The sequence below is a fragment of the Chitinophaga sp. genome (genome assembly GCF_039596135.1).
Taxonomy (GTDB): Bacteria; Bacteroidota; Bacteroidia; order Chitinophagales; family Chitinophagaceae; genus Chitinophaga.
This window is the reverse complement of the sequence record NZ_JBCNKH010000035.1, coordinates 1-57,671: the sequence shown is the minus strand read 5'-3', so window position 1 is coordinate 57,671 and position 57,671 is coordinate 1. Positions and strand designations below refer to the sequence as shown.

Annotated in this window: 54 protein-coding genes and 1 pseudogene; 36 read left to right on the top strand and 19 right to left on the bottom strand. The window is 44.6% G+C overall.

All coding sequences use genetic code 11. The annotated features are described in order from the left end of the window. Positions 1–44: 44 nt before the first annotated feature. The 11 genes from ABDW16_RS19595 to ABDW16_RS19545 all read left to right on the top strand — a co-directional run bounded on the left by ABDW16_RS19595 (position 45) and on the right by ABDW16_RS19545 (position 13,358). Positions 45–884 (top strand): NEW3 domain-containing protein, encoded by an 840-nt coding sequence (locus tag ABDW16_RS19595; protein ID WP_343672086.1) that lies wholly within the window; start codon positions 45–47, stop codon positions 882–884. 57 nt (positions 885–941) lie between these two features. Then, a complete protein-coding gene (locus ABDW16_RS19590; protein ID WP_343672085.1) occupies positions 942–1,904 on the top strand; it encodes an ABC transporter ATP-binding protein in 963 nt (320 codons plus the stop codon). Then, positions 1,846–2,847: an ABC transporter permease subunit gene (locus ABDW16_RS19585; RefSeq protein ID WP_343672084.1), complete on the top strand. Its 1,002-nt coding sequence runs from the start codon at positions 1,846–1,848 to the stop codon at positions 2,845–2,847. The genes ABDW16_RS19590 and ABDW16_RS19585 overlap by 59 nt, the downstream gene beginning before the upstream one ends. A gap of 113 nt (positions 2,848–2,960) precedes the next feature. Further along, positions 2,961–4,475, top strand: coding sequence for a family 43 glycosylhydrolase (locus ABDW16_RS19580; protein ID WP_343672083.1), 1,515 nt, complete (start codon positions 2,961–2,963; stop codon positions 4,473–4,475). A 179-nt stretch (positions 4,476–4,654) separates the two neighbouring features. After that, positions 4,655–7,120, top strand: coding sequence for a WG repeat-containing protein (locus ABDW16_RS19575; RefSeq protein WP_343672081.1), 2,466 nt, complete (start codon positions 4,655–4,657; stop codon positions 7,118–7,120). A gap of 54 nt (positions 7,121–7,174) precedes the next feature. Next, positions 7,175–7,549 (top strand): helix-turn-helix transcriptional regulator, encoded by a 375-nt coding sequence (locus tag ABDW16_RS19570; RefSeq protein WP_343672080.1) that lies wholly within the window; start codon positions 7,175–7,177, stop codon positions 7,547–7,549. Between the two features lie 58 nt (positions 7,550–7,607). Next, complete coding sequence (locus ABDW16_RS19565; protein WP_343672079.1) at positions 7,608–8,366, top strand: SDR family oxidoreductase; 759 nt, start codon at positions 7,608–7,610, stop codon at positions 8,364–8,366. A 12-nt stretch (positions 8,367–8,378) separates the two neighbouring features. Next, a complete protein-coding gene (locus tag ABDW16_RS19560) occupies positions 8,379–10,091 on the top strand; it encodes a discoidin domain-containing protein (protein ID WP_343672078.1) in 1,713 nt (570 codons plus the stop codon). Positions 10,092–10,102: 11 nt separating this feature from the next. Continuing rightward, positions 10,103–11,485, top strand: coding sequence for a S41 family peptidase (locus tag ABDW16_RS19555; protein WP_343672077.1), 1,383 nt, complete (start codon positions 10,103–10,105; stop codon positions 11,483–11,485). Next, on the top strand, positions 11,475–11,888 hold the full coding sequence (locus tag ABDW16_RS19550) for a hypothetical protein (RefSeq protein WP_343672076.1): 414 nt from the start codon (positions 11,475–11,477) through the stop codon (positions 11,886–11,888). Before ABDW16_RS19555 ends, ABDW16_RS19550 begins: the two co-directional genes overlap by 11 nt. A 96-nt stretch (positions 11,889–11,984) precedes the next feature. Next, entirely contained in the window at positions 11,985–13,358 is a 1,374-nt protein-coding gene (locus ABDW16_RS19545) for an alginate export family protein (RefSeq protein ID WP_343672075.1), read from the top strand. A 37-nt stretch (positions 13,359–13,395) separates the two neighbouring features. On the opposite strand, the gene ABDW16_RS19540 is transcribed toward ABDW16_RS19545, so the two are convergent. Continuing rightward, entirely contained in the window at positions 13,396–14,292 is an 897-nt protein-coding gene (locus ABDW16_RS19540) for a helix-turn-helix transcriptional regulator (protein WP_343672073.1), read from the bottom strand. Between the two features lie 165 nt (positions 14,293–14,457). On the opposite strand from ABDW16_RS19540, the gene ABDW16_RS19535 reads away from it, so the two are divergent. From ABDW16_RS19535 to ABDW16_RS19520, 4 genes are all read left to right on the top strand, one after another. Then, the gene (locus ABDW16_RS19535) at positions 14,458–15,948 is read left to right on the top strand and encodes a UbiD family decarboxylase (RefSeq protein WP_343672072.1); all 1,491 of its coding nucleotides are present in this window, start codon (positions 14,458–14,460) and stop codon (positions 15,946–15,948) included. A 64-nt stretch (positions 15,949–16,012) separates the two neighbouring features. Further along, entirely contained in the window at positions 16,013–16,732 is a 720-nt protein-coding gene (locus ABDW16_RS19530) for a DUF554 domain-containing protein (RefSeq protein WP_343672071.1), read from the top strand. Positions 16,733–16,780: 48 nt separating this feature from the next. Next, entirely contained in the window at positions 16,781–17,359 is a 579-nt protein-coding gene (locus tag ABDW16_RS19525; protein ID WP_343672070.1) for a UbiX family flavin prenyltransferase, read from the top strand. Positions 17,360–17,389: 30 nt separating this feature from the next. After that, complete coding sequence (locus ABDW16_RS19520) at positions 17,390–18,457, top strand: L-dopachrome tautomerase-related protein (protein ID WP_343672069.1); 1,068 nt, start codon at positions 17,390–17,392, stop codon at positions 18,455–18,457. A gap of 72 nt (positions 18,458–18,529) precedes the next feature. Here the strand turns inward: ABDW16_RS19520 and ABDW16_RS19515 are convergent, their stop codons facing one another. The 3 genes from ABDW16_RS19515 to ABDW16_RS19505 all read right to left on the bottom strand — a co-directional run bounded on the left by ABDW16_RS19515 (position 18,530) and on the right by ABDW16_RS19505 (position 20,902). Beyond that, positions 18,530–19,189 carry a hypothetical protein gene (locus ABDW16_RS19515; protein WP_343672067.1) on the bottom strand — a complete coding sequence of 220 codons (660 nt, stop codon included), beginning with the start codon at positions 19,187–19,189 and terminating at the stop codon, positions 18,530–18,532. Between the two features lie 207 nt (positions 19,190–19,396). Then, positions 19,397–20,287 (bottom strand): dienelactone hydrolase family protein, encoded by an 891-nt coding sequence (locus ABDW16_RS19510; RefSeq protein ID WP_343672065.1) that lies wholly within the window; start codon positions 20,285–20,287, stop codon positions 19,397–19,399. A gap of 24 nt (positions 20,288–20,311) precedes the next feature. Continuing rightward, on the bottom strand, positions 20,312–20,902 hold the full coding sequence (locus ABDW16_RS19505; protein ID WP_343672063.1) for a TMEM175 family protein: 591 nt from the start codon (positions 20,900–20,902) through the stop codon (positions 20,312–20,314). Positions 20,903–21,114: 212 nt separating this feature from the next. On the opposite strand from ABDW16_RS19505, the gene ABDW16_RS19500 reads away from it, so the two are divergent. The 9 genes from ABDW16_RS19500 to ABDW16_RS19460 all read left to right on the top strand — a co-directional run bounded on the left by ABDW16_RS19500 (position 21,115) and on the right by ABDW16_RS19460 (position 33,253). Beyond that, on the top strand, positions 21,115–21,636 hold the full coding sequence (locus ABDW16_RS19500) for a Crp/Fnr family transcriptional regulator (protein WP_343672061.1): 522 nt from the start codon (positions 21,115–21,117) through the stop codon (positions 21,634–21,636). Positions 21,637–21,666: 30 nt separating this feature from the next. After that, complete coding sequence (locus ABDW16_RS19495; RefSeq protein ID WP_343672059.1) at positions 21,667–22,389, top strand: SDR family oxidoreductase; 723 nt, start codon at positions 21,667–21,669, stop codon at positions 22,387–22,389. A 143-nt stretch (positions 22,390–22,532) separates the two neighbouring features. Further along, complete coding sequence (locus ABDW16_RS19490) at positions 22,533–23,780, top strand: sorbosone dehydrogenase family protein (protein WP_343672058.1); 1,248 nt, start codon at positions 22,533–22,535, stop codon at positions 23,778–23,780. 101 nt (positions 23,781–23,881) lie between these two features. Next, the gene (locus ABDW16_RS19485; protein WP_343672057.1) at positions 23,882–24,184 is read left to right on the top strand and encodes a hypothetical protein; all 303 of its coding nucleotides are present in this window, start codon (positions 23,882–23,884) and stop codon (positions 24,182–24,184) included. A 64-nt stretch (positions 24,185–24,248) separates the two neighbouring features. Next, positions 24,249–28,532, top strand: a complete 4,284-nt coding sequence (locus tag ABDW16_RS19480) for a CusA/CzcA family heavy metal efflux RND transporter (RefSeq protein WP_343672056.1) — start codon at positions 24,249–24,251, stop codon at positions 28,530–28,532. A 1-nt stretch (position 28,533) separates the two neighbouring features. Then, entirely contained in the window at positions 28,534–29,679 is a 1,146-nt protein-coding gene (locus tag ABDW16_RS19475; RefSeq protein WP_343672053.1) for an efflux RND transporter periplasmic adaptor subunit, read from the top strand. A gap of 78 nt (positions 29,680–29,757) precedes the next feature. After that, entirely contained in the window at positions 29,758–30,327 is a 570-nt protein-coding gene (locus tag ABDW16_RS19470) for a Crp/Fnr family transcriptional regulator (protein ID WP_343672051.1), read from the top strand. 2 nt (positions 30,328–30,329) lie between these two features. Beyond that, on the top strand, positions 30,330–31,688 hold the full coding sequence (locus ABDW16_RS19465; RefSeq protein WP_343672050.1) for an MFS transporter: 1,359 nt from the start codon (positions 30,330–30,332) through the stop codon (positions 31,686–31,688). A 161-nt stretch (positions 31,689–31,849) separates the two neighbouring features. Then, the gene (locus tag ABDW16_RS19460) at positions 31,850–33,253 is read left to right on the top strand and encodes a S41 family peptidase (RefSeq protein ID WP_343672048.1); all 1,404 of its coding nucleotides are present in this window, start codon (positions 31,850–31,852) and stop codon (positions 33,251–33,253) included. A gap of 261 nt (positions 33,254–33,514) precedes the next feature. Here the strand turns inward: ABDW16_RS19460 and ABDW16_RS19455 are convergent, their stop codons facing one another. Next, positions 33,515–34,471 carry a PDDEXK nuclease domain-containing protein gene (locus ABDW16_RS19455; RefSeq protein WP_343672113.1) on the bottom strand — a complete coding sequence of 319 codons (957 nt, stop codon included), beginning with the start codon at positions 34,469–34,471 and terminating at the stop codon, positions 33,515–33,517. A 436-nt stretch (positions 34,472–34,907) separates the two neighbouring features. Continuing rightward, entirely contained in the window at positions 34,908–35,198 is a 291-nt protein-coding gene (locus ABDW16_RS19450; protein WP_343672046.1) for a hypothetical protein, read from the bottom strand. A 128-nt stretch (positions 35,199–35,326) separates the two neighbouring features. Here ABDW16_RS19450 and ABDW16_RS19445 point away from each other — a divergent pair, with 128 nt between their 5' ends. Together ABDW16_RS19445 and ABDW16_RS19440 are read left to right on the top strand one after the other, a co-directional pair. Further along, entirely contained in the window at positions 35,327–35,716 is a 390-nt protein-coding gene (locus ABDW16_RS19445; protein ID WP_343672044.1) for a DoxX family protein, read from the top strand. 96 nt (positions 35,717–35,812) lie between these two features. Further along, the gene (locus ABDW16_RS19440; protein ID WP_343672043.1) at positions 35,813–36,535 is read left to right on the top strand and encodes a metallophosphoesterase family protein; all 723 of its coding nucleotides are present in this window, start codon (positions 35,813–35,815) and stop codon (positions 36,533–36,535) included. Here ABDW16_RS19440 and ABDW16_RS19435 read toward each other — a convergent pair. Next, a complete protein-coding gene (locus ABDW16_RS19435; protein ID WP_343672041.1) occupies positions 36,501–37,169 on the bottom strand; it encodes a DUF1223 domain-containing protein in 669 nt (222 codons plus the stop codon). The two genes, ABDW16_RS19440 and ABDW16_RS19435, sit on opposite strands and share 35 nt — an antisense overlap. 522 nt (positions 37,170–37,691) lie before the next feature. On the opposite strand from ABDW16_RS19435, the gene ABDW16_RS19430 reads away from it, so the two are divergent. Beyond that, complete coding sequence (locus ABDW16_RS19430; RefSeq protein WP_343672040.1) at positions 37,692–38,594, top strand: alpha/beta hydrolase; 903 nt, start codon at positions 37,692–37,694, stop codon at positions 38,592–38,594. Positions 38,595–38,825: 231 nt separating this feature from the next. Here the strand turns inward: ABDW16_RS19430 and ABDW16_RS19425 are convergent, their stop codons facing one another. The 6 genes from ABDW16_RS19425 to ABDW16_RS19400 form a co-directional block, all read right to left on the bottom strand. Beyond that, on the bottom strand, positions 38,826–39,590 hold the full coding sequence (locus ABDW16_RS19425) for a LytTR family DNA-binding domain-containing protein (protein WP_343672039.1): 765 nt from the start codon (positions 39,588–39,590) through the stop codon (positions 38,826–38,828). Then, positions 39,565–40,581, bottom strand: coding sequence for a histidine kinase (locus ABDW16_RS19420; protein ID WP_343672037.1), 1,017 nt, complete (start codon positions 40,579–40,581; stop codon positions 39,565–39,567). Before ABDW16_RS19420 ends, ABDW16_RS19425 begins: the two co-directional genes overlap by 26 nt. A gap of 107 nt (positions 40,582–40,688) precedes the next feature. Further along, positions 40,689–41,657 (bottom strand): alpha/beta hydrolase, encoded by a 969-nt coding sequence (locus ABDW16_RS19415; protein WP_343672036.1) that lies wholly within the window; start codon positions 41,655–41,657, stop codon positions 40,689–40,691. A gap of 128 nt (positions 41,658–41,785) precedes the next feature. After that, positions 41,786–42,922 (bottom strand): membrane dipeptidase, encoded by a 1,137-nt coding sequence (locus tag ABDW16_RS19410; RefSeq protein ID WP_343672034.1) that lies wholly within the window; start codon positions 42,920–42,922, stop codon positions 41,786–41,788. A 201-nt stretch (positions 42,923–43,123) separates the two neighbouring features. Further along, a complete protein-coding gene (locus ABDW16_RS19405; RefSeq protein ID WP_343672033.1) occupies positions 43,124–43,666 on the bottom strand; it encodes a YdeI/OmpD-associated family protein in 543 nt (180 codons plus the stop codon). Between the two features lie 70 nt (positions 43,667–43,736). Then, the gene (locus ABDW16_RS19400) at positions 43,737–45,233 is read right to left on the bottom strand and encodes an alpha/beta hydrolase-fold protein (RefSeq protein ID WP_343672031.1); all 1,497 of its coding nucleotides are present in this window, start codon (positions 45,231–45,233) and stop codon (positions 43,737–43,739) included. Between the two features lie 98 nt (positions 45,234–45,331). Between ABDW16_RS19400 and ABDW16_RS19395 the strand changes: the two genes are divergently transcribed. From ABDW16_RS19395 to ABDW16_RS19380, 4 genes are all read left to right on the top strand, one after another. Then, the gene (locus tag ABDW16_RS19395) at positions 45,332–45,721 is read left to right on the top strand and encodes a helix-turn-helix transcriptional regulator (protein WP_343672029.1); all 390 of its coding nucleotides are present in this window, start codon (positions 45,332–45,334) and stop codon (positions 45,719–45,721) included. A gap of 90 nt (positions 45,722–45,811) precedes the next feature. Next, the gene (locus tag ABDW16_RS19390; protein WP_343672027.1) at positions 45,812–46,333 is read left to right on the top strand and encodes a DUF4199 domain-containing protein; all 522 of its coding nucleotides are present in this window, start codon (positions 45,812–45,814) and stop codon (positions 46,331–46,333) included. A 62-nt stretch (positions 46,334–46,395) separates the two neighbouring features. Next, positions 46,396–46,809 carry a YciI family protein gene (locus ABDW16_RS19385; RefSeq protein ID WP_343672025.1) on the top strand — a complete coding sequence of 138 codons (414 nt, stop codon included), beginning with the start codon at positions 46,396–46,398 and terminating at the stop codon, positions 46,807–46,809. A gap of 77 nt (positions 46,810–46,886) precedes the next feature. Next, positions 46,887–47,996: a serine hydrolase domain-containing protein gene (locus ABDW16_RS19380; protein WP_343672023.1), complete on the top strand. Its 1,110-nt coding sequence runs from the start codon at positions 46,887–46,889 to the stop codon at positions 47,994–47,996. 67 nt (positions 47,997–48,063) lie between these two features. Here the strand turns inward: ABDW16_RS19380 and ABDW16_RS19375 are convergent, their stop codons facing one another. Further along, positions 48,064–48,609, bottom strand: a complete 546-nt coding sequence (locus ABDW16_RS19375) for a hypothetical protein (protein WP_343672022.1) — start codon at positions 48,607–48,609, stop codon at positions 48,064–48,066. Between the two features lie 94 nt (positions 48,610–48,703). Between ABDW16_RS19375 and ABDW16_RS19370 the strand changes: the two genes are divergently transcribed. Beyond that, a complete protein-coding gene (locus ABDW16_RS19370) occupies positions 48,704–49,510 on the top strand; it encodes an SDR family NAD(P)-dependent oxidoreductase (protein ID WP_343672020.1) in 807 nt (268 codons plus the stop codon). Then, a complete protein-coding gene (locus ABDW16_RS19365; protein WP_343672018.1) occupies positions 49,510–50,079 on the top strand; it encodes a Crp/Fnr family transcriptional regulator in 570 nt (189 codons plus the stop codon). The genes ABDW16_RS19370 and ABDW16_RS19365 overlap by 1 nt, the downstream gene beginning before the upstream one ends. 2 nt (positions 50,080–50,081) lie before the next feature. On the opposite strand, the gene ABDW16_RS19360 is transcribed toward ABDW16_RS19365, so the two are convergent. The 5 genes from ABDW16_RS19360 to ABDW16_RS19340 form a co-directional block, all read right to left on the bottom strand. Further along, the gene (locus ABDW16_RS19360; protein WP_343672016.1) at positions 50,082–50,657 is read right to left on the bottom strand and encodes a DinB family protein; all 576 of its coding nucleotides are present in this window, start codon (positions 50,655–50,657) and stop codon (positions 50,082–50,084) included. A gap of 325 nt (positions 50,658–50,982) precedes the next feature. Beyond that, a complete protein-coding gene (locus ABDW16_RS19355) occupies positions 50,983–51,474 on the bottom strand; it encodes a DinB family protein (RefSeq protein WP_343672015.1) in 492 nt (163 codons plus the stop codon). A 60-nt stretch (positions 51,475–51,534) separates the two neighbouring features. After that, positions 51,535–52,344, bottom strand: a complete 810-nt coding sequence (locus ABDW16_RS19350) for an AraC family transcriptional regulator (RefSeq protein ID WP_343672014.1) — start codon at positions 52,342–52,344, stop codon at positions 51,535–51,537. Positions 52,345–52,353: 9 nt separating this feature from the next. Beyond that, complete coding sequence (locus ABDW16_RS19345; protein WP_343672013.1) at positions 52,354–53,250, bottom strand: AraC family transcriptional regulator; 897 nt, start codon at positions 53,248–53,250, stop codon at positions 52,354–52,356. 45 nt (positions 53,251–53,295) lie between these two features. Next, positions 53,296–54,300: an aldo/keto reductase gene (locus tag ABDW16_RS19340; protein WP_343672011.1), complete on the bottom strand. Its 1,005-nt coding sequence runs from the start codon at positions 54,298–54,300 to the stop codon at positions 53,296–53,298. 210 nt (positions 54,301–54,510) lie between these two features. On the opposite strand from ABDW16_RS19340, the gene ABDW16_RS19335 reads away from it, so the two are divergent. From ABDW16_RS19335 to ABDW16_RS19325, 3 genes and pseudogenes are all read left to right on the top strand, one after another. Then, positions 54,511–54,900 carry a VOC family protein gene (locus ABDW16_RS19335; protein WP_343672009.1) on the top strand — a complete coding sequence of 130 codons (390 nt, stop codon included), beginning with the start codon at positions 54,511–54,513 and terminating at the stop codon, positions 54,898–54,900. A gap of 1,050 nt (positions 54,901–55,950) precedes the next feature. Then, positions 55,951–57,129: a metallophosphoesterase gene (locus ABDW16_RS19330; RefSeq protein ID WP_343672008.1), complete on the top strand. Its 1,179-nt coding sequence runs from the start codon at positions 55,951–55,953 to the stop codon at positions 57,127–57,129. 269 nt (positions 57,130–57,398) lie between these two features. Continuing rightward, a pseudogene (locus ABDW16_RS19325) lies at positions 57,399–57,671 on the top strand (hypothetical protein); the annotation flags it as partial.

Below are 57,671 nucleotides of genomic sequence, written 5' to 3'. Positions count from 1 at the left end.
TTCAAACAGCATATAATTAATTATTTATTAATCTAGAATTGGCAATGTCAGCTACTACAACCAAGCATCAGCGCCGGATGACGCGCACGCTGTATTTATTCATTTTATTATTCAGCAACCAGGTATGGGCACAGGCAGTCAGCAAATCTTCTCCACCGTTCACTGCCAGACTAATGAACATCGAGGCCGCGGCCAACACCACGTTTAACTACAACACCAAATTAAAAAACGTTGCACCCGTATCCCGGGTATTCCAGCTCTTTGCAGGACTGCCGGCAGGATGGAACGCCAATTTCAAGGTAGAAGGAATGTCGGTTACTTCCGTGAACATCGATTCCGGCAGAACCGCTGATATCACCATCGAAATCGTTCCTACACTGGACACTAAACCAGGCAAGTACGAAATTCCTGTAACAGCGCTGGTAGGCACAGATTCCCTGAAACTGAACCTGGAAGCGGTGATCAAAGGTACCTATGGTGTTACCCTGACGACTCCCACTGGCAAACTGAGTGAAGAAGTAACCGAAGGCAGCACGAAAGAATTACAACTGGTCATTAAAAACACGGGTACTATTCCCCTGGACAACCTGGATCTTTCTGCACAGAATCCTTCTCAGTGGCAACTCACCTTTGCGCCTACCAAAATTCTGCACCTGGAACCCGGCGCAGACACTACTATCGTAGCGACCCTGCAGGTGCCAGACAAAACACTGGCCGGCGACTACATGACCAACGTTACCATAAGGAATAACAATGCCAATGCGAAAGCAGATTTTCGTATTACCGTCAAGACTTCTGTATTGACAGGCTGGCTGGGACTGGTCATTATCCTGATCGCCCTGGGCGCTGTTTATTTCCTTATCCGTAAATATGGCAGGCGATAGTACATTATGGAACAACCAATTATAGAGATACATGGGTTATCCAAAACCTATGGGTCTTTGAAAGCCGTTGATAATCTCAACCTCACCATTCAGCAGGGGGAGATCTTCGGATTACTGGGACCTAATGGCGCCGGAAAATCTACCACCATATTAATGCTGCTGGGGCTCACAGAACCTACGGCAGGTACCGCACATATCTGCGGTTTGAATGCTTCCCGCCATCCGATTCCGGTAAAGCGCAAGGTCGGTTACATGCCGGACAATGTTGGCTTTTACAACGATCTGTCCGCACTGGAAAACCTGAAATACATCGGTCGCCTGAACGGTATTCCTGATGATGAAGTGGAAACTGCCGCAAAGGAAATGCTCATCTCCGTTGGACTGGAAACTGCTATTCACAAGAAAGCCGGTACCTTTTCCCGCGGTATGAAACAGCGACTGGGACTGGCAGATGTATTGATCAAACGCCCGGAGGTCATTATTCTCGATGAACCTACTTTGGGAATTGATCCTGCCGGTGTACGGGATTTCCTGGAACTGATCCGGCAACTGAACCAGGAGCAGGGTATTACCATTCTCTTATCTTCTCATCACCTGCACCAGGTACAACAGGTGTGTAGCCGCGTGGGCATATTCGTAGGCGGGCACCTGTTAGCCGAAGGAAGTGTGGAAACACTGGCTGCTAACCTGTTCAGGGCAGATCCACATGTGGTACAGGTTACATTGCAAAACACACCAGGGAATATTGAAAATGACCTGCTGCAGTTGCCAGGTGTTACAAAAGTAAACATCGCAGACGCAGCGGTGGAAATTTCCGGGCAGGCAGACATTACCCCCGACATTGTACGATACTTTGTACACAAGGGGTACGATGTAACAGGCGTGCAAAAACGGACTTATGGTCTGGATGAGATTTATCAACGCTATTTTGAAAATAATTTAACGGAAAACGAGGTACATAATGAAAAGTCTACTGGCTTATTCCAAAGATCATTCCTTGGCAGGTTCAAAAAGCGATAGTCCTTTTTGGGTCATGGTAAAGAAGGAGGTGGCTGACCAGGTGCATAGCTGGCGGTTCATCATTATGGCCCTGTTGATCCTGCTCACCTGGATCGGATCGATGTATGTATCAATGTCCAATATCAGGATGGCGATGGAGAATGTACAGGATCATGATACCGTGTATTTTTACCTGAAGTTACTGACCACGACAGATCGGTCATTACCACCATTTCATGTGTTCATAGGCTTTTTAGGTCCTTTGCTGGGCATTGCGTTAGGTTTTGACGCCATCAATTCTGAGCAGAGCAATGGTACGCTGATCCGGTTAATGGCGCAACCTGTGTACAGGGATTCGCTGCTGAATGCAAAGTTTACCGGTTCGCTGATAGTGATCAGTATCCTGTTCTTTTCACTGAATATGCTGATGGTAGGCGGGGGTATGCTGATTACCGGTGTACACATAGAAGGGGCTGAATTTGTGCGCATTTTATGCTTTGTGGTATTGAGTATTATTTATGTGGCATTCTGGCTCAACCTGTCTATTTTATTGTCGGTAAAGTTCAGGCAAACGGCTACTTCGGCATTGACAGCGATCGCCATCTGGTTGTTCTTCACCGTGTTTTATCCTATACTGGTACAGATTGTGCTGAAAGGAATCTTACCGGATCCGAACGAACTGAGTCCGGAGCAAATGGTAATCTACAACCAGATCAGGCATAACTTCCTGGTGGTGATGCCCAGCCAGATGTATGCAGATGGAACCACTACCCTGTTAATGCCGATAGTAAGAAGTATGGGACCATTGACGATGGAACAGATGGCGATGGCAGTGCCGGCACCGTTGCCATTGAGAGAGAGCCTGTTGATTACATGGCCGCAGGTGAGTGGGCTGATAGCAGCTACAGTAGCATGCTTTGCCCTGTCTTACTGGCTGTTTATGAGAAGGGAAATCAGAACGTAAGTGTTAAATAGTTTATCACACGAAAAAACGCTTTTGCCGTAGGTAAAAGCGTTTTTTTATTTGTATATTCACCTGAATACCTAATATTCATTTATCTCTCAAAATTAACCGGCATGAAAAGAACCATTCTGCTACTTGGCCTGCCCGTGCTCGTATTTTTGCACGGCTGCACAAAGCCAGAATCTGAGCAAAAACTGTCAGGTTCATCCACGTTAAAAGCTGTCACCGCCGCCAGCACTTCGGTCATCTTCACCAATCCCTTACCATCACTCGACAACGGTAGTTACTACGATCCATGGGTGATTAACATCGGCGGGTATTTTTATTATTGTGGCTCCGACGGCGGACGTTTATGGATCACAAAGTCGACTACACTGGAAAACCTTTTACAGCAAACAAAGACCTACATTTTCACACCACCCTCCGGAACTATGTACAGCGGCAACCTCTGGGCACCTGAGCTGCATTACCTGAATGGCAGGTGGTATGTGTACTTTGCTGCGGACGATGGTACGAATGCGAACCATCGTATGTATGTGCTGGAAGGTGGTACTGATGCCAGCAATCCATTGAATGGCTCATACAGTTTCAAGACGAAACTGAGTGCCACTACCGACCGTTGGGCTATAGACGGGCATCCGTTTGCCTACAACAGTCAGCTGTATTTTGTATGGTCCGGCTGGGAAGGAACTACCAATGTTTCCCAGTACCTCTACATTGCAAAGATGAGTAACCCTTATACCATTGATGGGGAGCGGGTGGAAATCTCCAGGCCAGACTATTCCTGGGAGCAGGTAGGAACACCTACGGTCAATGAGGGGCCTACTTCCCTGATCAGCGGCAATACCGTGAGCATTATTTATTCTGCAAGCGGTAGCTGGACGAATGATTATTGCCTGGGAAGAATTACCTGTACAAACGGGAACCTGTTGTCCAAAGCCTCCTGGACGAAGAATTCAACCCCTGTATTTTCTAAATTCGGAAATGTGTATGGTCCGGGACATGCTTCTTTTGTGAAGTCACCCGATAACCTGCAGAACTGGATCGTGTACCATGCGGCCAACAGTGATGGCAGTGGATGGGATAGAAGAGTGATGGCCCAGCAGTTTAGCTGGATAGGAGATGTACCTTTCTTTGGGTACCCGATCGAAAAGGGAATACCGGTACCTGCGCCTTCAATTGGACCCAGCTATGCAATGCCGGTTGCGAATGGCACTTACAGGATCAAATCTAAAGTAACGGCACAGTGTGTGGATGTACCCAATGCCGCTACCACAGCTGGCTTACAGATCCAGGAGTATACAGATAACGGAACGAATGCGCAGAAGTGGGTGTTTACATCATTGGGCAATGGGTATTATAAAATTACGAGTGTGGCCTCAGGCTTAAACCTGGATGATGCGGGCGGATCTACGGCAGCAGGTAATATCCTGATACAGTGGACGGATAATGGGAATGTGGCCCAGCATTGGAGGGTACAGGATATGGGTGGTGGGTATTATAAGCTCATCAACCGAAGGAGTTTGCTGGCATTGAATGTACCATATAGCAACCAGACGCCGGGAACAAAGCTGGAGCAGTGGTATGAGAATCAGTATGATGCGGAGCTATGGCAAATCATACCCTAACAATTTTAATCAGCCTGTGGGTAACCGCAGGCTGATTTTGATCAATGTGTTTTGGTTTGAAAAATAATCACTTACAAATCCTGTAGTCGTTTTGTAGTCACGCCTGTAGTCCTCCTGTGACCACAGTTTTTTGGAAAGATACCTGTGCTGCCAGACATTTGTGCCTACAAAATCTTTATATGAAATACCGGTTATTAGTCAGCTGTTTGTTACTCCTGACGGGACGCATTGTTGCACAGCAAAAATTTGAAGGCGGCTCCCGCTTTATGCAGGGATATGCCAGGATAGTAGACCACGGACACTCCTTTTATATCGATAGCACTGGAAAAACAGCTTTTGATACCATTTATAACGACAGAGTGCTCACGGATTACCGGGTTATTGACTCGGTATACCTGCCACAGGATATCCTGGTGGTGGGGTTAAAAGGTAAGCAGGGGGTAATGACGGTGACTGGCAATTGGATTTTACCAATTGATTATGATACCATTGATACGTATTCTTATGAACAATGGATAGTAAAAAAAGATAATAAAGTTAGTTTGTATACCACTAAAGGCTTTATGCTGCCATTCCGCTTTGAAGATAGTAACCAACTGGACTCCACCTGGTTTGCCGTAAAAGAAAACGGGAAGTGGGGCGTATACAATAAGGCAGAGGACCAGGTAACCGTGCCTTATACCTACGAGGAAGTCGACTACTGTTACGGCTGTAGCGCCAAAGGCGATTATGTATTAGCCAAAAAAGACGGCAAATGGGGGGTAGTCAGTTTCAAAAACGAGGTGCTGGTACCGTTTGAATACGATCATGAGCATATGAATATGCGTAGCGATGAGTGGATAGAATCGTTTTACAAAAATGACCAGAAGATGAGCATCAACCTTAAAACGAAAGAAGTGGAGGTAGATACCTGTGGATGCCTGCCGATGGAAGAAGACATATCAAGCGCGGATACGCAGCTGGGCCGCTATACCCTCCAGCGCAGGAATGGAAAATGGGGGCTCATGAATGCCGCGGGTAAGGTAATCCTTGATCCTGTATATGATGATATCAACCATTTCAGCGATAGTAGCGATGTAATAGGCATTCTCCGGAATGGAAAGTATGGGGTGGCAGATACTACGGGTAAGATCATCGTTCCGCTGGCCTATGATTACTGGGTGGAACCCAAATGTGGTGGCGCGGTATTACTCACAGAAAAAAACGGAAAAGACATTGCATTTGACAAAAGGGGAAAACAGATTTTAACCCAATACAGCAGTTTTAATGAAATGACCCTGGAAGACGGGACAATGATGCTTGCTATTGCGCAGGGTAAGTTAAAAGGCTTTTATAATCCCGCCAGTGGCAAACTGGTACCGCCCAAATATACCACCCTTAACTATTATGGCGATGCGCACCTGATGACCATCGGGGTGGGCGACAAGTATGGATATATTGACAGGGAAGGGAATACGATTGTACCGCCTATCTACGATATGGTAGATCTCCATTATGTAGCCGGGAATGATCAGCTGGTGATTGTGACGCTGAAAGATAAAATGGGGGTGTTTGATATGAAACAGCAAAAGATGGTGATTCCCATTGCGTACGATTATATTTCTAACTATACAGACAGCTCCCTCCTGCAGGTGACCAAAAATGGGTTATATGGATTATATAATTTATCAGGGAAGTTGCTTTGCCCGGCAAAATACCAGGATATCGTTCCTATTGACACCGTGTATTTATTTTTGAGAGGGAAGGATACCGCCAAAGCAGAAGTATTCAACAAGCATACGCATGAACTAACCAAACTGTCCTGGGACACCGCATTTGTGGCTTATGAAGAACACCTGATACTGGTATGGGAAGGTCGGAAATGTTTTATGTACGATGTAGACAAAAAGCAGCAGGTGGAAGGTGACTATTCACAGGGCGGTTATCCCGGGTACCTCGGGTACTTTGCCAATCACCGTGCGGCGATCGTGAAGAACAAAAAATTCGGGTATATCGATGCAAAAGGGAATTATGTAATCCAGCCTAAATACGACTACATGTCTGGTTTCCACAAGGGAGTAGCAGCGGTGTTTGAATTCGTGGATACAGCCAATCGCATTTTCCATTATGGTTATATAGATTCTACCGGTAAAGAAATCGTACCGGTTATATATGATGTACCGCAGGAAGTAGTACAGCGGTTTTCGGAAGAAGCTTTCTTTGGCGATGAAAATTCAGAAGAGCTCGTGCTGATAAAGAATGACCAGAGAGGTCTGGCAGGGTTGAATGGCAGAATCATTCTGCCGGTAAATTACGACCATATCTCTCCTGAAAAAAATGGCCGGGGGTACCTGGTAACGCAGGGAGATAAATTCGGTATCCTGGATCCCAATGGCCGGGAAATATTGAAACCCCAATATGAGAATATCATGCTGGATGAAGCAGAAGGCTATGATGGCCGGGTAGCGTTTAGTTTCCCGATAATGGCGAAAGAAAGTGAGGATAGCTGGATATATTTAGATGCGCAGGGCAAATCGATTGGTATGAATGTAGCTGCTTTTGTAGACTTCGTTACAGAGGATTGGGGAGCACCACCCATTGAGGACCCTACTGTAGTGCCGCCGCCACCGGTGCTCCCGGCTGAGGAAAACAAAGAACCACAGTAAATACTTAAATAATCACCATTTTAATTGCATTAAAATAGTGACCTTAGCAGGGAGATGGCTACAATCCCGTTGAAATATATCACCAGGCAGGCAGAGATCACTGCAAAGTTCATGGAGGCCATGAACACACATATGGATGCATTCATGGCAGGAGAGACAGAGCACATGCTCAGTCTGAAAGAGATAGCTGCTATTATGTGTTTGCATCCGGTGCATGTAACCAATGTGATAAAGCTACATACGGGCCATCATCCCTGCTATTTTTACGAACATCGTATACTGGCAGAAGCAAGAGCATTGTTGAAAAACCCCCACCTCTCTATTACGGACATTGCAATCCGTTTAACCTACGATACTTCTAATTTTACCAAGTTCTTCAAGCAATACGAAGGTATCACTCCTTCAGCCTTTCGTAAACAAAATACTTAAAAACTCACCACAATCTCATGTACGGGCTGGCAGACCTTTGTGAAAAATAAACAGGTATATGAGTTCACAAAAGATCGCGCTGATCACTGGTGCCAGCCAGGGATTGGGAAAAGCAATGGCATTGCAACTAGCCGCACAGGGTACTGACATCATCTTTTCTTATCACAAAGAGCAGGCAGCTGCAAACGAAGTGGTAGCACAGATTGAAGCCTTAGGCAGAAAGGCAATCGGCTATCAGGCAGATATGGGAAATATGGAAAGCGTCGCTCGTTTATTAAAACAGGCAACAGATCATTTACAGGAAAAAACCGGGAGCCCGCAGTTTGATTTTCTTATTAATAATGCAGGCAACTATGCCATTACTTTAGTCAGCGATACGGAAGAAGATGTACTGGACAATTTGTACCGGGTACACCTGAAAGGGATGTATATGCTCACAAAGCAGGCATTACCTTTCATCAGGGATAACGGGCGGATTGTGAACATCAGTTCCGGCCTGACGCGCTTTACAGTATTGGGGCGTTCTGCATACGCTTCTATAAAAGGAGCAGTGGAAGTATTTACCCGTTATCTCGCATTAGAGGTAGGTCAAAGAGGAATTACAGCCAATGTGGTGGCGCCCGGTATTGTGCACACACAAATGACGCATGCACAACTGGAAGATGCCGGCAGGGTACAACTATTTGAAAATTCAACAGCATTGGGAAGGGTAGGTATGCCGGAAGATATTGCAGGCGTTGTGGGCTTCCTGTGTTCGGCAGAAGCGAGGTGGGTAACAGCACAGCGTATTGAAGCGTCAGGAGGTATTTTCCTGTAACTTTGGTGCGTTATGAAAAAGATATTCCTTTCCTGCTGCTTATTTATCAGTATGGTGGGCCGCGCACAGCAGCCCACCTATTGCAATCCAATCAATATCGATTACGGTTATACCCCGATTCCGGATTTTACGGAATGGGGAAAACATCGGGCGACTGCAGACCCCGTTATCGTGAATTATAAAGGAACGTATTATTTGTTTTCGACAAACCAGTGGGGCTATTGGTATAGTGATAATATGGTGAACTGGACCTTTGTATCAAGGAAGTTTCTACGTCCGTGGAATGCAGGGTACGATGAGTTGTGTGCGCCGGCAGTGGGTATAATAGGGGATACGATGATTGTATTTGGTTCTACTTACACACGGAATTTTACATTATGGATGAGCACTTCGCCGAAAGAGAATGTTTGGAAACCACTGGTAGATTCTTTTGAAATAGGTGGATGGGATCCCGCATTCTTTACGGATGACGATGGCCGTTTGTATATGTATAATGGCAGCAGCAACCGGTATCCATTGTATGGAGTAGAGCTGGATCGCAGGAGTTTTAAACCCATCGGTACAAGGCAGGAAATGTACCTGTTAGAACCATGGCGATATGGCTGGCAGCGATTTGGGGAACATATGGATAATACCTTCCTGGATCCGTTTATTGAAGGCGCGTGGATGACAAAACACCATGGAAAATATTACCTGCAGTATGGGGCGCCGGGTACTGAAATGAGCGGGTATGCCGATGGAGTGATTGTGGGAACTGCACCATTGGGAAATAACTTTGTACCGCAATCAGATCCTATGTCTTTCAAACCCGGTGGGTTTGCCCGGGGAGCAGGGCATGGGGCCACATTTACAGATAACAAAGGTGCGTACTGGCATGTGAGCACGATGGGCATCAGCGTGAAAAATAATTTTGAACGCAGAATTGGCATCTGGCCAGCTGGCTTTGATCAGGATGATGTGATGTATTGTAATACTGCATTTGGCGATTATCCCCATTATACGAATGGAGATTTTACCGGGTGGATGTTGTTGAATTATAACAAGCCGGTAACAGTGTCTTCTTCTTTGGGAAGCTATACCGCGAACAATGCAGTAGATGAAGATATTAAAACCTATTGGAGTGCAGCCAGTGGCAACGCAGGGGAGTGGATACAGTCTGATCTGGGTACTGTATCGGAAGTATACGCAGTGCAGATCAATTATGCAGACCAGGACGCGACCTTCCTGGGGAAGCAAACAGATATTTATCACCAGTATAAATTGATGTACTCAGCAGATGGAAAGAAATGGCAGTCATTAGTAGATAAGAGTAAAAATCATACGGATGTGCCCCATGATTGCGTAGCTTTTGACAGGCCCCTGAAAGCGAGGTACATCCGGATGGAAAATGTGCATATGCCTACAGGAAAATTTGCCATCAGTGGCCTGCGGGTGTTTGGAAAAGGCACGGGCAATAAACCCGTAAAGATAGAAAACCTCATCGTACTGCGTACGGAAAAAGATAAGCGGAGTGCATGGGTGAAATGGAAACCAGCGGCAGATGCTTATGCCTATAATATTTACTATGGTACCTCACCTGATAAGTTGTATACAAATATAATGGTGTACAATGCCAATGAGTATTGGTTAAAAACGCTGGATAAGGAAAAGATTTATTATTTTACAATAGAAGCAATTAATGAAAATGGGGTATCGGACAAGACCAATGTACTGAAGGTCGAATAATCATTTTACTTATGAAAGCAATTGTATTTTTGCTGGCCTGCCTGGTTTTTAATAAGCCTCAGGCAAAGTATGCACCACAGGAAGTAAAAGCAGATCTTGAATACCTGTATACAACCTTACAGGAGGTTCATTACAACCTGTATGTCAATATGCCGAAGACCCGGTATGATAGTGCCTATCATCAATTGTATAATAGCATAAAGGATAGTATGACGGCGCTCGAAGTGACCCGGTTGTTTCAGCCATTTCTGGCATTGGGAGAGGTTGCGCATTGTAATATGGCATTTCCGGGGGCTTTGTATTTTGATAGTGTGATCCAGCATACAAATTATTTATTCCCACTTACGATTGAAGTTGTCAAAGGGAAGACCGTGGTGACGAATAATTTTTCAAATGATCAATCTATCAAAGCAGGAGACGAAATTACATTTGATGGAATAGATAATGCGACAGCAATGGTAGCAGGCGAATCAAGGGCGATGAGAAATACGCTGGTTGATTTGTTTACCTTTCCACGCATTTACTGGTGGCGGTTTGGCTCTCAGCAGACTTTCAACGTGAAAATCAATAAACGACCGGTTACTTTAAAAGGAGTGCTGGCTTACCAGCTGGAAAAACAATTACAAACGATAAAACCTCCTTTTAATACAGCCAGGGAGTTTCGCATGATTGGTGACATAGCATACCTGCATCCCGGTATCTTCCTGAATAATGAATCCAGTGGAAATACGTCAGAGCATACAACCTTTCAGAATAATGAATTCATTAATTTTATTGACAGTGCATATCTGAAAATACATGCGGCACATCCCAAAAACCTGGTGATTGATTTAAGAGGGAACCCGGGTGGAGATAATTCATTCAGCGATCCAATGATAGCTTACTTTGCAGATAAGCCTTTTTGGTTCTGTCAGTCATTCTCCATCAGAACAAGTGCAATAACAAAGCAATTCTGGAAAGATGTGAGTGATACCTCTTTACAGAATTTGAAACAGCAGATACTGTCACATAAAGACGGAGATACTTTTTCTGTGAAGTTCAATACTTTCCAGCCAAGAAAAGATTCATTGCATTTTTATGGAAAGGTGTATATATTAGTAGATAAATATAGTTATTCCAACACGGTATCTGTGGCAGCCATCGTACAGGATTATAAACTGGGTACAGTAATGGGCGAGCCTACGGCGGATGTAGCAACCACCTATGGCGCTACGCATGAGATCAGGTTACCAAATACAGGGTTGAATGTAAGTTATCCAAAGGCACTGATCGTAAGGCCAAATGGAGATACCCGATCAAAAGGCGTGACACCGGAAGTAATATTAGCAGATAACCCATTTACTCCGCAGGATGAAATGCTGGAAGACGCCATAAAATATATACATGCCCATTAAGATTAACAGAGAAGATTGCCGGCAGAAGTACCCGGTTTTACCCGTTGTAATAAATGACGACGGTGACTGGTCTTATCCCGATGTATATGAAGGGTATATCCTGGAAGGTACCTACAATGAAGAACTGATAAATCTCATGACTTTGCTGAGAACAGATCATTTAATATTTCTTCCTGTATATGCAGGTGATGCGTGGCAGGTAACTAAAAATGAATTGCAACACTATATATCAGGGCTGGATTATATCAATAATGATATTTACTTTACTGATCCAGGTCAGCATATACTCGGCGTCTTTTGTGACAGCGATAACCTGCACCTCTCTATACTTAATGAAAAGGCGAATGAATGCTTCCAATCCTTTCTGAAAACCAGCAAATGGAATCTTACAAACTGTCAATAACAATTTTGGACCGATTATCCTATTAATACGCCGTTTATTACAAGCTGAACTCCTGCGCGATTTTCATCTTTGCATTGTTAAAAAACACAATTGAAGATGAAACGAGCCTTCTTGTGTATCCTCGCTTTGTTTCCACTACTCACCTATGCGCAGGATACCATCAAAAAACGGCCTGTACCGAAATTCTTACCACTGAATTATGAAGAAGATTACCGCTATCTCTCAAATAAGGAGTTAAGAACTGGCTTATGGGCTAAGCTGAAATACATTCCACTATGGCAAAACGGATACATTACCATCGGTGGTGAAATCCGCCCCAGGGTGGAATACAGGGAACATTTAAAATATGGTAAAGGCAATGAAGACCAGGGCTTCGACTGGCAGCAACGTTCCCGCCTGTGGGCCGACATCCATATCTTACCTAACCTCCGCGTATTTGGGGAAGTACAGTCAGGTACTACTTACGAACTGGATTATAACCCTTCTCTGACGGACTATAACCCCGGCGAAATTCACCAGGCATTTGCTGAATATACAGTGAACTTAGGCGCAGGCAGCAAAGTATATTTCAGGGTTGGCCGCCAGGAAATTCTGTTTAATAAAGCCCGCTTATTCGATGTAAGACAACCACCTAACAACCGCCACTCCTTTGATGCAGGCAGAATTGGTGTAAAGCTGGGCGCATGGAACTTTGGTGTGATTGGCGGTGAGGAAGTACAGGACAAAGCCGGCTACTTCAACGATCCTTCTAACAAAAACCTGAAATTCGGCGCTGCACATGTATCCCGCTTGCTGCTAAAAAATTCTGCCGTAGAATTGTTGTATATCTATACAGATAAAAAAGGTGCTGCCAATGCGATGTACAACGGAACAAAAAATACCCTGTCCGCACGTATAGGTGGTATTGAAGGCAGCTGGAACTACGACGTAGAGCTGGTAGGTCAGTCTGGTAAAAACAAATCAGGCCAACAGGTACATGCATGGTACGTAGCAACAGAAAGTTGCTATACATTCAAATCCAAATGGAAACCATTCGTAGGTACCCGTATCGATATTGCCTCAGGTGATAAAGACTCAACAGACAACAAGAGTAATTCGTATGATTACCTCTGGTCAAAAGGTATGAGCTGGGTATCGGACCTGGGCTACACCAATATCGCAGCTGTAGGCCCTACCTGCGGTTGTAAGCCAACAGCGAAACTGAGCATTGACTTCACGGTGCAGGAACTGTGGCGTACATCCAAAGAAGATGGTATCTATGCCATGTCAGGTATACAACTCAGAAGCGCCGGTGCAGGTACCTCCTGTGTAATTGGTACCCGCTGTGTAGCAAAAGCAGAATACCAGCTGAATCCATTCCTGATGTTTGGTGCATATGTGAACGAAACCTTCAAAGGAGAATACTTAAAGCAGGCAGGTAGCAGCCAGAACATGGTCTATGCCCACCTGTATAGCGTATTCAGATTCTAATTTAACCTTTCAATGGTCCGGAGTGTAATGCTCCGGATCATGCTTCTATTTTTGACAGCGGAATTTGTTTGCGATACTCGTTAGGTGTTAACCCGGTATGTTTTTTAAAGAGCCTGGTAAAATAAGAAGGATCATCAAAACCCAGTTCATAAGCAATCTCAGAAATATTGGAATTGAAATGATACAAATGAGCTTTTGCTTTTAATATCAGTTCCACCTGTACTACCTGTAGTGCAGACATTTGTTTGAGCGAACGGCAAATCCTGTTCAGGTGTTTGGCAGTGATGTGCAGGTGATCTGCATACACTTGTAAACTGGTGAACGGACTCCTGGATACTTTAATCAGGTGCTGGAATTTCTTGAAATAATATAAGTTGTTATTGTGCGCAGATTTCGGTGAAGGTTGTTCATTGGAGTAACGATAGAATTGCAATACCAGCAGGTAAAGCATATGTTCCAGCATAATTTCTTTCCCTACTTTAGACTCATTGAATTCAGTATGAATTTTATTGAATGAATCGCCAAATGCAGGCAGTGCATCTCCTTTAAGCACATAGACCGTCTCCAGCGCATGCAGGATATTCGGATATCGCTCATGCAGCGTCTCAGTATAAAAATCAGAAAAGGTAAGAATCCGGCCATCTATATGTGCACCGAAATGAAATCCGTGAATGCTCAGTGGGGGAATAAAGACCATGAAAGGCGCTTCGAGACTGATCTGCTCATCGGCAGAATAAAAAGTAGCATATCCACTTTCTACATAGAATACCTGGTACAGTGAACTATGAAAATGTGCGTCTACTTCCCAGTTGAAATCCTTGCTTCTGCTTTCTATTGTTTCGCAATAGATATAATTTTCTTTGTGCGTGTTCTTTTCTCTATATAGCCCTGAGTAATTGATGAACTCATGGTGCTGAATGCTGTTGGCGTGCATAGCATACGTTTGAAATTCAAAATTAAGGGGCCACTTTCCCTTCCCGCCTGACCGCAGACAGTCAGTGGACTGATTTTAATCCGGTTTGAATTATCCTATTTAATAAGTCAATAGTGCAAGCCCGGCGATGGGTGAAGACTGAACTTTGTCTAAAATAATTACACAATGAGTAAGGATAACAAACCAATAGCAATCGACGACTTGCGAAGTGCATTGGAATTATTGAAAACAATTCCACAGCAATATCATGAAACTGATGTACTGATCGATCCCAATGCCGACCTGGCTGGGGTATACAAACAAATAGGTGCGGGTGGTACAGTGCAACGTCCTACCCGCCTGGGCCCTGCCATGATGTTCAATAACGTAAAGGGGTATCCGGGTGCAAAAGTACTGGTGGGCCTGCTGGCCAGCAGAGACAGGGTAGCAGCAATGCTGGGTGCACCAGCCGCAGAACTGGGTAAATACATGGGCCAGGCTGTAAAGAATTACATTGCCCCTGTAGTAGTACCCAATGCTGGTGCACCCTGCCAGGAGGTAGTGTACAAAGCTACCGACACGGATTTTGACCTGAGAAAAATACTGCCCGCTCCAACCAATACTCCCGAAGATGCAGGCCCTTATTTCTGCGAAGGGCTGGTGTTAGGATCTGATCCTGAAACAGGCCACAGCGATGTGACTATTCACCGCCTCTGCGTACAAGGCAAAGATACCATCTCTATCTATTTTGCACCCGGCCGGCACATTGATGCCTTCCGTGAAAAAGCAGAAAAAGCTGGCAAACCACTTCCTATAACCATCAACATGGGCCTTGATCCTGCTATCATGATCGGCTCCTGTTTTGAAGCGCCTACCACCCCATTTGGCTTTGACGAGCTGTCCATAGCCGGTGGCCTGCGCAGGAAACCAGTAGAACTGGTAAAGTCCCTTACCATCAACCAACATGCTATCGCTAAGGCCGAAATCGTGATCGAAGGTGAAATTCTGCCAAACGTAAGAGTGGTAGAAGATCAGAACACCAACACAGGCCATGCTATGCCTGAATTCCCCGGTTATAACGGGCCTGCGAACCAATCCCTGCCCCTGATCAGGGTGACTGCCATTACTACCCGTAAAAACCCTATTTTACAGACACTGATCGGTCCCGGAGAAGAACATACCAGCCTGGCAGGTATTCCAACAGAAGCAAGCATTTACAACGCTGTAGAAGCTGCGCTGCCTGGCCTGCTGAAAAACGTATATGCACACACCGCCGGTGGTGGTAAATTTATGAGCATTCTGCAAATTCAGAAAACCAAACCTACTGACCAGGGGCGTGAAAGACAAGCTGCGCTGGTTGCCTTTGCGGCTTATTATGAGCTGAAACAGGTGATCCTGGTGGATGAAGATGTAGACATCTTCGACAGCAATGATGTATTCTGGGCCATGACTACCCGCTACCAGGGCGATATCAGCACCATCTTTATTCCCGGTGTTCGCTGTCACCCGCTGGATCCATCACAGGACCCATCATTCGATCCTAAAATTTTAGGCAAGGGTATTTCTACCAAAACTATCTTTGACTGCACTGTTCCATGGAACCAGAAAGAAAGATTCAAACGTGCACAGTTCAAAGAAATTGACGCAACGCCTTATTTACCTGAGTGGTTTAAATAAACGGATGAAAAAAACCGGGCTGGCCGAAGGCACTCCTTTGGCCAGCTCACTAAAAAAAAAACATATGCTAACCGGACCAATTATAAATTCCGTCGCTACATTAACTGGCTCCATCCTCGGCGCTACTATGGGCAACAAGATTCCCGAACGCCTCCGTATTGCACTTCCCCTTACATTTGGTGCAGCTTCTATGGCCCTGGGTATCAACTCAGTGGTGAAGGTGAGCATGCTGCCACCGGTAATCCTGGCACTGCTGGTGGGTAGTGCGCTGGGTGAACTGCTCAAAATTGAAAAGGGGATTGAGTGGGCGGCTATCCGTGTCAACGGGCCTATTCAGAAAATATTCCCGGGAAGAAAAGCCGATGAAGATCCGCAGGCTTTCCTGCAGAACTTTGTGAGCGTACTGGTACTCTTCAGTGCAAGTGGTACAGGTATCTTTGGGGCATTGAACGAAGGTATCACACATGATCCTACTGTGCTGGTATCCAAAGCTATGCTGGACTTCTTTACATCCGCTATCTTCGCTACTTTTCTGGGCTTTATAGTGGCCACCACGGTCATTCCGCAATTCATTATTCTCAGCGGACTGTATTTGCTGGCCGGAGTGATCCTGCCTTTGACCACACCCCAGCTGGTTGCCGACTTCTCTGCCTGTGGCGGTATTATCATGTTCGTAACAGGTTTCAGAATCTGCGGTATCAAAAAATTCCCTATAGCTAATATGTTGCCCGCGTTATTGCTGGTAATGATATTCTCACATTATTGGAGGTTACTCTTCCATTAGTTTAATTATTCCCGCCCCTGCAGGGGCGGGAATTTATAATATACCATCATGAAAAAAAGGATTATAATAGGCATCAGTGGCGCCACCGGCCTGCAATATGGTATTCGTGCACTGCAACTGCTGCAGGAACAGGATGTGGAAACACACCTGGTAGTGAGCAAAGCGTCGGAACTGGTAAGAACCTACGAAACTGATATCAAACATGAAGAGTTGCTATCCCTGGCCGATGTGATCTATCCTACTGCCGATGTAGGAGCCGCTATTGCAAGTGGCTCATTCAAAACCTTAGGAATGCTCATTGCGCCCTGCTCTGTAAAAACCATGTCTGAGATCGCCACCGGTATTACCAGCTCCCTCTTATCCAGGGCGGCAGACGTGGTGCTGAAAGAAAGAAGAAGACTGGTCTTGTTATTCAGGGAAACACCTTTACATCTGGGCCACCTGCGAAGCATGACCCAGATCACAGAAATGGGCGGAATCATTATGCCTCCTGTGCCGGCCTTCTATCTGCGACCGCAGTCGGTCGATGAAATTGTAACCCATACAGTAGCAAGAGCACTGGACCTCTTTGGATTTGATATTGATGTACCCAGATGGAACCATGATCATAAAGCACAACTTTCTTAAATTTGCTGCATCAACAAAAATGCAGGACTTATGTCGAAATTGAACCTTCTTGTGCTGGGGATTTTCCTGGCAGCGTGCAATAACGGGCAAACTACTAAAACTACCACCGATAGTGTTGCGACTTCTCCGGCAGTACCTGAACTGGAACAGGTATTCGCAGATTCCGCTTACCAGCTTACAGGTGTAGCGGTTGCCAAAGATGGCCGCTTATTTACCAATTATCCTTATTGGGGCGACAAACACGGGTACTCCGTGGTGGAAGTGGTGAATGGTAAACCAGTTCCTTACCCGGATAGTGCCTGGAATAGTTTTCATAAGGGGGAAGATGGACAGAACAAATTTGTATGTGTACAGTCGGTAGTGGCAGATGACCAGGGATTTTTGTGGGTGGTGGATGCTGCCGGAATTGGCTTAGGACCGGTGTACCAGGGTGCCAACAAACTGTTGAAAATAAATCTGGCTACAAACCAGGTAGACAAAATCTATCATTTCCCCGAAACCGTGGCCGGTAAGGATAGTTATCTGAACGACATCAGGATTGACAATGAGCACGGGTTTGCATATATGACTACATCTACCAATGGTGGAATTGTAGTGCTGAATATTAAAACAGGAGAATCCAGGCTGGTACTGCATGATCACTATTCTGTTCAATCTGACAAGGCGTATCATTTTGAACTGAATGGCAGGCAGATGACGGTCAATTCAGATGGTATAGCCCTCACGGCCGATCAGCAATGGTTATACTACAAGCCGCTCACGGATGATAAACTGTACCGGATCAATACCAGTCTGCTGCGGAACTTCAAGACGTCTATGAAAACCCTGCAGGACAGTGTAAAAGACCTGGGCAGGTTTGTAACGACAGATGGGATGATTTGTGACACCGCCGGTAATCTTTACCTGGGCGACCTGGAGAAGAGTGCAATTGTGAAGATCACGCCTGATTTGCAGATGCATTATATCGCGCAGGATAAAAAGCAGTTATTATGGCCGGATAGTTATAGTATTTCTGCAGATGGGTACTTATATATATCCTGTTCCCAGATCACGTATTCTCCGGTATTACCCTATAAAATATTCAGGTTGAAACTATAAAATGGGGGGCATCATTTATGATGCGCCCCCCTTTTTAAGGTTTTACCGGAAGCACAAACCATCCCCACCACATTAAAAATGCAATCTGAACTCTACGTTCATAGCAGGCCCTGTTTTATTATCCCACACTTTTGACCCTGGAACAGCATTCCCGTTTGTGTCATAGATGGTCGTACTCTGCTGTAACACCGCTACCAGCAGCTGCACACCGAACTCCGCTTTCTGCGGAATGACCTCAAAGAAAGGGCCTATCCCGCCAATCTCGCAAAAAGCATGACCTTTCACTTTTACATACTGCTCCGGGCTGGCACTCACCATACTCTTCACACTTACTGGTCCCCAGGTAGTACATATTATCGGCTCCAGGAAGAAGTTCCTGGAAATGGGGATGTGGTAATTGACAAGAGGTCCCACCAGGAGACTGATCCCCCGCGTATAGACACCTTTGTCTTTCTTGTCTACAAGACTAAAACCTCCGGTCACGGTTATCCCGACAGACAACTTATCTGCTACAAAATATCCGCCTTTGGCAGAAAGATTGGCAGCTGTACCAATATATTGCCCCATAGGAGCTACAGAACCCTGTATACCCAGGCCACCTCCCAGCCAGTAATCCCCCTTTTTTATCTTGAGGGTGTAGGACTGTGCGGAGCAGGTCAGAAAAGGGAATAAGGAAAGAAGGGCTACTAGTACCCCGAATGTAAAAGGCACTGGTTGTGGTTTGTTTTTCATCTAGTTGTTTGTTGTATGTATAGAATTGGAATCACATGCACTGCGTCCTTTTGGTTGAGCTTTTGATGTTGAGGCTAAAGCAAATGTAATAACTTCTACAATAAGGCTCAAAAAAAAGCCTTTTTTCAATTTACCGCGATCGGTTGCAAAGGCCAAAAAGAAAAAGGCCGGAATCACTTCCGACCTTTTTTATATTTTTCAACGCATCTACGAAAGCTTTTCCTTAAAAAACTCAATTGTCCGCTTCCACGCCAACTCCGCCGCAGCCTTATCATACCTCGGCGTCGTATCATTATGGAACCCATGATTCACCCCCGGGTACATATAGGCCGTATACTCCTTCTTCTCTTCTTTCAGCGCCGCCTCATAAGCCGGCCAGCCTTCATTCACATGTGTATCCAACTCACCAAAATGCAATAAAAGCGGCGCTTTAATCTGCGCTACCTGCTCCCGCGAAGGCTGTGCACCATAAAAAGGCACTGCTGCCGCCAGATCCGGCAATTTCACCGCCATCATATTGGCAATCCATCCACCAAAGCAGAATCCTACCACCCCTACTTTGCCATTACAATCCTTATTGCCCTTTAAATATTCAAAAGCCGCAATAAAATCTTCCAGCATTTCATTCTTATCTCTCTTCGCCTGCAGCTCCCGACCTTTATCGTCAGACCCCGGATATCCACCCAATGGGGTCAATGCATCCGGTGCAATGGTAATAAACCCTGCCAATGCTGCACTCCTTGCCACATCTTCAATATAAGGATTCAGGCCCCTGTTCTCATGCACAACTACAATTCCACCCAATGGTTTTTTCGCATCAGCGGGTTTTGACAGGAGCGCTTTGATACTGCCTCCACCTTTAGGCGAATTGTAAGTAATATACTCCGTTTTCAGGCGGGGATCATCTGGTTTTACCTGCACATTATCCTGGTAGTTCGGCATCAGGAAACTCATCAATGCCGGCACTGTAAGGCTCCCTACTGCATATATCGAAAGCTTGTCAATAAAGTCCCGCCTGCTCAGGCGATTATGGGCATAATCGTCATACAGGTCAAAGACTTCCTGTTTAATATCTTCTTTCTTGATGTTATTGCTCATATGGATGAAGGTTTATCCTTAAAATTAAGATATTCCACGGTGTTTTTCCAGGTTGCGTTCTATTCTCCTGTCGGGTATGAACCAGATAATAGCAATCAGTACATAAAAAAAGATGCTGATAGCTGGATAGTACCATGCTACCGAGATACCTGCCACGTACAGGGCAATGGAAAGATAGGTTTTGTAATCGCTTTTATAGGCTTGTTTGAGGCGGGAGTTTGTACCCTCATGTTTGATAATAATAACCGTCAGTAATTTCCAGGAGGCACCGCACATGAAAAGAATGAAACCGTAGAAGGCAACAGGGAGGGAGGCAAAGTGATTCTCGTCTATCCAGCCGGTGGCAAAGGGGAGGAGGGATATCCAGAAGAGCAGGTGGAGGTTGCCCCACAGGATAGCGCCATTTACTTCTTTGACAATGTGGAACAGGTGATGGTGATTATTCCAGTAGATACCTACATAGATAAAACTGAAGAGGTAAGAGAGTGCAACGGGGATGAGGGGTTTTATGGCAGAGATGTCTGTGCCGTGGGGGATTTTGATTTCCAGTACCATGATGGTGATGATGATGGCAAGGACGCCGTCACTGAATGCTTCAAGCCTGCTTTTGTTCATTGTGTAAATTTAATTTAAAGATATTTATTTCCCCCATGCAGCTTTGGCCAGGTTGATTTATAATATATGCACCCAGGTTAAACCATGCCACGCACTCATTCAATACATATGCATCGGCACTACTGCCGCCAGTTTAAATTTCCCCTCATCTTCAAATAGGGCATTATCCTGTTCATTGGTTCTCATGCGGGCAAGTTACTATATTTGTAGCTATGGATTGGAAAGGTCGTTTTGAAACGCAATCCTTCAGGGAAGGAGATCTCCTATTTGCCCCCGGCGGTATTTGCAGGCACCTGTATTTTATTAACCAGGGCATAGTGCGCATTATGTCTACTTCTGACAAGGGAGATGATATCACCCACTATTTTCTGAAGGAGAATTATTTCTGTACAATACTGGGCAGTTTTTTTGAGCAGGTACCTGCGCTGGAAGGCATACAGGCGGCTACAGATGTGGAGGTATCAGTGATTGGAAAGGATGCATTTAACCAGTTGGTCAAAGAAGATGAGGAATTCAAAAAGATGTTTGACCTGCAAACCACCCAGGGATTATTACAAAAGATCCGTTTCAAAAATATGCTGCATGGCCACGATGCCACTACCCGCTACCGTTTATTTCTTGAAAAGCTCCCTGATATTGCAGCCCGGGTACCATTAGGGTACATTGCATCTTACCTGGGTATTACCCAGCAATCCCTTAGCCGGATTCGTAAGAATTTACCAAATGGTAAATAGATTGGAAATGATGCGGGGTAGTTTTACATCATGGAAAATTTAACAAACAAAAAGGTGCTCATCCTGGGCGGAAGCACCGGATTAGGACTGGCTACCGCAAAAGCCGCTGCCGCAGAAGGCGCTGTCATTACAATCGTATCTAAAAATCAAAAAAGACTGGAAGCAGCCGCGCAGCAGCTGCCACCGCAAACCACTCTTTTTGCAACAGACCTCAGCGACGAAAAATCAATTCAGTCGTTTTTCGCATCCTTTGGCAACTTCGATCACCTGGTCTACACCGCCGGTGAAAATCTCTCATTGTCCGTTATCAAAGACATGGACCTCAGCGCCAGCCGCCGGTATTTTGATATCCGGTACTGGGGTGCTGTCGCCGCTGTAAAATATGGCGCTCCCCATATCAACCCCGGAGGGTCCATTACCCTGACCAGCGGAATTGCTGCTATTAAGCCCAATATCAGCTGGAGCATAGGCAGTAGTATCTGTGCAGCTATGGAAGGTTTTACCCGCGTAATGGCCTTAGAATTGGCCCCTGTGAGGGTAAATATCGTATCTCCCGGTTTGGTGCGGTCAAATCTGTGGGATAGCCTGGATGCTGCAGCAAGAGAACAACTGTTTGACAACCTTGCACAGGCATTGCCCCTGAAACGGATAGGCGAGCCGGAAGACATTGCCCGGACTTACCTCTACCTCATGAAACAACCCTACAGCACAGGACAAAGGGTAATCGTCGATGGCGGAAACATGCTGATATAAATAAATCTGATGGCGCCTGCTTCAATGGGTTGTTGCAGGTCAATGATTCTACATGCACAGCATTCCGGGTAGCTACCGAGGCGATAATAGAATTCTTCTTTATTGCGGCAAATCTTTTGTATAACAGTCAGAAATGTACTGTTATGAAAATATCATTGTTGCTGCTGTGGTTGCCCCTTTATAATTATGCGCAGCAATTGCCGCCCCCACATGCTACAAAATCTGTTACCAAATACAGTAAGGTACAGGGCTGGGCAGAAAATGAGCGGCCAATAGCACCGGCAGGCTTTACCGTGAGCTTATTTGCTGCTGACCTCCAAAATCCCCGCTGGATGTATGAACTACCCAATGGAGACCTGCTGGTGGCGGAATCCAACAGCCACTACGGGTTCTTCAAAAAAATAGGTGCGGCTATTGTGGGCGCCACCCATTCCAACAGCGTAAAGAAAAGCGCGAACCGCATCACCCTGCTCCGGGATGCAGATAATGATGGTGTACCTGAAACAAGAACCACCTTCCTCTCCGGTCTGCATCAGCCATTCGGTATGCTCCTGGTTGGTGATCAGCTCTATGTGGCAAATACGGACGCTATATGGCGGTTTCCCTACAAAGAGGGGGCCACAGCTATCACAGCTGCTGGTGTAAAAATCGCTGATCTGCCTGCCGGGAAAGCAAATCGTCACTGGACAAGGAACCTGCTGGTGAACCCGGCACATACTAAACTCTATGTAGCAGTTGGATCGGGTGATGATCATGGAGAGAAAGGAATTGAGAAAGAACAATTGCGCGCGGCCATATTGGAAATGAATATGGATGGAAGTGGATTACAGTTATATGCTTCCGGTATCAGGAACCCTGTCACCATCGCATGGGCGCCTGGTACAGATGATATGTGGGCGGTAGTGAATGAAAGAGATGAATTGGGCAATGACCTGGTACCTGATTATTTTACCCATGTAAAACGGGGTGGTTTTTATGGCTGGCCATATAGTTATTTCGGACAGCATATCGACCCACGTGTACCTGCTGCACCACCGGGATTGGTGGAAAAAGCCATTGTGCCTGATCTTCCATTGCCTGCGCATAGTGCGAACCTGGGATTGGTTTTTTATACCGCAAAAAGTTTTCCTGACAAATATCGGAACGGTGCTTTTATTACCCAGCATGGCTCATGGAACAGGAAGCCCATATCCGGTTATAAGGTAATCTTTATCCCCTTTAAAAATGGAAAACCTGCAGGATCGGGAGAAGACTTCCTCACCGGGTTTGTAAAAGACAGTGTAGCTGGTACGGTGCGTGGAAGGCCGGTAGGCATTACCATGAGTCGCAACGGCGACCTGTTTATTACCGATGATAAAGAAAACAGGGTATGGAAAGTGAAAGCCAATTAGCTCTTTTACGAGGGCGGTGAAAAAGGGTTTACAGATTATCCAACTGCTGGTGGAGTTGGTATGATTGCCCAATAATAAGATATTTACTTATATTTGCCCCCATGAAGTTCCTGCTGGTTTTCATACTATCCCTCATCGTTCTCGGTGAAACCATCACACCTTGTTGTGTATGGGATAGTTGTGCGCAGGAAACCACCACCACCAACAACTCAAAAAAGGACAAAGGTGAATGCTCCCCATTCACCGCCTCCTGCTCCTCCTGCACAGCCGGCGTAATCCTTGCCCGGGCTACTACCCCTGAATTTTCTATTGCCATTCCACCCGTTAAGCATATCTCTGCTTACCAGTCTATGCGGGCATCTCCATACACCCGTTCCTTATTACAACCTCCCCGGTTAGGGTAATTGCATCCCACAATTACAAAATTTTATGCTGCATGGCGCCCTGCCATGAGACAAACTATTTATTATGTTAGATAAAGTCATCAGGTTTAGTATAAACAATAAACTGGTGATTGGATGCCTCACGGCCATACTCATCGTATGGGGTGTGTGGAGCGCCCTGCGCTTACCCATCGATGCCGTGCCGGACATTACCAATAACCAGGTTCAGATTATTACCAACGCACCTACACTCGCCACCCAGGAGGTAGAGCAATTTGTAACTTATCCCGTTGAACAAAGCATTGCCAACCTGCCGGACCTGGTAGAAATCCGTTCTGTATCAAGGTTCGGTCTATCTGTAATCACCGCTGTATTCGACGATAAGGTAGATGTATATTTTGCCCGGCAACTCATCAATGAACGATTAACGGAAGTAAGAACACGCATACCCGAAGGAGTATCTATGCCGGAGCTGGCGCCGGTGAGCACCGGCCTGGGGCAGATTTATGAATATGTATTACGCCCTAAAAAAGGCAGTGAACATAAATACAATGCTGCCGACCTGCGATCTATGCAGGACTGGATTGTAACCCGCCAACTCTACGGCACACCGGGCATTGCAGAGGTGAATAGCTTCGGCGGCATGCTCAAACAATATGAAGTAGCTGTAGATCCTGACCGCCTAAAGGCCATGAATGTAAGTATCCCGGAAATCTTTACCGCCCTGCAGCAGAACAACCAGAATACTGGCGGTGCTTATATTGATAAGAAGCCCAATGCTTATTTTATCAGGGGTATTGGTTTGGTAACTTCACTGGAAGACATCGGCAATATTGTAATTAAGAACCCCGCTGGCATACCTGTCTACATGAAAGATGTAGCCAATGTGAGATTTGGAAGCGCTGTCCGCTATGGAGCCATGACGCTGAATGGAGAAGAGGAAGTAGTTGGAGGTATCATCATGATGCTAAAAGGGGCCAATAGTGCAGAAGTGGTGAAGCGGGTGAAAGCAAGGATGGAGCAGATTAAAACCGCCCTCCCTGATGATGTGGTGATAGCACCCTACCTGGATCGTACCAGTCTCGTAAACCGTGCTATCAGCACTGTAGAACGAAACCTGGTAGAAGGGGCACTGATTGTCATCTTTGTACTGGTATTATTTTTAGGAAATATACGCGCAGGCATCATTGTGGCATCCGCCATTCCATTGTCTATGCTCTTTGCGTTGGGATTGATGAATGTATTCCATGTATCGGCAAATTTATTGAGCCTGGGAGCAATCGACTTTGGTTTGATTGTGGATGGTTCTGTGATCATTGTAGAAGCGACCCTGCACCACCTGGCAGGGCGCACCACCAGGCAAAAACTGACACAGGCAGAGATGGACGAAGAGGTATTTGTTGCTGCTTCAAAGATCAGGAATAGCGCGGCTTTTGGAGAGATTATTATCCTGGTCGTATATATACCTATCCTCACATTGGTAGGCATTGAAGGAAAGATGTTCCGGCCCATGGCACAGACGGTAGGCTTTGCGATATTAGGTGCTTTACTGCTGTCACTGACTTACATCCCGATGATGTCTGCTTTGTTTTTGCCAAAGCAGATCGCGCAGAAAGTCACCTTTGCCGATAAGATGATTGCATACTTCCAGCGCATTTATAGTAAGGCATTGGACCAGGCTATCCGGTTTAAGTATGTGGTGGTGGGCGTGGCAGTGTTGCTGACAATAATGGCGGTGATATTATTTGCCAGAATGGGGGGGGAGTTCATCCCGCAACTGCAGGAAGGAGACTATGCCTTCCATTGCATCCTTCCACCGGGGTCTTCCCTGAGCCAGAGTATTGAGACCTCTATGCAGGCATCCCGGATATTGAAAACGTTTCCCGAGGTAAAGGAGGTAATTGGTCGTACCGGAAGTGCGGAGATCCCTACCGATCCCATGCCGCCAGAGGCGACAGACCTGATCGTGGTGCTGAAAGAAAAGTCAGCATGGACGACCACGAAAGATTATAGTCAGCTGGCACACCTCATGGAAGAAAAACTGGCCCGCATACCGGGTGTGTTTTTTGAAGCCAACCAACCTATTCAAATGCGTTTTAATGAGCTGATGACGGGCATCCGGCAGGATGTGGCGGTGAAGATATTCGGTGAAAATATAGATACACTCGCATCCATTGCACCCAAAGTAGCAGGTGTGATACAAACTGTGAAAGGTGTATCCACTCCGCAGATAGAGCAGACTACCGGTTTGCCGCAGATCACTATTGAATACGACAGGATCCGTATTGCCAATTATGGATTAAACATTGCTGCTGTCAACAAGGTAGTCAGTGCTGCATTTGCAGGAGAAGTAGCCGGGGCTGTATTTGAAAATGAGAGAAAGTTTGACCTGGTGGTAAGACTGGATAGTGCACACAGAAATAGTATTGATGATGTAGCTAATCTCTTTATTCCATTACCCAATGGCAACCAGATTTTGTTAAGCCAGGTAGCGAATGTAGCCTTCAAAGATGGTCCGGCGCAGATAAGCAGGGAAGCAGCCAGACGCAGGATCGTGATTGGCTTTAACGTGATAGGTAGAGATGTGGAATCTGTAGTGGAAGAGATCAGGGACAAGCTCGCAAAATATCAGTTGCCGGCAGGCTATTACTTTACCTATGGCGGTACTTTTGAAAATCTGCAGCAGGCTTCGGCCCGGTTGCGGATAGCTGTACCGGCGGCATTGCTGTTGATATTTGTATTGCTCTACTTTACGTTTCATTCCTTTAAGCAGGCAGGACTGATCTTTACAGCCATTCCTATGTCTGCTATTGGGGGTGTACTGGCTTTGTTGCTGCGGGGAATGCCATTTTCTATTTCAGCAGGTGTAGGATTCATTGCCTTGTTTGGCGTAGCAGTATTGAATGGGATCGTATTAATCGGCACGTTTAATCAACTGGAAAAAGAAGGGGTCACGAATGTATTGACCCGGATAAGGCGGGGAACAATGGAGCGATTACGACCTGTGTTGATGACGGCTACCGTAGCATCCTTAGGTTTCCTGCCCATGGCATTGTCATCGGGGGCAGGTGCTGAAGTTCAAAAGCCACTGGCCACGGTGGTGATTGGTGGCCTGCTCTCTGCCACCATATTAACACTGATTGTATTGCCCCTGTTATATATGATCAGTGTGAATAAAAAGGTGCTGACATTGCTGGTATTAACAGGTAGTACATTTTCTGTAAAAGCACAGTCACGTATCAGCCTGAATGAGGCTTATGATAAGGCATTGCAGCAAAACCTGCAGATCAGGTCTGCCGACTTACAATTGCAAAAGAGCCGTGCGCTGAGTGGAACAGCTGCTACCATTCCAAACACCGGCATCTTTGCAGAAAATGAAGACCTCAGACCTACAGATTCAAAAGGAATTCTGAAAATAGGACTTTCCCAAACACTTGACTGGCCCGGGCTGTATAAAGCCAAAAAGCAATTGCTGAGTGAGCAATCCAAATCGGCAACATATAATCGTGCCATTAAAATACTGGAAATAAAAAGAGAAGTACAGAGTACCTGGTATTCCCTCTGGTATTATCAGCGCAGGCAGGCACTGTGGACAAGGCTGGATAGTATTTATACTTCTTTGTCCGGCGCCGCTGTACTAAGAGTAAAGACCGGTGAAAGCGCTGGCCTGGATAGCATTGCAGCGATTGCAAAAGCAAAGGAAACCACGGTACAGTTACAGCTCATAGATCGTGATCTGAAAGTGCAGCAGGCGTTGTTGAAGAAATTGCTGAATACGGATACCGTTTATCTGGCAAAGGGCTCCAACATTGAAAAGGTGGCGGTCAACTATGCAGATAGCCTGGCAGCATCCCATCCTTTTATTCAGCAACAGGAACAGAATATTGCGATTGCCAATGCAGAGATCAGGGTAGCGCGGCAAACACGTATGCCTGATTTTCAGGGACGTTTTTTCTCACAACGATTGTATGGCCTGCGTGATCCTTATACGGGATTTTCATTCACAGTAGGTGTTCCTTTGTTTGGCAGAGGTGCTTATCATAATAGTATCAAAGCTGCACAGGTAGAAAAGCAATATCAACAGTCATTGCTGGATTACCAGCAGCAGGCATTGCAAACAGAGCGGCAGCAGGATGTACAGCAATTGCAAAAAAATAAGGAACTATTGGACTATTATGAATCTACAGGTTTACAACAGGCAGAACTGATCATCAAAGCCGCCAACCTCGGTTACCGGGCAGGAGAGATCAGTTTTGCAGAGTTATCGCAATTCCTGGCACAGGCTATCGATATACAACGTAATTACCTGGATGTGTTGAATCAATACAACCAGTCTGCTATTCAATTAAACTTCTATTTAAACAGGTAAAATGAAGAAATTATTTTTCGGAATCATATTGATATTATCTGCTTGTATGCAACGGAAAGAAGAGCATGCGGTGGAGGCTGCACCGGAAACAGCAGAAAATGTGGCTTTCATCACACTGGAACAAATGAAAGCTGTGGGGATTGAGTTGGATACGGTGAGCCGGAAAAGCCTGGTAGATGCTATCAAGTCGAACGGGATGCTCACTGTGCCTAATCAGAACAAAGCATTGGTAACCGCGCTGACCAGTGGAATAGTAAAATCATTGACCGTGTTGCCCGGCGATTATGTAAAGCAAGGAGAGGTAATTGCTACACTGGTAAATCCTGAACTCACAAAGATTCAACAGGAATTGCAAATGACTGTGGCCCAATTGAACCTGGCAAAAATAGAGCAGCAAAGGCAGCAGGAATTGGTAGCCGGTAATGCAGCGCCATTGAAGAACCTGCAAAGGGTAGAGACAGAATTGGCTACCCTCACTGCTACCAGGAATGCCCTGCAGCAGCAACTGGCTACATTAGGTATTTCTCCAATAGCGGTAGCTGGCGGAAAGATCAGTACCACTATACCAATTACGGCGCCTATCAGTGGTACGATCAGCAATGTCACGGCAGAGATTGGGGCGAATGTAGATGCGGCTACGCCGGTGGCGCAGATTGTGAATAATTCTGAATTGCACCTGGACCTGTTTGTGTATGAGAAGGACCTGCCTAAATTGAAACCGCAGCAGGCCATCACTTTTACGTTGACGAACAATCCGGGTAAGACCTATGAAGCAGCAATATTTTCAATAGGCACTGCATTTGAAAATGATACAAAAACGATACCCGTGCATGCTGTGGTAAACGGAGATAAAGCAGGTTTGATAGAAGGGATGAATGTAACAGCAGTAGTAAGTACGGGAGCAGTAAAAGGTCCGGCGGTACCTGCTGCAGCGATAGTCAACCATGCAGGGCAGGATTATGTATTTGTTTTGATGAAGGCAACAAAGGATGGATATGAGTTTGAAAAGTGGCCGGTGGCGAAGGGGGTTACTGACGTGGGGTATTCAGCTATTACAGCAGTGAAGGAGTTGCCGGCAGGTGCAAGGGTAGTATCGAAGGGGGCGTTTTTTGTGCTGGCGAAGTTGACGAATAAGGGGGAGGAATAGGGAGCTGCTATAATAGGGTAAGGAATAACTTGTCAATTGATAATACAGGTTATCGTTCCTTACCCTAATTTTGCATGAATGGAACCACTCATTACGTACCTGCTCCAATTTGGGTACCTGACTGAACAACAGATCGCAAGTATCAAAAGTAAAGCACAGTGGAAAAAGCTCCCCAAAGGAGCCAGTTTCTCCGAAGCCGGCAAGGTATCCGGTGAAATAGGTTATGTGACCGAAGGGGTGTGCCGTATCTGTTATTATAACAAAGCCGGAGAAGGGTTTACCCGTTATTTCGTATATGAAGACCGTTTTGCTGCAGACTTCAGCAGTTTCCGCGACGAGTTGCCGGCATCAGAATATATTGAAGCGGTGACAGATTGTACATTGCTGGTGTTTTCAAAAGCCGATTTCGACTATCTCGATAAAGCTGTTCCTGGCTGGAAAGATATCTTTGCCAGGATCACAGCTTCTGTACTGGAAAGCAAGATGAAAGCCGCCAGTAATATGCTGGTGCAGGATGCACAGTCCCGCTATTTACATTTTATAGAATACTACCCGGGATTAGCCAACAGGGTACCACAGGCTATGCTGGCCTCCTACCTGGGTATTACACCTTCGTCGTTAAGCCGTATCAGAAAATCCCTCATGTAATCATGACCGTCAGCACCAGTTTTAGATGGATCACAGCTGTAACCAGCCTTGCTTTTGTAGTTGCACAATTAGATGTTTCCATTGTCAATATCGCCTTACCCGAAATAGCTAAGACATTCAACGCAGATATGAGTATGCTGCAATGGGTAATAGATGCCTATGCACTGGCCTTTGCCGTACTAATGTTATCAGCAGGGAACCTGAGTGATTTGTTTGGGGCAAAGCATGTATTTCAGTGGGGGATGCTCATATTTGGTGTTGCTTCTGTTGGTTGTGGTTTTGCAGGTACAGCAGGAATGCTGATTGTATGGCGGGTGGTGCAGGGAATTGGCGCGGCTACCATGATTCCCAGTTCACTGGCTATCCTGAACCAGCGCTTTGCCCATATGCCTGCTATTCGTGCAAGGGCAGTAGGCTTGTGGACGGCAGCAGGGAGTGCGGCGATTGCTGCGGGGCCTATTGTGGGAGGTGTCATTATATCGGTGAGCAACTGGCGCTATATCTTTTTTGTAAATGCGCCCTTGTGTATAGCGGGGATGCTGCTGACTATAAAATTGCCGGAAAATGAATTGGCGGCAGTGAAAAAGAAAATAGATTTCCCGGGTACCATTGCCTGGATGATTGCTATTACTACCCTCATTGGCGCCATCATTGAAGGCCCCAAACTGGGTATTACGCATCCGTTGATTTACGGAGGATGTATGTTGAGTGTAGTAGCGTTGATTGTGTTTATTGTACTGGAAAAGAAAGGCAGTCATCCGATGTTGCCATTGTACCTTTTTCATTCAGCGTCATTCAATGTGTTGTTATTGCTGGGGGCTTTATTGAATGGGTTTTATTATGGAACGGTGTTTATATTAAGTTTGTACCTGCAAAATGTATTGCATTATACATCTTTCACTGCAGGGTTTGCATTTTTGCCACTGACGATTGGTTTTGTTATTTCCAATTTAGTGAGCGGGTGGGTGATCAACAGGTATGGTATTCGTAAGCCTATTCTCGTAGGATTGGGGATGTTCGCCCTGGGGTTTGCAGGTTTGCTGGTTGCGGGGAAGGATACGCCTTACTGGCAGTTGTTCCTGCCTTTCCTGGTTATCCCGATGGGAATGGGACTGGCGGTGCCTTCTATGACTACGGGTATCTTGTCTGGTGTAGACAAGCAATTGTCAGGAACGGCATCTGCAGCCCTGAATACGGTACGGCAGGCAGCGGGTGCTACAGGTGTGGCGATTTTGGGTGCAGCTGCTGCGGGCGGGGGGATGGCCATTCTGCATGCGATATCACTGAGTGTATATGTGGCGGTGGTATGTACTTTTATTTTGATGATATTGATTTATATGAAGCTGAGCGCGCGGCATTAGATATGGCCGGCCGCAGGCCCCGGTGGGAAAAGATAAAAGCAGCGAAGCTGCCACAGTATCTTTTTGTGGGCGTTTGCAATAATATTCCTATCTTGGTTATCAAAGACACGCGTGTAGGGACACACGCCAATAACCTGATTAAACCATTTTGTTATACCGTCATGAAATCGACAATCCTTGTACCATTATTCGTATTGTTAGTCGCCGGTGCCCAGGCCCAACAATGTAATTGTAAGACCAGTTTTGAATGGGTAAAGAAAACATTTGAAGAGAATGATGCCGGCTATGCCCATATTGTTAAGTTAAAAGGGCCGGAGGCGTACAAGCTGCATAACCAGTTAATAGCAGAAAAGGTGCAGCACATCACAGATGTTGACAGTTGCATCGGCAAGTTACAGGACTGGGTACGTTTTTTCAGAACAGATCATTTCCGGTTTACGAAAACAGCGGAAACCGCACCGCAAGCAGGTTTTAAAGTAATTCATGATAACAGGTTCTCCCCGGAACAGTTTAAACAATACCTGAAGCAATCTGCTGATAGCATAGAAGGTATTTGGGAATCTCCCGGCTATACCATTGCTGTTCAAAAACAAAACAATGGCTATAGGGGAATCGTCATGGCGGCTACTGTGGCCAACTGGAAACCGGGAGATGTAAAATTCGACGTAGCTGCTGATTTTAAAACGGCTACCCGCTATAATCAATCCACAGCGATAGTAGTGAAGAAAATTCAATTCTTTGGTAAAGGGAAAAGCATCCTGCAACTGGACAACTTCTTCCTGAAACGCAGTACCGCCGATGCTGCAGCCAACGAATACTATCGCTTAAAAACAAGTCCGCTGCCATTTGGTTATAAGAGAGACAGTAATACCGTATATGTGCACATCAATTCATTCAATTATGAAAACAAAGTCGCGATTGACAGTGTATTGAAAAGTCTGCATACCGTTATTACATCCACCCCTAATCTCATCATTGACCTGAGAGATTGCCAGGGGGGTACGGATGAAAGTTTTAGCAACCTGGTGCCATATATTTATACCAACCCTATTCGCAGTGTAATGGCGGAGTTCTATTCCACCCCCAGGAATAACCAGATGTGGAAAGATGTAGCCAACAGGGAGGGACTGGACCCGGAAGAAAAGAAAACCTACCAGCAGATAGCTGAATTGATGAACAGCAAACTGGGAGAGTATGTCAATATCTTTGGCAAGGATGTGGAGGTGACAACGAGGGCGAAGGTGCTGCCTTATCCGCAGAGTATTGGTATTATTATTCATGAAAACAATTTCAGCACTACGGAAGAGTTTATCCTGAAAGCGAAGCAAAGTAAGAAGGTAAAGTTTTTTGGGCGGAAGACGGGTGGTGCGTTGGATGTGTCTAATATGGTGGAGGCGAAGGAGCCAGGTGGGAATTTTATTTTTGAATACTGTATTTCCAGGTCTTTGCGTATTCCTGAGTTCCCGGTAGATGATATGGGGTTACATCCTGATTTTTATTTGGACAGGGCTATTCCGGAAACGGAGTGGGTAGATTATACTGCTATGATTTTAAATGCAAAGTAGCTTTATCAGGTATCGGAACTAGTCTCGAAAATAAATGAACCTACTGAGAATTGTTTAAATGATGATCTGTCTTCATCAGGTATCCGAATTAAAAGAAGCTGCTTCATAAATAAATGAGCAGCTTCTTTCTTGTGCCGGGTAGTGGAGCATTTTTGGATCAAATTACGGTGATTAGTAACTAGTTATGAAATGACAACAACGGTAATTATTCGTATCCATTTGTCTATAAAAAATGCTAATGAAATATTCATTCTGGGGTATTCAATTCAATATTTTTTTTCGTTCGATTCTTTCCCTGGCTTCAATTAAAATAGAATGTATTTTTTTCTCCAATTCTTTTTTAGGAGGTAATTCCGTCCAGTATTCAGCTACCATTATACCATCTTTGTGCATTTCCAATAATTCTACTTGTTCACGTCTGCTTTCGGCACATAAAATTAAGCCTATTGGTGAGAGCTCTCCTTCTTTCTTTTCGTACCTATCCAACCACTTCAAATACAATTCCATTTGCCCTTTGTGTTGGGCTTCAAATCTCCCAAGTTTTAGTTCAATGGCCACTAAGCGTCTTAAATTCCTATGGTAGAATAAAAGGTCTAAATGAAAATCTTCCCCGTCAATAATCATTCTTTTCTGACGTTCTATAAAAGCAAATCCTTTCCCTAATTCCAAAATAAACGCTTCCAGTTCACGAAGTATAGCACTTTCCAGGTCTTTTTCCAGATATGTGTCTTGTAATCCTAAGAAGTCCAAAAAATAAGGGTCTTTGAAATTGTTATAAATAGCCGGATGATTGCTGGTATTTTGTGTATTCGCGATATCAGTGCGTTCAAACGTTTTGGTTGAAATTTGTTTTCGTAAATCTCTTATACCTAATGCCTGATCAGCAGCAACACGCGCATAGAATAGTTTAGCCTCCCAATTTTTTAGTGGTAATAATTCCACAAAATGTGACCAGCTCAACTGTTTTGACAATAATGATATAGGCTCAAAGTCTGTAAATTGTTCTGCAAATTGCATCATTCGCCTTAAATTCCTTTCTTCGAAGTTCCTTCCATACTGAGCCTTCAATTGTGTCGACAGTGTCGACACAATTTGTTTTGCATATTCAGCGCGTTTACTTTGGAGAATTTCTTTGTTAATACGGGTACCAATATGCCAGAAAAGTGTTGTAAGTGAACTATTAGCCTGCGCCACTAATTGTTTCTGGCTTTGTTGAATAAGCAGCGAAAGCTCATTTAACAGAGAATTTTCTATTGATTGTATGTTTTTTCTTTAGCCATGTTCTGATTTATTAACTATACTTAGAAGCACTCACACGTTGTTTTGAATAATGGAATTTTATGAAAAATATATAAAGTTAAGCACTTTAATTAACCAAAGCATTAGTGGAAAGGAGATTGTGCCACAATCTGTGGCACAATTATCAAGTTGTTATTTAAGGCTATAATTACAAAGTTAAAGATGTTGCTATTGCTATTACTTATGCAAAATGCTATCCCTATAAAATGAGTAGTCCCGGAGATACACTCTGCTTAGAGAGAATTGTTTTATAGGAATAATAAAGGCCGGTTCCTAAGAACCAGCCCTTATAAATCTTTTTTATTCTTTTTCTCTCAAGGCTTGTTTTTCAGCATAAAATACAGTTTCTTTTAATTTACAGATTATTCAGTAACTCCCTTGCCTGATTCAACTCATAATCCAGCTCCTCCGCCTCATCCTCTGTCAGGATCGCTTCAATCGCACGCTCCAGGTTCCTGCCAGCAGCCTCCTCATCTCCTAAATTAAAAAAATATTCACCCAGTACCACACTGGTCCTGACCACATGTACCTGGTCATTATTCTGCATACTGGTCAGCAGTACCTTTTCCAGCAATAAAAGGGCCTCTTCTTCCCGGCCGGCATCCAGCAAGCGAATGGCTTGGTTAAATTCTAAATTCAGTTCCATAGTACAATGGTACTTAATTTTTATGAAATGAATTGTCCGGCTCCCCCCTCAATATGTCTATCCCAAGGGAATCATCCTTTCCTACCCGCCCCGTTTGCCCCACCTTTGGACCATAAAACAATAACAACATGACTCCTAAAACTGTAAACGCAATCTATTGGACAGGTATAGCTCTCACCTCTTTATGGTTTGGTACCAGTGGTGTTTGTGAACTGACGAACAACCCCCTGGTATGGAATATCACTTTACAATTGGGCTATCCGCCGCATTTTATTTATATACTGGGTGTAGCAAAATTATCCGGTATTGCTGTGCTCCTCATTCCAAATAAACTGAACAGGTTGAAAGAATGGGTATTTGCAGGCATGTTTTTCGATATCATTTTTGCCTTTGGGTCTAAATTAGCGGTGCTGGGGGCGGCGGTTACCGTGGACGCGGTGGTGGCATTTATCATGGTTGGGGTTACATACCTGATGTTCAGAAAACGAATAGAACTCGTAAATAGATGGGCCATTTGAGAATTGGATAAATGGAAACTGAATCCATCAGGTATCCGAATTAAAAAAGGGTTGTATCGTACTGATGATACAACCCTTTTTTTTTACCTTTAAATTATGAAAGCATATATCACAGATAGCCATTTAGGTCAGGAATTGAAAACAGAAAATGGAATCAGTTATGTCAATAACCCAACTGCTCATACGAAGAACTTTGAAATGATCCTGGATGATATAGCAGAGCGGGGGATCCATGAAATTGTATTCGGAGGGGATATCGGATCAGTAGAGATGAATAAATGGTTCTTTGATGTAATTGCGCAGAGAGGGCTTTCATTGTGGATGGTATTAGGAAACCATGACACATTTGCAGAAGTAAGTCAATACTATCGGGAGCCTGCTAACTATATTAAAGAAGATGTCCAGTTCAGGTATATCATCCTGGATACCTCAGATAATAAGATAGATGCCGATCGTTTAAATTGGGTGAAACAGATGCTGAATACAGAAAAAGAAATTATCCTTTTTGTACATCATCCAGTATTAGCGATCGATACGCCTATTGAACAATTAGGTGCTGCACTGAAGGACCGGGATGAGTTGAAAGCGGTGCTGAAAAGCATCGATAAGAAAGTGACCGTTTTTTGTGGTCATTATCATATGATAGATGAAGCGGAAGAAGATAATATTTATCAATATACCACACCAGCCGTCTCTTACCAGATTGGAAAAGAAACGGCTGATGTGGAAATTGATCAGACAGTATATGGATATAGAATTATTAATACAATAGGCGGGGAAATTACTACAGAGTTGGTGTTATTCTTGACACAGCCGTAATCTCACCCGTAGACGGATTTTGCACCATCGCTATGATCTCATAATCCTGTAAATTAAATCCGTCAGGCAAATCAATCGCCTCTTTCCCTTTTACCAGCCGTAGGCTCCGTACAATTTGAATATGCGAAAGCGTACGGCCTTCATTTTCCCCTCTTTTTACCTGGCTGACCGCATGTTTCTGTACAATTGCAATCAATATGTTTTTCTGATTCACCGTTAGTTTACCGCCCCGTATAGTTCCCTGCACATTCAATGTTGTCTTCGCCGGTTTTGACAACGCCGCATTGATAGTTTTATTAACAATAGCTGCATCACTACCTACGCATTCACTCGTGCCATTCATGACCAGTTGTGGTGTATATACCTGGCTGGAAAGGAACCGGCTATACTGGTATTGTCTTTCTGAAAACTGATGACTGCTAAATGGATCTTTCCATCCCAGGCGATCCCAGTAATCTACATGGTATTCCAGTATGTAAACTGGTTTATCAGTTTGTATACTGGCTAATAATTCTTCTGCCGGCGGACAGCTGGAACATCCTTCTGATGTAAATAATTCAAGGACGATAAATCCCTGTGAAGACGCTTTGAATGATAATAACGTCATGGCTGCTAATAAATAAATCTTTTTCATGTGGTAAAATTATTTATCAGACAGTCCAAAGGTAAGTACGAAACCCGCAAAGTGGACATATTCAACCGTCAATATTTCGGGACCGGGAATGCCTGACCCAGGAATCGCTTTGCCTAACTAAATTATTTACTAGACAGTCCAGATACAAGTACGTACCCGCCCGGTGAACATATTCAACCGTCAATATTTCAGGACCAAGAACGCCTGATCCAGGAATGGCTTTGCCTAACTAAATTATTTACTAGACAGTCCAGATACAAGTACGTACTCGCCCGGTGGACATATTCAACCGCCAATATTTCGGGACCGGGAATGTCTGACCCAGGCATCGCTTTACCTAACTAAATTATTTATTAGACAGTCCAGATACAAGTACGTACCCGCCCGGTGAACATATTCAACCGTCAATATTTCGGGATCAGGAATGTCTGACCCAGGAATCGTTTTGCCTGCCTGAAGGCTTTGCTACTGGACTCCTGCAGCTAGTTGTCTCACATTTGTACCTCATTAAAACCTTAACAGATGAAGCTTTTAACAATTGCCGTACTAAGCCTGAGCCTCTTTGGATGTGAAAAGAAAAACACACAACCCTCAGATTACCACCAGACCGCTAAAACAAAATTTATCGAAGCCAATGGCGTAAATTATGCCTATCGTGAGTTGGGAAATCAGTCAGGTACACCCGTGCTAATGATCTCACCACTTGGCAGCAATATGGATGACTGGGACCCTGCTATCACCAATGGCCTCGCTGCAAAATACAAGGTTATCCTATTCGACCTGCCCGGAGAAGGTGCTTCCAGCGGTACTACCCCAAATAATATCGCAGATATGGCGAGCAGTGTCACCACCTTTATTCACGCGCTGGGATTACAAAAGGTAAACATCCTCGGATTTTCTTTAGGTAGTTTTATCACGCAGCAAATTGCATTGACAACACCTGCAGTCATCAATAAGATGATATTGACAGGTACCGGCCCCAAAGGTGCAGTAGGACTTTCGAACCTTCCTTCCCTGTTAGCAGCCGGTGCAAACCTGACAGCGGAAGAGAACTTTTTAAGATTTGGATTTACGACTTCCGAGGCCAGTCTTGCCAAAGGCAAAGCCGCCTGGCAGAGGATTCAGGCCCGAGTACTGGACCGTGATGCTGCTGTGTCTCAGGCCAGTGCCACTGCACAGGTAACGGCGGTATTAGGATGGGCACAACCATATGCCAATGCTGCTGCGGAGTTAAAAACCATTAACCTGCCGGTATTGATCATCCAGGGAAAAGAAGATGTACCAGTGCCTGTAGGGAATGCAGAATTTATGGCAGAGAATATGCCGGATGCACAACTGGTTGTTTACCCGGATGCCGCACATGCTGCCTTGTTCCAGTATCCAACTGAGTTTGTACAGTCGGTGATTACCTTTATTGAGCAGTAAGAACACAAATAAGAAGCGGACGTGAAAAGACAAATGAACCTCCTGAGAATCGCTTAAAACGATAGCTGTCTCCATCAGGTAACCAAATAAAACATTCATGAAAGCGGGAATTCACCAACAGGAATGAAAACCATTTTTAGAAAAAAAAGCTGTTAACTTCTTTTGAAGAGATATGCTCCCAAAAGTGTATAAGCTTTTGGGGGCATATCAAAGTTACCGGCTCTTTCATCCTTATCTCTCCTCCATCCATGTTAAGAAATTATGCGACTTCTCCTTATTAATCAACAGTTTCTCTGGCGTCTCAATCACCAACTTCACATACAACTTTCTCAAAAAATAAGGCTCTACTTCTTTGATCGCTTTAAAGTTCACAAGATATTGCCTGTTCACCCGAAAGAATTGTTTGCCAGACACCATCCCCGCAATCTGATCCAGCGACTGGTTAATAATAAACTGCTCCTTATCAAAACACACGATAATAGTACAGTCATTTTTGATAAAGAAATAAGCGATGTTATCTACCTGTACAGTCGTATACTTCTGGTTTTTGAAAACAAGAAAACTTGTTTTAGTCGCTGCCGGTGCACCCAGCTTAGACAATAAATCCCCCAGGTCAGGCATTACCTTTTGCTGAAAGAAGTTCTTTAACTCATCTACCTTTTTCAGTGCTTCCTGGATATCTTCTTTTGAGAATGGCTTCAATACATAATCTACACCATTGTTTTTAAAAGCATCGAGAGAGTATTCATCAAAAGCAGTACAGAATACCACCGGGCAACTAATACTAACAGACTTAAATATTTCAAAGCACAACCCATCTGCCAGCTGAATATCCATAAAGATCAGGTCAGGTTGCCCGCCGGTAGATAATGCTGCTACAGCGCTTTCCACGCTTTGGTACTGCCCGGCAATTTTGGCTTCAGGTTTTAGTTTTAGAATAATTTGCTCCAGTGACTTCGCAGTTCTTAATTCATCTTCTATTATCAGAATATTCATAAATCAACGGCAGTTTGATTTGAAAGATAGTGTCGGTTTTAATAATGTCAATATGTTTTTGTAGGAGGTGGCTATAGCGCAGATCGATGTTTTTAAGTCCTACGCCCAGTGAATTATTGTCTCCAACTTTCGGTTGTAACTGGTTTTCTACCACGATTTTTTCCTCTTCTTCATAAATGCGGATATGTAGTGGTTTTTGTAAAGACACCACATTGTGCTTGATACAGTTTTCTACCAGTAATTGTAAAGTAAAAGGAGGAATGAGGGTCTTTTGCACCCGCTCATCCAGGTCGTTGGTAAAAGTAAAACCTGCATCAAACCGGGCCTTTTGTAAGAAGAGGTAAGCATTCAGGATCTCCATTTCGTCATGAACATGAATGAGGTCCAGCTTCCGGCTTTCTAAAGTAAACCGGTAGAAGTTGGACAGTTTGATGATGAAGTCAATAGCTTCTTCATCGCCGGTTTCGACCATTGCTTTCAGTGTATTCAGACTGTTGAAGAGAAAGTGGGGATTGACCTGTTGTTTCAGCAATTCATACTGAGCGCCGAGGTTATCGTTTTTAATGCGTTCCAGTTCCATGTTCACATGCTGGTTTTCGTAGTTCTGTTGCAGCAGGTGCAGGAACATGTAGAACACGAGGTTGATGAGGATGCCCCGTACTTCTACCATGAGCATGACGGGGCCAAAATTGATATGAGAGAGGATCAGTTGCTGGATCCATGCGAGGCCGAACATGACTATCATGCCAAAAACCAAACTACTTAGCAGTTTGGTGTAGGAGATGCTTTTTTGCTGTGGCAGTCTGCGTAGCAGGTAAATATTAAAATACCACATGAGCACAGCAAACGCTCCTGTAATGGCAGCATTGACGATCGCTTCCATGGCATTGAAGTGTTGCTGTGCTATTTGTGGTACTGACGATAACAGGCCCAGAAAAATCGAACTGATCCAGATAGTCGCGTGTGATATTTTTAATTTAGTTTGCTTCATTCGTGCTTAAAGATATATTATTTGCTTCGATGATAGCATTAGCAAATGCGACAGGTGCCTCCTGGGGAAGTTGTGACCGATGCCACTGGGGATGGTATGGAGAGCATTTAGTTTGCTTCATTCGTGCTTAAAGATATATTATTTGCTTCGATGATAGCATTAGCAAATGCGACAGGTGCTTCCTGGGGGAAGTTGTGACCGATGCCACCCGTGATGGTATGGTGTGCATAAGGGCCTTTGAACTTCGCTGTATATTGGGCCGGATCGGGGTGCGGAGCACCATTGGCATCACCTTCCAATGTCACGGTGGGTACGGTGATGACTGGGGCAGTAGCCAGTTTGGCTTCTATAGCATCGTATTGTTTTTCTCCTTTGGCAAGGCCCAGACGCCAGCGATAGTTGTGGATGACGATGGCTACATGATCCGGGTTGTCAAAGGCAGCGGCAGATTGTGCATAAGTAGCCGAATCAAAGTGCCATTGCGGAGATGCCAGTTGCCAGATGAGTTGATTGAATTCGTGGGTATTGGCAGCATACCCCTGCTGACCTCTTTCGGTGGCGAAGTAGAACTGGTACCACCAGGCCAGTTCAGCTTTGGGTTTTAAAGGAGCCTGATTAGCCTGCTGACTGCCTATAAGGTAGCCGCTCACAGATACAAGGGCGGTACAGCGGTCGGGCCATATAGCAGCAATGATGTCGGCAGTTCGGGCACCCCAGTCAAAGCCACCGATGATAGCCTGCTTTATTTTGAGGGCATCCATAAAGGCGATAATATCGCTGGCAAGAGCCACCTGCTGGCCGTTCCTGGGTGTATTGGGCGAGAGAAAGCGGGTAGTGCCATACCCCCTTAAATAAGGTACAATAACCCGGTATCCCTTACCGGTTAGAATCGTGGTCACGCTGTCAAAGCTATGGATATCGTAAGGCCATCCGTGTAATAAAATTACTGGTTTGCCATTGGCAGGGCCACTTTCTGTATAGCCGACGTTGAGTACCCCAGCGTTGATTTGTTTGATGGATTGTGCTTGTAAAGAGGAGACGGAGAGGAAGAGCAGGACGATGAATATATTTTTCATGATGAGTTGTTTTGATTGTGAATCAAAGGTATCATCCTGGTACCCTCCTGAAAAGGAGCAATCCCCCGAACCGGACAAATGAAGTGGCCAGTTAGACAGGGGATATGCAATACGTGCTCTTTAGTGTATTATTTCTTAGTAGCGGCGTCGAATACGCGGCAAAAGTTGCCACCGCCTATTTTGCCTATTTCCTCTTCATTGAAGCCGGTTTTGAGCATAGCATCTACAACGGCATAGTAGAAGCCTACATTTTGATCGGCCCATGCAAGGTTAGTGCGTTCGCCAATGCGTCCACGACCCCATTCACTCCCCGGCTTACGATACGCCGCTGTCATCTTCGTATCCGTACCAATACATACATGCTCTACCCCCACGACATCTACCAATGCCCTGATATTTTGTGCATATTCCAACGGTGTATCTGCCAGATGCGTCCACACGCCAATCACACCACCCGCATCCGCTACAACTTTTGCATTCTCTTTACTGATGAGTCTTTTGTACATCATCTTTGCAAAACCAGGGTTGTTTCCCAACCGGGTATTCAACCCTGTATGAGAAATAAACACCGGCTGTGCGGCCACTTTCAGTGCCATCGCCACTGTATTGCCGTCACAATGCGCGAGGTCTACGAGGATACCTAACCTGTTACATTCTCTGATCACGTCTGCACCAAATTTGGTCAGACCACCAAACATAGGTTCATTGGTATACACATCTCCCAATGGTACGGATGCATCGCTGTCATGTAATAATGTAAGGTGACGCAGGCCGCGCTGATAACCTGCTGCTACTCTGTCCAGCTGACCTTCCAGCCAGTGTGCGCCTTCTACAGACTGAATGACGATGGGCTGTTTTTTCTTCTTTGCTTTGCGAAGATCTTCCATGTTCAATGCCCGTTTCAGCTTGTTTTTTGCCAGATCAGCATCCATGGCTGTGAGGCCATTCAGAAAGCGATTATAGGCTTCTCCGGGAGTGGTTAATTTTTGGTAGTCAACGGCAAAGGTCATGCAGATAGCAGATAAGCCGGAGCGGTTTATTTCTCCTGCCAGGTCAATGTCGGGGCCCGGAATATCTTCTTGGGTCAAAGGAACGTCTATGTGATTATGTGTGTCAATACCGTAGGTGGCTGCTACTATAGCGGCAACACGTGGGTCTATGTCACTGATAGCCCATGATGATAAGGGATGTAGCATAATGGCTGCCCCTGTCCCGGATATGGCGGTCAGGAATTCCCGACGGGACCATGCTGATAGAGATTTCATTGTTATGTCCAGTTAAAGGGCGCAATTTATGGAAAAGGGGGGGGTACAATCTGTTAAAACAGAAGACCGGTAAAAGCCTTATTTTACTGGTATTGCCATAAGTAGTTGAGGTGTAAAAGGTGGATACTTTCCGAACGTTTATGGATATTATTTAATCATGGGTGAATTTCCCTGTTATCCTATCCTTGCAACCATTTCCCGCTATCTATCATTTATCCCTTTCCCCGCCAATATCCACGGCATATATTTCTCAATCCTTGCCTCCCTCGTTTTCGATTGTTTCGCACCCGAAAAGAAAAACACATATGCCTTTTGCCTTCCGGGAGTAAGTGCTTCAAATGCTTTTTTAAATTTCGGCTGTTTGTCAAATTGTTGTTGCAGTTCTGCAGGAACATTAACTGGATTCTTCTTAGTATCCACTTTCAATCCTGCTCTCTCTACTTCGATCGCTTCATAAATACAAGCCTTTAAAATAGATGCTACCTGTGTAATCTCTTTCACCGTAGTAAATCGCGCCTGTCGGCCTACCTGTGTATTCTCGCCGGTTTTAACGAGTATCCCATCAGGATCGGTAAGCAATGCCCCCTTGAAAAACAGGAGAGCACAATAGTCTTTGAATCCCTGTATGATCACGATGTTTTTACCCTCGTAGTCAAAGCACGGCTTGCCCCATTTAATAGCTTCATTGAGGCCACAGTCGAGAATTATTTTTCTCAGTTTTTCAGTTTCCTTTTCCCACATCATAGCTAATAGATTTTCATACTTTTTTGAATTTAAAACGCCCCTGCCGGCACTCTTAAAGAAGAGAACATCCCTATAACTTAAATAACGTTACCAACTTCTCCAACACCGCCGAACTATAAAATGGCAAAGATACCGGGTTGATCATTTTTATACCTGCCGGTGGAAGGTAAGACAGCTTTAATCCAAAATCCGCATTTTTATGAAGATACGTTATCTTATATGGATAATACCCTTTTTCCAAAGGTACTATATACGTATACGTAAACTCGTCGTAAGAACCCTTCCAATGAATGAGTTCCTGGTTATTCAGGTAAAATTTTGAATCAGTATCAGCATTAAACACAAATACGTAATAACCAGCTTCTTTCGCTTCCATCCAGCCATCTACAACTAATCTGAAGTCGTTCTTACGTGGCAATGTTAATTTATCTTTTACAATACCTTCCTGCTTAGGCTTTTTCGGATCTTCTTCATAATACAAATAATGCGTCTCTGACTTCCCTTTGGTGGCAGCCTTCAGCGGCGTACCGGTTGTAAACACACCCGATTTCATTTTATCATAACGTGCCCGGTTGGTAAATTGTTTGATAGTCAGCCGGGCTGCATTATCGATACCTATTTCGCCATTTACACCCGGAGAGGCGGTACCAGGTTCTGTACCATCCAATGTATAACGCAGATTAGCCGTATCGCCAAAAGACCACACTTTAATAGGTTGTCCATTAACCACCATCCCATTCATCGGATGAAATTCAATCGCGCTTTTATTCCATCCAAAAGTGAATTTTAATCCATCGTAAGTACTTTTTAACCGGATAGAGCTATGTGTTTCATCCGGGTATTGAATAACCTCCCATTTCAACCCTGCAGGTGCTAATGTATGAAGGATCGTATCCATGTCAGTAACCTTCATGGCTTCCGCTTCTCTGCCTAACCGGCCGCTCACGAACAAGGTATTATTTGTACCGGCTAAGGCAGGCAATTTCTCCCGTGCAATCTTAGGAATATAACCATGGTCCCACCAGAGACTGGGATCAACAGCGATGTATGATTTAAAAGCGCCGGGCTCCGTCAGTAATGCGTTGATGACAAACAGTCCACCCAGGGAATGGCCCCATAAAGTATTATCTCCGTTGGAGGGATAATTCTTGTTAATATAAGGAATCAATTCATCTTTTAAGAAATGCAGGAAATTGTTGCCACCACCCGAAGTAGGCCAGTCAGCTAAGTGAGTGGGAGTAAGGTCCTTGTTTCTATCAATGCCTAATACACTCACTACGATGGTAGGAGGTACCTTGCCTTCCCCTTCCTGGAAGCGTTGTACATTGTTGATTAAACCGGTATTCCAGTTGCCACCGTCTAATACATATAATACATCGTATTGGGTGTTGCTTCCCGGCTTATAGCTTTGCGGTGTAAATACCTGGATCAGTCTTTCCTGTTGTAAGATCGTAGAATAGATAGAGTCTATTTTATTGCCGGTATAGACGCTTCTTACGGTATCTTGCCCGCGTACGGAAATAAACCCTGTAATAAGGATAACAAAAATGATAATGCTAACTTTCATTGTGGTTTAGGTTAATCTTCCCCAAGATATGTACATTTAGATATCCGGGAGCATTACAAAATGGGGAAAATTATTTAAATTTTGATAAAATCAAAGAAATGATTGCCAGAATAGGCTTACTTACAGGGGGTGTCATACTGTTATTCCAGATTGTCAATTTATTGGTAGTATATCGTTATGTCAGGCTGGATTTTTATTTATGCCTGGTGGCAGTCTTTTTTCTCATAGTTGGTTGGTCGGTGCATAAATGGCGGGGTAAGGAGAAACCGAAAGAGCTACCTGTTTCGTTATTATCTGCCAAAGAATGGAAAATTCTGCAGCTGGTAGCGGAGGGGAAAACGAATAAGGAAATAGCGGCTATTCAGTTCGTAGAATTGAGTACGATCAAAACCCACCTTAATAATATCTACAAAAAGCTATCGGTTACCAACCGGAAGGAAGCCCGGGAAAGGTACCTGGAGGTAGCTCCTCAAATGCCCGTTGAATAAGGACTCCACCCTTTTTCCACCCCCGTTTTTTTTGCTTTTTCATGGTTTGATAGGATATTCGCAACCGTTGTTATAAATCTTTTTCGCACTATGAAGTCATTTTTAAAGTACGGTTTACTGACTGGTATTGTAGCCAGTTTATGGGCGCTCTCGACCTTTACGGTTGTTGGGTGGGTGAGTGTTACTTTTTTCAGGGGTAGCATTCCGGCAGCTGACATGCGGTCTATAGGCGGGCTGTTTAGTATTTTTATTTTGGGGTTGGGTATCTGGTTGGGTATGCAGGAGGCGCGGCGGCGCAATGGAGGTGTGCTAGGTTACTGGCAGGCAGTGAAAACCGGGGTATTGATTGCCTGTATTACAGCGGGCATGATGGCGGTTTTTAGCTGGTTGTATTGTACGGTGATTAATCCCGGGTTTACGGAGTTTATGGTGCAGGATGCGCAGAAAACGCTGGTGGCGGCGGGGAAAACGCAGGCGCAGATTGCGGCGGAACTGGTATCGGTCAGGAAGCAGTTTAGTACCGGGGCGATGGTGGCACAGGCGCTGATTGGACAGCTGGTGGTGGGGAGTGGAATTTCATTTTTAATGGGAATTTTAATTCGTAAAAAGTAGTCATTATCTGTAAAAGAAGTCAATATTCGTAAAGCAATCATTATTCATATAAAGAATTCATTATGAAGAAAGTCATTCTAATAGCCGCGTTGTTCATTATTTGTAACAAAATCTTTGCCCAGGCAGACACTTCCGGCCAATACATGTTGATTGTCAGGTATGATCTGACCGCCCCGTCTCCGGATGCGGAGCTGGTGAAAGCAAATGCCCCTAAGTGGGGAACTTTTATTGGAGAGCTTACCAGGAGTGGTAAATTGGTAATGGGGTTGCGTCCTGATAACGGGGGAAAGACAATTTCCGGGAAAACGACAACGGTAGAGGATAAACCTTATGCAGGGGATAATAAGATTGTGAGTTCATTTTTCCTTGTGAAAGCGGGGAGTATGGCGGAAGCAACGGAGATAGCGAAGAAATGCCCGATATATGAGTTAGGGGGCAATGTGGAGGTGAGGAAGGTAATGAACATGGCCAATTAAACCGGGGGCAATATGGCATGATTGAAGGCGCTGATCAATTAAAATCCATAAATTAGGCGATATATCCCTGCAAAAAAATGAAAATAAGCACCCGTATTCTGATTGTTTGTACACTTTTACCATTTATTGCCTATCCGCAAAAGACACTGCTTGACAGCCTCCTGGCTGATAAACACATTGCCGGTTTTGAAGCGGTTACCATCGAAAAAGGAAAAGTCATATGGACCGGTTACTACGGTTATCAAAACCTGGAAAAGAAAATACCCGTAGGACCCAACACGATTTTTGAAGCTGCCTCCACGTCAAAAACGGTGACCGCCGCTGCCGTCATGCAATTGTACGCCGCCGGGAAGTTTAAGCTGGATGATGATGTAAACCGCTACCTGGATTTCCATCTGGCCAACCCGGCATTTGCGGGTAAACCGATTACTTTCCGCCAGCTATTACAGCATCGGTCTTCTATTGATGATAATGTAGACTACCTGCATGAATTCTGGGAAACGAACCATGGAGATCCTACCATTCCGCTACCTGTATTTATTAAAGACTATTTTAAGGTACAGGGCAGGCATTATGACAAGGAGAAGAACTTCTATAACTATCCACCCGGTACAAAAGCGAATTATTCCAATATGGGTATAGCGCTGTTAGGATACCTTGTAGAGCGGCTCTCAGGAGAGGATTTTAATACTTATTGTAAAAAGCACTTATTCACTCCGCTCGATATGCAGTACTCCGGTTGGTTCCTGCATGATGTAGACAGCAACCAGGTAGCCATGCCTTACCGGTATTCAGATTCCCTGCATACATATGAGCCATTGGGATATGGTGGTTTCCCTGATTACCCTGCGGGTAGTCTGCATACAAATGTGGAGCAGTTTGCGCATTTCCTCATAGCCTGGACCGGACAGGGAAAATGGAAGCATATACCCGTGATAGATAGTAATGCGATACAGACATTGACACCGGATGAATTTAACCAGGGTTTTCATACATGGTTTCAATATGGAACAAATAAGGGGGCTATTTTGTATTGTCATACCGGTTCTGCCAATGGGGTATCTTCATTCATTTCGTACAGTCCGGGGAGTAAAAAGGGGATGATCTTTTTGTGTAATGGGGAACTGGGAAATAGCAAGGCATGGCGGGATATAATTGATACCCTGTATAGCGAGGGATTTAAATAATGGAATTTACTCGTCTACCCGAATAAAAAGCGTGTACCAGGGAGAATGATACACGCTTTTCATCTTTTTAATTTACTTTGAATGATTTCGCTACTGCATCAAATATCGGTCTGTACTTAGTTTTCTTATCCGGGGCACAAATACCCGTAATCACATAAGCAATACCATCAGAAGGAAACACATACATGACCAGATCAGCCTTTACCCCCTGCATTTCCATCGTATAGTTATACCACGCACCTTTTACGCCATTCGCCTCAATATCTCCATTCGCCAGTATTTCAGAACCAGGCAAAACCTGTTTCAATGATGACAGTGATTTTGAAATATAACTTTTAAGCGATGCCCCCTGCATAGATTCAGTCACCAGGTTGATATTTGGATTAGGTACCTCACCCGTTTGTGGAGAGATAATATAGTAATAGTTAATTCCCTGTACTGTCTTGCGGTCGGTCGTCCACCCTTCAGGTGTATCCAGGTGAAAGTCCTGGCTGCCTTTGTTTAAATTCGTTTTGTTGATGGAGTTTAAAACTTCTTCTGCAGTTTTGGGTTGTTTGTTATTGTTGCATGCAAAAGCCAGGGTTAAAACCAGTAGTCCCAGTATTTTTCTCATACTATAAGATTTACTACGAAAATAGGATTTCTTGTCATATGACAAGCCCCTTTTATCCCTTTCATACCACCTTTACCGTATAAATAACATGAAAATGAAAACGATATTTATTACTGGCGCTTCGTCAGGATTAGGCAGTGCATGTGTAAAGGTATTTTCTGATAAAGGATGGCGGGTGATCGCTACCATGCGGAACCCGGCTGCAGGAGCCGCTTTGGCACAGTTGCCCAATGTACAGGTGATGCAACTGGATGTCAATAATTTACATCAACTGCAGACAGTGGTGAAAGAGGTAATGGCCAAATACCCGGCAGATGTCGTGCTGAACAATGCCGGTCATATTCTGATGGGACCATTGGAAGGATTTACGGATGAGCAGGTAATATTACAGATCACGACCAACCTGCTCGGCCCGATCAGGATCACACAGGCATTTTTGCCTTATTTCAGGGAAAGGAGCAGCGGGTTGTTCCTGAATGTGACGAGTACCGGCGCTTTATTGCCAGAGCCGTTTATGGCCCTTTATGGTGCTACCAAAGCCGCTGTAGAGACCTGGTCTACAGCCATGCGTTCTGAGCTTTCTAAAGTGGGGGTAAGGATCAAAACCCTGATCCCGGACCTGATGCAAACCAGCTTTGTTTCGAATGCACAGTTGATCCTGCACCCGGCTTACCAGCAGTGGGTAGACAAAATGCTGGCGCTGTTCTCCAACCCCGATTCCCCACTGGTGTATGATGATCCCGCTGATGTGGCTACTTTTGTATACAATGCCACTGTTGATGACAGTGATCAGTTGCATTACCTGATAGGCAACAATGCAATAAGGGTAGGTGCGACGATCGAAAAAGAAGGCGTGGAGAATATACTGAACTATAAGGAAAAGTTTTATTTTTCAGCTTAATGGAGTTATTTACTAATTACCTGTTGCAGTTTGGGCATTTGAATGAACAGCAGATCAGGTTGATTCACGGCAAACTGAAGCTGCGCCACCTGGCCAAAGGTGAATACCTGTCAGAAGCGGGTCAGGTGGCGCGTGAGCTGGCGTATGTGGTGACGGGTGTGTTGCGATCCAGTTATTATAATAACAAAGGTGATGACGTAACACAGTATTTCATCACAGAGAATTATTGCTATGCTGACCTGGATAGTTTCCTGCACAGGGTATTTGCTATGGGATATGTACAGGCTGTGACAGACTGCGATTTGATTGTAATCAATATTGATGATTATGAAGAGTTGTCAGCCACTATCATGAACTGGGATTTGATATTTCAGAAAATCGCTACTAAATTCCTGATGGAGAAGACGAATAAACTGAGGGGCAATATATCGGAGGAGGCACAGACGAAGTACGAACTGTTTTTGCAAAATTTTCCCAATCTTGTAAATAGGGTACCATTAGTGTATGTGGCTTCTTTTTTGGGAATTACCCCTTCTTCGCTTAGCAGGATCAGGAGGAAAAAGTATTAAATTTATCCTTTTGCCCTCAGTGCCTGCGCCATATGTCTCTGTTCATGAGCTATAACAAAACGAAAGGTATCGCCAAGTGAAAATTTCAGCCAGTTACCCAATGTAGTCGGTATTTTAATACTTTCAAGGTTTACCAGTTTTGCTTGTTCCAGTAGTTGCTGCATGCTCTCCTGCCACCCGATAAATTCCTGCACTACCTGTTTTGCATCCAGGTTAGCAAGTGGTCTGTACCCTTTGGGCGCCTGCATTTTCATGCCGGGGTATCCATCTGCTTTGGGCAGCATCATCTTTGTAAAATAATCTCCCAGCCAGCCGCTTTTAAATACCGGCGAAGAGGAAGGCGGGAGGCTGCCGGTCAGTTTTGCCTGGATGGCTTTTTCGATGGCTGGAATGTAGAATCGCGCATAGGCATTCAGGTGATCCAGGCATTGTGCAGCACTCCATTTTTCCGGCGCCGGTTGGCGTAGTAAAACCGTCTCCGGTGCGGTTGACAATTGTTCTTTGGCTGTGCTTAACAGTACATCTACCTGTTGGTGAAGATCGTTTAATAATAAAGGGGTTTCGAATTTACGGGACATAGTGTTGTTTTGTGGGGCCAAATATAGGAAATGTTGTTGTATCAGAAATATAACAACTACCGTTATGAACCTATGATGGCTACATTATAGGAAAGATACCGGGAGTTAAAAACAGCTAGCAAAAAAGGAGGGTTGATGCCCCTCCTTTTTTGCTTTGTATCCTTCCGTTTCTTTTTCGGTCCAGGTTGTCGGACATCCTACGTCTCTTAGCAATCTGATTTCGCTCAGCTTTAATTTTTGGGATCTTTGCCGCCAATAAAAGGCCGGGAGCTCTCTAATTCTTTTTCGAATAGAAGAGGGGGGACCTTATGATATGCCCCCTTTTCTATCGCCGGTAAAAAGTTGCGAGATCAATGGAAGAGAGATTTGTAAAACCCACCTGACGCAGTAATGTAACCAACTGCCCACGGTGATAAGTAGAGTGATTAATAATGTGAGAGAAGGTATGTACAAAAGGCATTTGTGCCTCCCCGCCACGTGGGTACCTGAATGCAACGGGCGCCATAAAATCTTCTTCCGGGTGGGAGACTAAATACGCTTTCATTCCTGTAGATGCCTTTTCCCAAATGGCAATCAAATCACTTTTGGTACCTGTAAATGTACCGGAGATAAACACAGGTGCAGGTGCTTTGGTCCAGAAGTCGATCCAGATACTTTCGGCACTGGCAATGTGAAGAGCAGTTTGCCGTACACTGCTGAAACTACTGGTAATAACCTGTTCCCATTGTGCATCGGTAATTTGCTGTAACCAATCCATTGCTTTACGATTAGCCCAGATATTGTAGCTGGCTAATTCCATGAGATATGCTTTATTCATGACCCAAAGGTAAGCCTGCATACAAGCTGCAAATAACAGGCAGACGTCCGGAAAGTATCGCTAGGCGTTCATTTGATATTGCCTGGGAGTGACGCCATATAGCTGCTTAAATGACTGGATAAAACTGGACAGGTTTTCATAACCCAGTTCATAATAGATCTCACTGGCTTTGCGGTGATCGTGCCGTAGCATTTTGGCAGCCCTTTCCATTCTTTTTTCCAATAACCATTTGTTGGGACTATTCCCATAAATACGCGCAAACTTACGCTTGAACGTAGACAGGCTCATGTTGCAGAGAAAGGCCAGTTCTTCCACCGTGATATTACTATCCATATGCGAAGTAATTGCCTGCCTGATTACGAGATCATCGTTGGTTGCATAGTTCATATGCCTGATCTGTTCTAATTGACCGGGATAATGTATGGCAAGGTACAGGAATAGTTCTTCCAGTTTTATTTTTTGCAACTCAGGATGAAGGGACTTATCTGCTGTAAGCATACAGTCGAGGGAGTGAACAAAACCAGAGAGGAATGCATCCTTGTCAAATCGCAGGAATGGACGATGGTCAGATTGTTTGGTCGTAGTACCTAACCATGTAGTATGTTTATCAAAAAAATCAGTCAAAACGTCATTGCTAAACAGTATCAGTATGCTATGATAGTCTGCATTTTCCGCAGCAATTTTTTCACTCATCAGGCAGTTGCCTGCCGCCAGTAGTACAAACTGATGCGGTTGCACGGTGACCTGTGTGCCTGCAAAATGCACCGTCTTTTCACCATCCAGCAGAAAGGTAAACATATTTTGCTCCAGCATGATTTTAGCTCTCGGTGCTGGTGTTTTAGTACGGTAGCGAAGAATTGAAACAGGCATACGACAAAGTTAATTAAAAGATTGCCGGTATTCCAAAGGGGACTGACTGGTTTTGGATTTGAAGAGTTTATTAAATGACTGTGGATGTTCAAAGCCGATCTGGTAGGCAATCTCTGCGACAGTCATATCGGTTGTAGTCAGCAGTTCCTTTGCTTTTTCAATAACTTTATTATGAATATGCTGCTGGGTATTCATACCTGTGTGATAGCGAAGCATGTCTCCCAGGTAACTGGCGCTTACATTCAATTGCTGGGCTATGTACTGTACGGTGGGTAAGCCGGCGATGTTATTTTGAAAGTAGCGATTCAGAACGGTTTCCATTTGTATAACGAGGTTGTTATTGGCCGTTTTCCGGGTAATGAACTGGCGATTATAAAAGCGATTGCAATAACTCAGTAAGAGGTCGATATGAGATAGTACCACATCCTGTGTATGCGCATCTGTAAGCGAGTTTATTTCCTGTCGCAGGCTTTCAAATATGCCTTCAATCATTTCTTCTTCCCGCTCTGACAGGTGGAGTGCTTCATTGGCGGCATAACTAAAAAAACCATATTCGAGGATTTTTGAAGCTAAAGGATGCCCCTGCAGAAAATCAGGATGTACAATGAGTGTATAGCCCTCCGGAATTTTAGTAATCTCTCCTTCGATCGTAATTACCTGTTTAGGGGCGTAAAAGGACATGACACCTTCGTCGAAGTCATAATACTGTTGTCCATATCTTATTTTTCCTTCGAAGTTCTTTTTCAGGTTAATGGAGTAAAAATCATACGCGATACTGGCCGGCATTTCTTTCTGCGGCAAAGCCATATCTTTAAAATTAAAGACGCTTACCAGGGGATGAGTCGGCTTGCCCTGCTGCGTCATGGTATGATAGGCGGATATCGACCTTACGATGAAAGGTTTCATGATACAAAGATACAAAAATGGCGGACCATGGGTCCGCCTGTTAAATTAAAGGTTTACCTGTTTCATTCCTTCTTCATTCATCCTGGCACCAGTGGGGGCATCGATGGGGATGATCTTTTCCAGACGGTTAATATCATCGGTAGTCAGTGCAATGTGTGTAGCGGCAATGTTTTGTTCAAGGTACGGTACACGCTTGGTGCCGGGAATAGGTAGATGTCCTTTGGCGATGATCCAGGCGATGGCCAGTTGAGATGCAGAAACCTGTTTCTCTGCTGCCATATTTTTTATAGCTTCCAGCAGGGCCAGGTTCTGGTAAAATTGTTGCCCCTGGAACCTGGGCAGGTACCGCCTGAAGTCACTCGCAGGAATCTCTTCCGGGTGTTTGAAATCCATGCCAATAAAGCCACGTCCCAGTGGTGAATAGGCAACGAAACCAATGCCCAGTTCCTGTAAGGTGGCAAGGATTCCCAGTTCTTCCACCTCTCTTTCGAATAAGTTATATTCGCTTTGTACTGCAGTGAGGGGGTGTACGGCGTGTGCTTTCCTGATAGTGGCAGTACCAACTTCTGACAGGCCGATGTAGCGGACTTTGCCTTCTTTGACCAGTTCGGCCATAGCACCGACAGTCTCTTCAACAGGGGTTTCCGGATCCAGCCGGTGCAGGTAATAAAGATCTATGTAGTCGGTACCCAGGTTCTTTAATGAGCGCTCGGCAGCTAGTTTTACGTATTCTTTGCGGCCATTGATCGCGCCTGTATATTTGTCTTCTTCATTAAAGGTGAAACCAAATTTAGAGGCAATGATATATTGTTCTCTTTTTCCCTGGATGGCTTTTGCGATCAGCTGTTCGTTTTTGAATGGGCCATATACGTCGGCCGTGTCCAGGAAATTTCCGCCCAGTTCGAGGGAACGGTGGATGGTGGCAATGGATTCCTGTTCGTTTGCCTGGCCATAGATTTCCATGCCACTGAAGGTGGTCATGCCCATACATCCTAGTCCTATAGTGGGCACTGCCAGGCCCTGGCTACCTAATTTTACTTGCTTAACCATGGTGATTGCTATTTGCAGCAAATTTCCCATTGGGAATGCATTTAGGTGTAGCCGATTCGGGGGAAGGTGTATCTAAAATGACTTTTGCAGACTGACGTAGGGGTACTATTTATGGAGGAGTTGAACCATAAATTAAAATTATCGGGAAAGCTACTGACATAGGGTTGTCATCCGGGGAGGATTATTTTGTACCAGAAAAAAACATACATCATGATTCTTTCCTCGATTCGTATCATTACTGCTGATATTCAGGGCCTTGTTAAATTTTACGAAGGTGCTACCGGGTTGGCATTTAAATGGTTTACCGAAGATTTTGCTGAACTGAGAACCACAGGTGCAGCGCTGGCAATTGGGAGCACCCGTACACTGGCGCTCTTTGGCGGAAATGTGGCGGAGGCTGCGCATAACAGGTCGGTGATCATTGAGTTTCGGGTAGATGATGTAGATGCTGCCAGCAAGCGTATACCAGCGGAAACGATTGTACAGCAACCGACTACTATGCCATGGGGCAATCGTTCTCTTTTATTTAGAGATCCTGATGGAAACCTGGTGAATTTCTTTACACCTGTGACTGAGGATGCGAAGAAGCGATTTGCGTGATAGGCGGGCGTTCCGGGAAATTCTCTATGCAAATGAGGGTATATAAGTACGATATACCCTCGTTTTATTGGAATTCATGTACGAGTTTTTTATTGGGTTGTTGGCTATTTTCTCTCAGGCATATCACGTTTTCGTGAGTTTAAAATTAGCTATAAAGAAAATGACAATTATTCATTTACAATCCTTTCATAGCAAAAAGAACTTATTTCCACGGATTAATTCTTACCATATTCATCAGAGAACTATCTAATGTACAATTAGTCATAGTCAATATGAGATCCCTATTGTTGGCATATTTGACTTGAATCATAAAAATCCCGGAGTCATTAATTCGATACGGAACATCATAATGCTTAAGCACATCCGGGAAATTTTTGATCATCTCATTAGTATATGGTAATAGAACCAATTTGCCCGATTTTATTTGGAAAGGTTTTAACCGGGTGTAAGAATTATTATAATACCTATAACCTATGAAAAGTAATATAACAATAATGGCAACTGTAATAATACTGGTACGCTTATTCATACTTAAATTTAGCTTAATAACCACTTATTTTCCTATATGTTTGTTTACATTTTGCATCCATAATGAATGTAATGTTATTGTGCCAGAGGCCCTTGTATACCAATTTGCTACCATTTTAAATTACCGGCCAGCCCATTTTCAACAAGATATAAGCCTTCTTCGTCTGACACGTCTCCAAACCCGGGTATAAGTGCCATAGCTCCCGGGTTCGAGGCATAATCGTCCACCCAATGATGTTCATCTGAAATAATAAATTGATTACCTTTTCTGGTAATTTGAAATGCACTCACTGATGATATATTGCATAATATAGCAGATTTAAGCAAATACTTAAATAAATATATTCTTATCCATGTTGCTGCACGATCTTTCCGATAGGGAATAGACCTAACCCAGAGCTTGTGGCTTTTGCGGGTTCATTTCTCAGTCTATTGAAAACCAAGGAATTAAAAAATTTACCGCCATCTTTAAAATATTACCATCAGGTATTCGTCTACCTGATAAACGCGTTTTATTTTTGTATGGCAAGATTTCCATTAATGCTATTGCTCTTCCTGGTAGGCGACCTTTATTTTTACCAGGCAGTTTCGACACTCAGCCAGGATCCCATGCTACATTTTGGCTATTGGCTACTCGATATTTTACTGATCGGTGCGATTATCTCCATCATTTTTGTGCGCAGGGCTGGTTTTACAGCAGAACGGTTTATTGCTGTTGTGATCGGCGCCATGATGCTCATCTTCATTCCTAAGTTATTTTCATCCCCGGTACTGTTAGCCGAAGACATCTTTCGGTTATTCCGTGGTTTCCCGGCCAGAAATGTGTATGTAAGTGAGGTAGCGCTGGCACTGGCGGGCGTGATTTTCATCACTATTCTTTTTGGTCTTACAAAAGGAAAGCATTTCTATAAGGTGAGAAAGGAAACGATCTATTTCCCGGATCTGCCGGCTGCATTTGACGGTTTTACTATTACGCAGTTATCCGATATACATTCCGGTAGCTTTAGTGATGCCAAAGGTGTACAGAAGGGTCTTGACCTGGTAGATGCACAACAAAGCGACCTGTTATTGTTCACCGGCGACCTTGTCAATAACATGGCTTCCGAGATGGATCCGTGGATAGGTGGTTTTACGAAGTTAAAGGCCCCATATGGCAAGTTTTCCGTATTGGGCAACCATGACTATGGCGATTATATCAGGTGGGAAAGTAAGGAAGCGCAGGCGGCTAACCTGGACCGTTTAAAAGCCGTGCATGGTGAAATGGGTTTTAATTTATTGCTGAATGAAGCGGTAACCATCAATAAACAGGGGCAGAGTATCTCCCTGATCGGGGTGGAGAACTGGGGTAAAGGTGGTTTTCATAAATACGGCGATCTGAAAAGGGCGACGGCGAATGTGCCGGATCACTCTTTTAAGGTGCTGATGTCTCATGATCCTTCTCACTGGGATGAGGTGACGGTAGACCATCACCAGCATGTACACCTCACATTGGCGGGGCATACACATGGGATGCAGTTTGGGATTGAGTTGTTTGGGTTTAAGTGGAGCCCGATAAAATATGTATATAAGCAATGGGCGGGGTTGTATGAGCAGCAGGGGAAGTACCTGTATGTAAACAGGGGGTTTGGTTTTCTTGGGTTAAAAGGGAGGATTGGGATGTGGCCTGAGATTGCAGTGTTGACATTAAAGAAAGGGGGATAATCATTTTTCAATTTATTTTAATTAGAAGTCCGGATAGATGCTTTGCATTATCCGGACTTTCTTTTTGTTGTCTGGCAATAGTTAATCCAGCTATAGCATAGCTATACTTCCATAAGTACACTATAAGTACATTAAAACGACATTTCTATATCGATTCGATATTGAGGTGTAGATTAAGTGGCGTATTAGTACTCATTTAGTGTTAAAGCTTCACTGTGGTTTGGGTAAGATCATTAATATTGATTTTGTAATCCCAAAACTGATTTTTTATGGCTATTGTTAAAGACAATATACTCCTCCAACTCGTCCGGGGTACGCTGGGCGATCAGATCACGATTTACGAAAGGAACGGGCAGATAATTATGGCGAAGAAACGTGGCCCGTCGAAGAAGCAGCCGACGAAGAAGCAGCTGGAAGCGCGGTATAAGATGCGGGTAGCGGCGGCTTATGCGGTGGTGATCCTGGAAGATCCGGAGCTGAAGGCTTATTATAAGTCGCTGGCAGGCCCGGGGCAGAATGCTTATAATATGGCGGTGAAGGAT

What these genes read in the sequence shown, in the direction of transcription:
- ABDW16_RS19595 (WP_343672086.1), top strand. Translation starts at nt 45, where the DNA reads ATGTCAGCTACTACAACCAAGCATCAGCGCCGGATGACGCGCACGCTG.
- ABDW16_RS19585 (WP_343672084.1), top strand. Translation starts at nt 1,846, where the DNA reads ATGAAAAGTCTACTGGCTTATTCCAAAGATCATTCCTTGGCAGGTTCA.
- ABDW16_RS19580 (WP_343672083.1), top strand. Translation starts at nt 2,961, where the DNA reads ATGAAAAGAACCATTCTGCTACTTGGCCTGCCCGTGCTCGTATTTTTG.
- ABDW16_RS19575 (WP_343672081.1), top strand. Translation starts at nt 4,655, where the DNA reads ATGAAATACCGGTTATTAGTCAGCTGTTTGTTACTCCTGACGGGACGC.
- ABDW16_RS19570 (WP_343672080.1), top strand. Translation starts at nt 7,175, where the DNA reads ATGGCTACAATCCCGTTGAAATATATCACCAGGCAGGCAGAGATCACT.
- ABDW16_RS19565 (WP_343672079.1), top strand. Translation starts at nt 7,608, where the DNA reads ATGAGTTCACAAAAGATCGCGCTGATCACTGGTGCCAGCCAGGGATTG.
- ABDW16_RS19560 (WP_343672078.1), top strand. Translation starts at nt 8,379, where the DNA reads ATGAAAAAGATATTCCTTTCCTGCTGCTTATTTATCAGTATGGTGGGC.
- ABDW16_RS19555 (WP_343672077.1), top strand. Translation starts at nt 10,103, where the DNA reads ATGAAAGCAATTGTATTTTTGCTGGCCTGCCTGGTTTTTAATAAGCCT.
- ABDW16_RS19550 (WP_343672076.1), top strand. Translation starts at nt 11,475, where the DNA reads ATGCCCATTAAGATTAACAGAGAAGATTGCCGGCAGAAGTACCCGGTT.
- ABDW16_RS19545 (WP_343672075.1), top strand. Translation starts at nt 11,985, where the DNA reads ATGAAACGAGCCTTCTTGTGTATCCTCGCTTTGTTTCCACTACTCACC.
- ABDW16_RS19540 (WP_343672073.1), bottom strand. Translation starts at nt 14,292, where the DNA reads ATGCACGCCAACAGCATTCAGCACCATGAGTTCATCAATTACTCAGGG.
- ABDW16_RS19535 (WP_343672072.1), top strand. Translation starts at nt 14,458, where the DNA reads ATGAGTAAGGATAACAAACCAATAGCAATCGACGACTTGCGAAGTGCA.
- ABDW16_RS19530 (WP_343672071.1), top strand. Translation starts at nt 16,013, where the DNA reads ATGCTAACCGGACCAATTATAAATTCCGTCGCTACATTAACTGGCTCC.
- ABDW16_RS19525 (WP_343672070.1), top strand. Translation starts at nt 16,781, where the DNA reads ATGAAAAAAAGGATTATAATAGGCATCAGTGGCGCCACCGGCCTGCAA.
- ABDW16_RS19520 (WP_343672069.1), top strand. Translation starts at nt 17,390, where the DNA reads ATGTCGAAATTGAACCTTCTTGTGCTGGGGATTTTCCTGGCAGCGTGC.
- ABDW16_RS19515 (WP_343672067.1), bottom strand. Translation starts at nt 19,189, where the DNA reads ATGAAAAACAAACCACAACCAGTGCCTTTTACATTCGGGGTACTAGTA.
- ABDW16_RS19510 (WP_343672065.1), bottom strand. Translation starts at nt 20,287, where the DNA reads ATGAGCAATAACATCAAGAAAGAAGATATTAAACAGGAAGTCTTTGAC.
- ABDW16_RS19505 (WP_343672063.1), bottom strand. Translation starts at nt 20,902, where the DNA reads ATGAACAAAAGCAGGCTTGAAGCATTCAGTGACGGCGTCCTTGCCATC.
- ABDW16_RS19500 (WP_343672061.1), top strand. Translation starts at nt 21,115, where the DNA reads ATGGATTGGAAAGGTCGTTTTGAAACGCAATCCTTCAGGGAAGGAGAT.
- ABDW16_RS19495 (WP_343672059.1), top strand. Translation starts at nt 21,667, where the DNA reads ATGGAAAATTTAACAAACAAAAAGGTGCTCATCCTGGGCGGAAGCACC.
- ABDW16_RS19490 (WP_343672058.1), top strand. Translation starts at nt 22,533, where the DNA reads ATGAAAATATCATTGTTGCTGCTGTGGTTGCCCCTTTATAATTATGCG.
- ABDW16_RS19485 (WP_343672057.1), top strand. Translation starts at nt 23,882, where the DNA reads ATGAAGTTCCTGCTGGTTTTCATACTATCCCTCATCGTTCTCGGTGAA.
- ABDW16_RS19480 (WP_343672056.1), top strand. Translation starts at nt 24,249, where the DNA reads ATGTTAGATAAAGTCATCAGGTTTAGTATAAACAATAAACTGGTGATT.
- ABDW16_RS19475 (WP_343672053.1), top strand. Translation starts at nt 28,534, where the DNA reads ATGAAGAAATTATTTTTCGGAATCATATTGATATTATCTGCTTGTATG.
- ABDW16_RS19470 (WP_343672051.1), top strand. Translation starts at nt 29,758, where the DNA reads ATGGAACCACTCATTACGTACCTGCTCCAATTTGGGTACCTGACTGAA.
- ABDW16_RS19465 (WP_343672050.1), top strand. Translation starts at nt 30,330, where the DNA reads ATGACCGTCAGCACCAGTTTTAGATGGATCACAGCTGTAACCAGCCTT.
- ABDW16_RS19460 (WP_343672048.1), top strand. Translation starts at nt 31,850, where the DNA reads ATGAAATCGACAATCCTTGTACCATTATTCGTATTGTTAGTCGCCGGT.
- ABDW16_RS19450 (WP_343672046.1), bottom strand. Translation starts at nt 35,198, where the DNA reads ATGGAACTGAATTTAGAATTTAACCAAGCCATTCGCTTGCTGGATGCC.
- ABDW16_RS19445 (WP_343672044.1), top strand. Translation starts at nt 35,327, where the DNA reads ATGACTCCTAAAACTGTAAACGCAATCTATTGGACAGGTATAGCTCTC.
- ABDW16_RS19440 (WP_343672043.1), top strand. Translation starts at nt 35,813, where the DNA reads ATGAAAGCATATATCACAGATAGCCATTTAGGTCAGGAATTGAAAACA.
- ABDW16_RS19435 (WP_343672041.1), bottom strand. Translation starts at nt 37,169, where the DNA reads ATGAAAAAGATTTATTTATTAGCAGCCATGACGTTATTATCATTCAAA.
- ABDW16_RS19430 (WP_343672040.1), top strand. Translation starts at nt 37,692, where the DNA reads ATGAAGCTTTTAACAATTGCCGTACTAAGCCTGAGCCTCTTTGGATGT.
- ABDW16_RS19425 (WP_343672039.1), bottom strand. Translation starts at nt 39,590, where the DNA reads ATGAATATTCTGATAATAGAAGATGAATTAAGAACTGCGAAGTCACTG.
- ABDW16_RS19420 (WP_343672037.1), bottom strand. Translation starts at nt 40,581, where the DNA reads ATGAAGCAAACTAAATTAAAAATATCACACGCGACTATCTGGATCAGT.
- ABDW16_RS19415 (WP_343672036.1), bottom strand. Translation starts at nt 41,657, where the DNA reads ATGAAAAATATATTCATCGTCCTGCTCTTCCTCTCCGTCTCCTCTTTA.
- ABDW16_RS19410 (WP_343672034.1), bottom strand. Translation starts at nt 42,922, where the DNA reads ATGAAATCTCTATCAGCATGGTCCCGTCGGGAATTCCTGACCGCCATA.
- ABDW16_RS19405 (WP_343672033.1), bottom strand. Translation starts at nt 43,666, where the DNA reads ATGATGTGGGAAAAGGAAACTGAAAAACTGAGAAAAATAATTCTCGAC.
- ABDW16_RS19400 (WP_343672031.1), bottom strand. Translation starts at nt 45,233, where the DNA reads ATGAAAGTTAGCATTATCATTTTTGTTATCCTTATTACAGGGTTTATT.
- ABDW16_RS19395 (WP_343672029.1), top strand. Translation starts at nt 45,332, where the DNA reads ATGATTGCCAGAATAGGCTTACTTACAGGGGGTGTCATACTGTTATTC.
- ABDW16_RS19390 (WP_343672027.1), top strand. Translation starts at nt 45,812, where the DNA reads ATGAAGTCATTTTTAAAGTACGGTTTACTGACTGGTATTGTAGCCAGT.
- ABDW16_RS19385 (WP_343672025.1), top strand. Translation starts at nt 46,396, where the DNA reads ATGAAGAAAGTCATTCTAATAGCCGCGTTGTTCATTATTTGTAACAAA.
- ABDW16_RS19380 (WP_343672023.1), top strand. Translation starts at nt 46,887, where the DNA reads ATGAAAATAAGCACCCGTATTCTGATTGTTTGTACACTTTTACCATTT.
- ABDW16_RS19375 (WP_343672022.1), bottom strand. Translation starts at nt 48,609, where the DNA reads ATGAGAAAAATACTGGGACTACTGGTTTTAACCCTGGCTTTTGCATGC.
- ABDW16_RS19370 (WP_343672020.1), top strand. Translation starts at nt 48,704, where the DNA reads ATGAAAACGATATTTATTACTGGCGCTTCGTCAGGATTAGGCAGTGCA.
- ABDW16_RS19365 (WP_343672018.1), top strand. Translation starts at nt 49,510, where the DNA reads ATGGAGTTATTTACTAATTACCTGTTGCAGTTTGGGCATTTGAATGAA.
- ABDW16_RS19360 (WP_343672016.1), bottom strand. Translation starts at nt 50,657, where the DNA reads ATGTCCCGTAAATTCGAAACCCCTTTATTATTAAACGATCTTCACCAA.
- ABDW16_RS19355 (WP_343672015.1), bottom strand. Translation starts at nt 51,474, where the DNA reads ATGAATAAAGCATATCTCATGGAATTAGCCAGCTACAATATCTGGGCT.
- ABDW16_RS19350 (WP_343672014.1), bottom strand. Translation starts at nt 52,344, where the DNA reads ATGCCTGTTTCAATTCTTCGCTACCGTACTAAAACACCAGCACCGAGA.
- ABDW16_RS19345 (WP_343672013.1), bottom strand. Translation starts at nt 53,250, where the DNA reads ATGAAACCTTTCATCGTAAGGTCGATATCCGCCTATCATACCATGACG.
- ABDW16_RS19340 (WP_343672011.1), bottom strand. Translation starts at nt 54,300, where the DNA reads ATGGTTAAGCAAGTAAAATTAGGTAGCCAGGGCCTGGCAGTGCCCACT.
- ABDW16_RS19335 (WP_343672009.1), top strand. Translation starts at nt 54,511, where the DNA reads ATGATTCTTTCCTCGATTCGTATCATTACTGCTGATATTCAGGGCCTT.
- ABDW16_RS19330 (WP_343672008.1), top strand. Translation starts at nt 55,951, where the DNA reads ATGGCAAGATTTCCATTAATGCTATTGCTCTTCCTGGTAGGCGACCTT.